At 63.4% G+C, this 55467-nt stretch carries 54 protein-coding genes and 4 tRNA genes (1 of these 58 cut by a window edge); 28 read left to right on the top strand and 30 right to left on the bottom strand.

From position 1 onward, the window contains the following. From A6V37_RS23185 to A6V37_RS23105, 16 genes are all read right to left on the bottom strand, one after another. Positions 1 to 875: the 5' portion of a beta-ketoacyl-ACP synthase gene (locus tag A6V37_RS23185; protein ID WP_064268572.1), read on the bottom strand. Its footprint begins 352 nt before the window's first position; only the first 875 of its 1227 coding nucleotides appear in the window; it begins with the start codon at positions 873 to 875; its stop codon lies off the left edge, out of view. Next, positions 875 to 1600 carry a 3-ketoacyl-ACP reductase FabG2 gene (locus A6V37_RS23180; RefSeq protein WP_064286385.1) on the bottom strand — a complete coding sequence of 242 codons (726 nt, stop codon included), beginning with the start codon at positions 1598 to 1600 and terminating at the stop codon, positions 875 to 877. Before A6V37_RS23180 ends, A6V37_RS23185 begins: the two co-directional genes overlap by 1 nt. Then, positions 1597 to 2082 (bottom strand): hotdog family protein, encoded by a 486-nt coding sequence (locus A6V37_RS23175; protein WP_064268574.1) that lies wholly within the window; start codon positions 2080 to 2082, stop codon positions 1597 to 1599. The genes A6V37_RS23180 and A6V37_RS23175 overlap by 4 nt, the downstream gene beginning before the upstream one ends. A 20-nt stretch (positions 2083 to 2102) precedes the next feature. Next, positions 2103 to 3287, bottom strand: coding sequence for a beta-ketoacyl-[acyl-carrier-protein] synthase family protein (locus A6V37_RS23170; RefSeq protein ID WP_064286384.1), 1185 nt, complete (start codon positions 3285 to 3287; stop codon positions 2103 to 2105). After that, positions 3284 to 5773: an MMPL family transporter gene (locus A6V37_RS23165; RefSeq protein WP_064268576.1), complete on the bottom strand. Its 2490-nt coding sequence runs from the start codon at positions 5771 to 5773 to the stop codon at positions 3284 to 3286. Before A6V37_RS23165 ends, A6V37_RS23170 begins: the two co-directional genes overlap by 4 nt. Beyond that, on the bottom strand, positions 5773 to 6465 hold the full coding sequence (locus A6V37_RS23160; protein ID WP_064268577.1) for an outer membrane lipoprotein carrier protein LolA: 693 nt from the start codon (positions 6463 to 6465) through the stop codon (positions 5773 to 5775). The genes A6V37_RS23165 and A6V37_RS23160 overlap by 1 nt, the downstream gene beginning before the upstream one ends. After that, entirely contained in the window at positions 6453 to 6884 is a 432-nt protein-coding gene (locus tag A6V37_RS23155) for an acyl-CoA thioesterase (protein ID WP_064268578.1), read from the bottom strand. Before A6V37_RS23155 ends, A6V37_RS23160 begins: the two co-directional genes overlap by 13 nt. Next, positions 6881 to 8482 carry an HAL/PAL/TAL family ammonia-lyase gene (locus tag A6V37_RS23150; RefSeq protein WP_064268579.1) on the bottom strand — a complete coding sequence of 534 codons (1602 nt, stop codon included), beginning with the start codon at positions 8480 to 8482 and terminating at the stop codon, positions 6881 to 6883. Before A6V37_RS23150 ends, A6V37_RS23155 begins: the two co-directional genes overlap by 4 nt. Next, positions 8469 to 10214: a glycosyltransferase family 2 protein gene (locus tag A6V37_RS23145; protein ID WP_064286383.1), complete on the bottom strand. Its 1746-nt coding sequence runs from the start codon at positions 10212 to 10214 to the stop codon at positions 8469 to 8471. The genes A6V37_RS23150 and A6V37_RS23145 overlap by 14 nt, the downstream gene beginning before the upstream one ends. After that, positions 10214 to 11944 carry an ApeI family dehydratase gene (locus A6V37_RS23140; protein ID WP_064268581.1) on the bottom strand — a complete coding sequence of 577 codons (1731 nt, stop codon included), beginning with the start codon at positions 11942 to 11944 and terminating at the stop codon, positions 10214 to 10216. Before A6V37_RS23140 ends, A6V37_RS23145 begins: the two co-directional genes overlap by 1 nt. Then, complete coding sequence (locus tag A6V37_RS23135) at positions 11941 to 12603, bottom strand: COG4648 family protein (RefSeq protein WP_064268582.1); 663 nt, start codon at positions 12601 to 12603, stop codon at positions 11941 to 11943. Before A6V37_RS23135 ends, A6V37_RS23140 begins: the two co-directional genes overlap by 4 nt. Continuing rightward, positions 12603 to 12854: an acyl carrier protein gene (locus A6V37_RS23130; RefSeq protein ID WP_064268583.1), complete on the bottom strand. Its 252-nt coding sequence runs from the start codon at positions 12852 to 12854 to the stop codon at positions 12603 to 12605. The genes A6V37_RS23135 and A6V37_RS23130 overlap by 1 nt, the downstream gene beginning before the upstream one ends. A gap of 3 nt (positions 12855 to 12857) precedes the next feature. Beyond that, on the bottom strand, positions 12858 to 13157 hold the full coding sequence (locus tag A6V37_RS23125) for a phosphopantetheine-binding protein (protein ID WP_064268584.1): 300 nt from the start codon (positions 13155 to 13157) through the stop codon (positions 12858 to 12860). Next, complete coding sequence (locus A6V37_RS23120; RefSeq protein WP_064268585.1) at positions 13132 to 13926, bottom strand: lysophospholipid acyltransferase family protein; 795 nt, start codon at positions 13924 to 13926, stop codon at positions 13132 to 13134. Before A6V37_RS23120 ends, A6V37_RS23125 begins: the two co-directional genes overlap by 26 nt. Continuing rightward, positions 13910 to 14647 carry a beta-ketoacyl synthase chain length factor gene (locus A6V37_RS23115; RefSeq protein ID WP_064268586.1) on the bottom strand — a complete coding sequence of 246 codons (738 nt, stop codon included), beginning with the start codon at positions 14645 to 14647 and terminating at the stop codon, positions 13910 to 13912. The genes A6V37_RS23120 and A6V37_RS23115 overlap by 17 nt, the downstream gene beginning before the upstream one ends. Positions 14648 to 15267: 620 nt before the next feature. Continuing rightward, positions 15268 to 15969: a DUF4136 domain-containing protein gene (locus A6V37_RS23105; protein WP_064268588.1), complete on the bottom strand. Its 702-nt coding sequence runs from the start codon at positions 15967 to 15969 to the stop codon at positions 15268 to 15270. 239 nt (positions 15970 to 16208) lie between these two features. Between A6V37_RS23105 and pepN the strand changes: the two genes are divergently transcribed. The 5 genes from pepN (at position 16209) to A6V37_RS23080 (ending at position 21134) form a co-directional block, all read left to right on the top strand. Then, the gene (gene pepN / locus A6V37_RS23100; protein WP_064286382.1) at positions 16209 to 18905 is read left to right on the top strand and encodes an aminopeptidase N; all 2697 of its coding nucleotides are present in this window, start codon (positions 16209 to 16211) and stop codon (positions 18903 to 18905) included. 196 nt (positions 18906 to 19101) lie between these two features. Next, positions 19102 to 19383 (top strand): type II toxin-antitoxin system RelE/ParE family toxin, encoded by a 282-nt coding sequence (locus A6V37_RS23095; protein ID WP_064268590.1) that lies wholly within the window; start codon positions 19102 to 19104, stop codon positions 19381 to 19383. Positions 19384 to 19399: 16 nt separating this feature from the next. Continuing rightward, positions 19400 to 19855, top strand: coding sequence for a HigA family addiction module antitoxin (locus A6V37_RS23090; protein ID WP_064268591.1), 456 nt, complete (start codon positions 19400 to 19402; stop codon positions 19853 to 19855). 131 nt (positions 19856 to 19986) lie between these two features. Beyond that, positions 19987 to 21003 carry a class 1 fructose-bisphosphatase gene (locus tag A6V37_RS23085; RefSeq protein ID WP_064268592.1) on the top strand — a complete coding sequence of 339 codons (1017 nt, stop codon included), beginning with the start codon at positions 19987 to 19989 and terminating at the stop codon, positions 21001 to 21003. Positions 21004 to 21058: 55 nt separating this feature from the next. Further along, a tRNA-Thr gene (locus tag A6V37_RS23080) sits at positions 21059 to 21134 on the top strand. A gap of 67 nt (positions 21135 to 21201) precedes the next feature. Here A6V37_RS23080 and A6V37_RS23075 read toward each other — a convergent pair. Together A6V37_RS23075 and A6V37_RS23070 are read right to left on the bottom strand one after the other, a co-directional pair. Beyond that, positions 21202 to 21402 carry a hypothetical protein gene (locus A6V37_RS23075; RefSeq protein ID WP_064268593.1) on the bottom strand — a complete coding sequence of 67 codons (201 nt, stop codon included), beginning with the start codon at positions 21400 to 21402 and terminating at the stop codon, positions 21202 to 21204. Positions 21403 to 21597: 195 nt separating this feature from the next. Further along, on the bottom strand, positions 21598 to 22518 hold the full coding sequence (locus A6V37_RS23070) for a LysR family transcriptional regulator (protein WP_064286381.1): 921 nt from the start codon (positions 22516 to 22518) through the stop codon (positions 21598 to 21600). A gap of 127 nt (positions 22519 to 22645) precedes the next feature. Between A6V37_RS23070 and A6V37_RS23065 the strand changes: the two genes are divergently transcribed. The 3 genes from A6V37_RS23065 (at position 22646) to A6V37_RS23060 (ending at position 25321) form a co-directional block, all read left to right on the top strand. Continuing rightward, positions 22646 to 23767 carry an aldo/keto reductase gene (locus A6V37_RS23065; protein WP_064268595.1) on the top strand — a complete coding sequence of 374 codons (1122 nt, stop codon included), beginning with the start codon at positions 22646 to 22648 and terminating at the stop codon, positions 23765 to 23767. 507 nt (positions 23768 to 24274) lie between these two features. Beyond that, positions 24275 to 24424: a hypothetical protein gene (locus A6V37_RS41500; protein ID WP_165614451.1), complete on the top strand. Its 150-nt coding sequence runs from the start codon at positions 24275 to 24277 to the stop codon at positions 24422 to 24424. A gap of 300 nt (positions 24425 to 24724) precedes the next feature. Continuing rightward, on the top strand, positions 24725 to 25321 hold the full coding sequence (locus A6V37_RS23060; RefSeq protein ID WP_064268596.1) for a chorismate mutase: 597 nt from the start codon (positions 24725 to 24727) through the stop codon (positions 25319 to 25321). Positions 25322 to 25354: 33 nt separating this feature from the next. On the opposite strand, the gene A6V37_RS23055 is transcribed toward A6V37_RS23060, so the two are convergent. Both A6V37_RS23055 and A6V37_RS23050 read right to left on the bottom strand, forming a co-directional pair. After that, entirely contained in the window at positions 25355 to 26506 is a 1152-nt protein-coding gene (locus A6V37_RS23055; RefSeq protein ID WP_064286380.1) for an exonuclease domain-containing protein, read from the bottom strand. Positions 26507 to 26860: 354 nt separating this feature from the next. Beyond that, complete coding sequence (locus A6V37_RS23050) at positions 26861 to 27064, bottom strand: cold-shock protein (protein ID WP_064268598.1); 204 nt, start codon at positions 27062 to 27064, stop codon at positions 26861 to 26863. A 409-nt stretch (positions 27065 to 27473) separates the two neighbouring features. On the opposite strand from A6V37_RS23050, the gene A6V37_RS23045 reads away from it, so the two are divergent. Both A6V37_RS23045 and A6V37_RS23040 read left to right on the top strand, forming a co-directional pair. Then, positions 27474 to 27734: a hypothetical protein gene (locus A6V37_RS23045; protein ID WP_064268599.1), complete on the top strand. Its 261-nt coding sequence runs from the start codon at positions 27474 to 27476 to the stop codon at positions 27732 to 27734. 527 nt (positions 27735 to 28261) lie between these two features. Then, the gene (locus tag A6V37_RS23040) at positions 28262 to 29407 is read left to right on the top strand and encodes a porin (RefSeq protein ID WP_064268600.1); all 1146 of its coding nucleotides are present in this window, start codon (positions 28262 to 28264) and stop codon (positions 29405 to 29407) included. A 130-nt stretch (positions 29408 to 29537) separates the two neighbouring features. On the opposite strand, the gene greB is transcribed toward A6V37_RS23040, so the two are convergent. Next, complete coding sequence (gene greB, locus A6V37_RS23035; protein WP_064268601.1) at positions 29538 to 30107, bottom strand: transcription elongation factor GreB; 570 nt, start codon at positions 30105 to 30107, stop codon at positions 29538 to 29540. A gap of 120 nt (positions 30108 to 30227) precedes the next feature. Between greB and A6V37_RS23030 the strand changes: the two genes are divergently transcribed. Further along, positions 30228 to 30304: transfer RNA gene (locus tag A6V37_RS23030), tRNA-Arg, on the top strand. A 78-nt stretch (positions 30305 to 30382) separates the two neighbouring features. After that, positions 30383 to 30459, top strand: a tRNA-Arg gene (locus tag A6V37_RS23025). A 152-nt stretch (positions 30460 to 30611) separates the two neighbouring features. Here the strand turns inward: A6V37_RS23025 and A6V37_RS23020 are convergent. From A6V37_RS23020 to A6V37_RS23005, 4 genes are all read right to left on the bottom strand, one after another. Beyond that, entirely contained in the window at positions 30612 to 32969 is a 2358-nt protein-coding gene (locus tag A6V37_RS23020) for a RelA/SpoT family protein (RefSeq protein WP_064268602.1), read from the bottom strand. Between the two features lie 120 nt (positions 32970 to 33089). Next, positions 33090 to 33293, bottom strand: a complete 204-nt coding sequence (rpoZ, locus tag A6V37_RS23015; RefSeq protein ID WP_006025620.1) for a DNA-directed RNA polymerase subunit omega — start codon at positions 33291 to 33293, stop codon at positions 33090 to 33092. Between the two features lie 60 nt (positions 33294 to 33353). Beyond that, entirely contained in the window at positions 33354 to 34028 is a 675-nt protein-coding gene (gene gmk / locus A6V37_RS23010; protein ID WP_064268603.1) for a guanylate kinase, read from the bottom strand. An 18-nt stretch (positions 34029 to 34046) separates the two neighbouring features. Then, positions 34047 to 34970 (bottom strand): YicC/YloC family endoribonuclease, encoded by a 924-nt coding sequence (locus A6V37_RS23005; protein WP_064268604.1) that lies wholly within the window; start codon positions 34968 to 34970, stop codon positions 34047 to 34049. A 248-nt stretch (positions 34971 to 35218) separates the two neighbouring features. Here A6V37_RS23005 and rph point away from each other — a divergent pair, with 248 nt between their 5' ends. The 4 genes from rph (at position 35219) to A6V37_RS22985 (ending at position 37982) form a co-directional block, all read left to right on the top strand. Then, complete coding sequence (gene rph / locus A6V37_RS23000) at positions 35219 to 35959, top strand: ribonuclease PH (protein WP_064268605.1); 741 nt, start codon at positions 35219 to 35221, stop codon at positions 35957 to 35959. Continuing rightward, entirely contained in the window at positions 35952 to 36611 is a 660-nt protein-coding gene (gene rdgB, locus A6V37_RS22995; RefSeq protein ID WP_064268606.1) for an RdgB/HAM1 family non-canonical purine NTP pyrophosphatase, read from the top strand. Before rph ends, rdgB begins: the two co-directional genes overlap by 8 nt. Beyond that, entirely contained in the window at positions 36608 to 37837 is a 1230-nt protein-coding gene (hemW, locus tag A6V37_RS22990; RefSeq protein WP_064268607.1) for a radical SAM family heme chaperone HemW, read from the top strand. The genes rdgB and hemW overlap by 4 nt, the downstream gene beginning before the upstream one ends. A gap of 55 nt (positions 37838 to 37892) precedes the next feature. Next, a tRNA-Ser gene (locus A6V37_RS22985) sits at positions 37893 to 37982 on the top strand. Between the two features lie 157 nt (positions 37983 to 38139). Here A6V37_RS22985 and A6V37_RS22980 read toward each other — a convergent pair. Both A6V37_RS22980 and A6V37_RS22975 read right to left on the bottom strand, forming a co-directional pair. Then, entirely contained in the window at positions 38140 to 38370 is a 231-nt protein-coding gene (locus A6V37_RS22980) for a hypothetical protein (RefSeq protein ID WP_064268608.1), read from the bottom strand. A gap of 159 nt (positions 38371 to 38529) precedes the next feature. Beyond that, the gene (locus A6V37_RS22975) at positions 38530 to 39750 is read right to left on the bottom strand and encodes a Bcr/CflA family multidrug efflux MFS transporter (RefSeq protein WP_064268907.1); all 1221 of its coding nucleotides are present in this window, start codon (positions 39748 to 39750) and stop codon (positions 38530 to 38532) included. A gap of 259 nt (positions 39751 to 40009) precedes the next feature. Here A6V37_RS22975 and A6V37_RS22970 point away from each other — a divergent pair, with 259 nt between their 5' ends. From A6V37_RS22970 to A6V37_RS22935, 8 genes are all read left to right on the top strand, one after another. Further along, a complete protein-coding gene (locus tag A6V37_RS22970; protein WP_064268609.1) occupies positions 40010 to 40471 on the top strand; it encodes a hypothetical protein in 462 nt (153 codons plus the stop codon). A gap of 89 nt (positions 40472 to 40560) precedes the next feature. Next, positions 40561 to 41844, top strand: coding sequence for a glutamate-1-semialdehyde 2,1-aminomutase (gene hemL, locus A6V37_RS22965; RefSeq protein WP_064268610.1), 1284 nt, complete (start codon positions 40561 to 40563; stop codon positions 41842 to 41844). Positions 41845 to 41916: 72 nt separating this feature from the next. Further along, a complete protein-coding gene (gene ribD / locus A6V37_RS22960) occupies positions 41917 to 43074 on the top strand; it encodes a bifunctional diaminohydroxyphosphoribosylaminopyrimidine deaminase/5-amino-6-(5-phosphoribosylamino)uracil reductase RibD (protein ID WP_064286379.1) in 1158 nt (385 codons plus the stop codon). A 15-nt stretch (positions 43075 to 43089) separates the two neighbouring features. After that, a complete protein-coding gene (locus tag A6V37_RS22955; protein ID WP_064268612.1) occupies positions 43090 to 43704 on the top strand; it encodes a riboflavin synthase in 615 nt (204 codons plus the stop codon). Positions 43705 to 43904: 200 nt separating this feature from the next. Next, entirely contained in the window at positions 43905 to 45041 is a 1137-nt protein-coding gene (ribBA, locus tag A6V37_RS22950) for a bifunctional 3,4-dihydroxy-2-butanone-4-phosphate synthase/GTP cyclohydrolase II (RefSeq protein ID WP_064268613.1), read from the top strand. Between the two features lie 49 nt (positions 45042 to 45090). Continuing rightward, a complete protein-coding gene (ribH, locus tag A6V37_RS22945) occupies positions 45091 to 45597 on the top strand; it encodes a 6,7-dimethyl-8-ribityllumazine synthase (protein ID WP_006050161.1) in 507 nt (168 codons plus the stop codon). Then, positions 45594 to 46028, top strand: coding sequence for a transcription antitermination factor NusB (gene nusB / locus A6V37_RS22940; protein WP_064268614.1), 435 nt, complete (start codon positions 45594 to 45596; stop codon positions 46026 to 46028). Before ribH ends, nusB begins: the two co-directional genes overlap by 4 nt. A 154-nt stretch (positions 46029 to 46182) precedes the next feature. After that, complete coding sequence (locus A6V37_RS22935; RefSeq protein WP_064286378.1) at positions 46183 to 47379, top strand: pyridoxal phosphate-dependent aminotransferase; 1197 nt, start codon at positions 46183 to 46185, stop codon at positions 47377 to 47379. Positions 47380 to 47546: 167 nt separating this feature from the next. Here A6V37_RS22935 and A6V37_RS22930 read toward each other — a convergent pair whose 3' ends face one another. Then, positions 47547 to 48731 carry a transglycosylase SLT domain-containing protein gene (locus tag A6V37_RS22930; protein WP_064268616.1) on the bottom strand — a complete coding sequence of 395 codons (1185 nt, stop codon included), beginning with the start codon at positions 48729 to 48731 and terminating at the stop codon, positions 47547 to 47549. A 607-nt stretch (positions 48732 to 49338) separates the two neighbouring features. On the opposite strand from A6V37_RS22930, the gene A6V37_RS22925 reads away from it, so the two are divergent. Both A6V37_RS22925 and A6V37_RS22920 read left to right on the top strand, forming a co-directional pair. Beyond that, on the top strand, positions 49339 to 50907 hold the full coding sequence (locus tag A6V37_RS22925) for a UbiD family decarboxylase (protein WP_064286377.1): 1569 nt from the start codon (positions 49339 to 49341) through the stop codon (positions 50905 to 50907). Positions 50908 to 50958: 51 nt separating this feature from the next. Beyond that, positions 50959 to 51636, top strand: a complete 678-nt coding sequence (locus A6V37_RS22920; RefSeq protein WP_064268618.1) for a LysE family translocator — start codon at positions 50959 to 50961, stop codon at positions 51634 to 51636. Positions 51637 to 51710: 74 nt separating this feature from the next. On the opposite strand, the gene A6V37_RS22915 is transcribed toward A6V37_RS22920, so the two are convergent. Both A6V37_RS22915 and A6V37_RS22910 read right to left on the bottom strand, forming a co-directional pair. Next, positions 51711 to 52676, bottom strand: a complete 966-nt coding sequence (locus tag A6V37_RS22915; RefSeq protein ID WP_064268619.1) for a threo-3-hydroxy-L-aspartate ammonia-lyase — start codon at positions 52674 to 52676, stop codon at positions 51711 to 51713. A 257-nt stretch (positions 52677 to 52933) separates the two neighbouring features. Beyond that, positions 52934 to 53233, bottom strand: coding sequence for a hypothetical protein (locus A6V37_RS22910; protein ID WP_064268620.1), 300 nt, complete (start codon positions 53231 to 53233; stop codon positions 52934 to 52936). 777 nt (positions 53234 to 54010) lie between these two features. On the opposite strand from A6V37_RS22910, the gene A6V37_RS22905 reads away from it, so the two are divergent. Both A6V37_RS22905 and A6V37_RS22900 read left to right on the top strand, forming a co-directional pair. Beyond that, positions 54011 to 54931 carry a Rossmann-like and DUF2520 domain-containing protein gene (locus A6V37_RS22905; protein ID WP_064286376.1) on the top strand — a complete coding sequence of 307 codons (921 nt, stop codon included), beginning with the start codon at positions 54011 to 54013 and terminating at the stop codon, positions 54929 to 54931. A 77-nt stretch (positions 54932 to 55008) separates the two neighbouring features. Next, complete coding sequence (locus A6V37_RS22900) at positions 55009 to 55329, top strand: EthD family reductase (protein ID WP_064268622.1); 321 nt, start codon at positions 55009 to 55011, stop codon at positions 55327 to 55329. The last annotated feature ends 138 nt before the right edge of the window (positions 55330 to 55467 follow it).

The following is a 55467-nucleotide window of genomic DNA, read 5'->3' as shown; positions in this document are numbered from 1 at the left end:
GGCGGCAGTTGCGCATCCTTGAGCGCGAGCTGCATCGCCAGCGCCATCGTGCCGGCGGTCGGCTGGGTCATATGCGCGCCGTCCGAGTTGCAGCCGAAGCCGGCAATCTCCGCATGAATCCGCGCACCGCGCGCCACCGCATGCTCGTATTCTTCGAGCACCAGCGTGGCCGCGCCTTCGCCGACCACGAGGCCGTCACGCGCGGCGTCGAATGGACGCGGCGTCAGATGCGGCTCGTCATTGCGCGTGCTGGTGGCGTATAGCGTGTCGAACACGGCAACCGCCGGGCCCGACAACTCTTCGGCTCCGCCGGCCAGCATCAGCGTTTGTTTGCCGCTCTGGATCGCTTCGTACGCGTAGCCGATCGCCTGGCTGCCCGACGCGCACGCGCAGGAGGTCGGAATGATCCGCCCTTTCAGGTCCCAGAAGAGGCTCACGTTGACCGCGGCGGTGTGCGGCATCATCTGGACGTAGCTGTTCGACGTGACGTCGGTCATCTTGCCGGTTTCGAGCATCGTGCCGAACGCGCGGATCGGCTGCACCGAGCCCGACGACGAACCGTAGGCGACACCCATGCGGCCGTCGCTGATGGTGGTGTCGCCGGCGAGGCCCGCATCGGCGAGCGCCTGTTCGCTCGCGCGCACCGAATACATCGAAACGGGGCCCATCGAGCGGGTTTTCTTGCGCGGATAATGGGCCGGCGCCGTGAAGCCCGGCAGCGGGCATGCAAGCCGCGTATGCAGCGATTCGAAGTAATCCCATTCGGGCATGCGCCGCACGGCGTTCACGCCGCCTCTCAGGCGCGTTTCGATCGCATCCCAGCTATCGCCCAAAGCCGTGACGCCTCCCATGCCGGTAATGACGACGCGCTTCATCAGATCATCCCGCCGTTGACGCCGATCACCTGGCGCGTGACGTACGAGGCCGCATCCGACATCAGGAAGCTGACCACGGACGCCACCTCGGCAGGCTGGCCGACGCGGTTCATCGGTACCGTCTTCAACGCCTGCTCGAGCGGCACGTCGTCGAGCATGCCGGTTTCGATCAGACCCGGCGCCACGCAATTGACGGTGATATTGCGCGTAGCGAGTTCGACCGCGAGCGCTTTGGTCGCGCCGATCAGCCCCGCCTTGGCCGCGCTGTAGTTAACCTGGCCGCGATTGCCCATCACGCCGGACACCGAAGCGATCGTGACGATGCGGCCGCCCTTGCGGGCGCGCACCATCGGCATGGTCAACGGATGGACGACGTTATAGAACGAGTCGAGACCGGTTTCGATCACGATGTCCCAGTCTTCTTCGGTCAGAGCGGGAAACGCGGCGTCGCGGGTCACGCCCGCGCTGCACACGATGCCGTAATACGGGCCATGCGCCGCGACGTCGGCTTCGAGCACTTCGCGGCATACGGCGCGCTCGCGCACGTCGAATTGCAGTACGCGCGCCGTGCCGCCCTGCGCAGCGATGCCGGTCGCAACCGCGTCGGCCTCGCTGCGTCCCGTGCGGCAATTCACGGACACCGCGAAGCCGTCGGCGGCCAACTGGTACGCAGTCGCGCGGCCAATGCCGCGGCTTGCGCCGGTAACGAGAACACGCCGGCTCATGAACTGAAACTCCCTTCGATGAATGACTGAAAATTGGGCGGTTGATAGACCTTGATGACGGCCTCGGCGCAACACACGTCACCATGGTGAATCGTGCATTCGTAGGCGCCGTGGCCTTCCTCGCTGCGCAGCAATTCCGTGACCTGGATCAGCAGCTGCGCGCCGCCGGCAAACGTTGGCTGCAAAGCTTTGTAGCTGCGCGAGCCCAACAGCACGCCGGGCCGCGCCTGGCCACCGCCGCGCATGGCCAGCAACGCGACGTGAGCGGCGATCGCCTGCGCCATCAGTTCAATACCGATCCAGGCGGGCATGGCGCCGTCGGCGTCGGCATACCAGGCGTCGGCGCGCACCGTGGCGCGCGCGCTCAGCGTCTCGTCGCTGAACGCGTTCACGCCGTCGATCAGCAGCATGGTGCCGCGATGCGGAATGATCGCTTCGATCGGCTGCTGCAGCAGGTCCTGAATGGTGGGCGTCGGGGTCATTGCGTGATTCAATGCCTGGGTCATTGTGCGAGGATCAGGCTGACGTTGCTGCCGCCAAACGCAAACGAGTTGCTCATGACGTATTGCGCGCCGGCGCCGCGCGGCAAAAAGCGCTCGCTCTCGACAAGGTCCAGCACCGGCAGCGCGGGATCGGCCGCGCCGTCCCACAGATGGCGCGGCAGCGGCACGTCGTCGCGCGCCAGCGTCAGCCAGGCAAACCCGAGTTCGGTGGCGCCGGCCGCGCCAAGCTGATGGCCGGTCAGCGGCTTGGTGCCGCTCGTCGCCACACCGCCTGGGAACACACGCGACATCAGGCCGGCTTCCATTTCGTCGTTCTTGCGCGTGGCGGTGGCGTGCAGATTCACGTAGCCGATTGCCGAGGATTCGACGCCCACGTCCGCGAGCGCCGCGCGTATCGCAAGTTCGCCGCCCACGCCAAGCGGGTCCGGCGACGAGATGTGATGCGCGTCGCTCGACTCACCGGCGCCCGCGAGCCGCACCGCGGCTTCGTCGCGGCTCATCAGGAACACGGCCGCCCCTTCGCCGACATTGATGCCGCAGCGATTGCGGCTCATCGGATTGGCGCGCGACCCGCTGGTCGATTCGAGCGATGCAAAACCCTGCACCGTCAGTTCGCATAGCGAATCGACGCCGCCCACCACGACAGCATCGCACAGCCGCAATTGCAGCAGCCGGCGCGCCGACGCAAAGGCTTTCGCACTCGAGGTGCACGCGGTCGAGATGGTGAACGCCGGACCGTGCAGGCCGAGCGCAGGGGCGGCAAACGGCGCGGCGGTGCCGATTTCCATCTGCCGGTAATTGAAGTTCGCGGGCAGGCCGCCCGCTTGCGCCTGATAGACGAATGCGGCTTCCGCCGCTTCGATGCCAGACGTGCTGGTGCCGAGCACCACGCCGATCCGGTGTGCGCCGTAGCGCTCGCGTGCCGCGTCGAGCGCCGGGGCGATCTGCGCCAGCGCGGCGAGCAGCAAGCGGTTATTGCGGCAGTCGTAGCGGGCGAGTTCGGCGGGCGGCGCCAGTTCCAGCGGCGTGAGCACACTGCCGACAAATGCTTCGCCGATTCCCGTATGCGCGTTCGCCATGCCGGGCGAACGGCCGGCGGCCAGCCCCGGGACAATGCTATCGAGGTCGCCGCCGAGCGCGTTGATCATGCCGAGCGCGTGCAAATAAACTGATGGCGCCTTCATGCGGCCCTCCTTGATTCCGATGGCATGCCGATCGGTGCAAGCAGCACCGATATCGCGATGCCAAGCGCGAGCGTCGCGCCGAAGCTCTTCAACACAGGCATCGCACTCATGCCGAGCATGCCGAACGACAACAGCGTGGTGTATGCCGAAAGCAGCACGCCTGTCCACACCGCGCCGAGATCCGCGTCGCCGCGCAGGCAGCCTTCACGCAGAAACACGGCATAGTTTGCGCCCACGCCGAGCACCAGCATCAGCGCGAGCCAGTTGAACAGATTGAGCGGAACGCCGGCATAACCGAATACCGCCAGCGTGACACCCACGGCGAGCAGCACGGGCAGCGTCACGGCGATGCCACCACGCATACGGTCCCGCAAGGATCCGCCCTTCCCGGCATACCGCACGATCAGCAGAACAAGCACAAGAGTCAGCGCGCCGCCGAGCCACCAGCCGCTATCCACCCGATACGCACCGAACAGCTTCGAAACGCTGGCTGCCTTGTCGACGAACACGACGCCAGGCAATTCGTGCGCGGTGGCGATCAGCGTGGGCTCGTTCCGCGGTGTCACGCCTTGCGGAATGACGACCGCCGCATAGACCTTCATAGCCGGATCGACCTCGCCCAGCCAGAGATGCCTGTACGGTTGCGACCACGCTGCCGCGAGCCACGTATCGACCGTGAGCGGCGCCTGCGGCTTGGCGTACGCGGCGAGCCAGGCGTCGGCGACTTCGTCCTTGAAACCCGCTTGCAGCAGTGTGGCGCGCAATGCGGCGGTATTGTTGAACACATGCTGCGCGAGCAGCGCGCGGTCTTCACTCTGCCGCTTCGCCGACGGCACGAATTGCGCAACCGATTGATAGCTGCCCACCTTGTTCGCCGTGCCGTTCAACGCGTCCAGTTTGGTACCCAGCGCCTCCGCGCGTTGCAGCACTACTTCCGGCGTGTCGCCGCGCACGACGAAAAACTGCGCGCTGTTGTCGACGCCGACCGCCTCGCGCACCTTGTCTTCCTGCGCGACGAGCGACGGATCGCGCTGGATCAGCAGATGGATATCGTCGTCGCTGGTCAGGCGCAACCAGCCGGGAACTGCCAGCAGCAGCAACAGCGCCGCCACGAGCCACGTCCGCTTGCCGCCAATCGCGCGATGCCACACTGTCAGCAGGCGCGCCGCTCGCGCAAACACGCGCTGTCGGCCACGCCTGGGCGCGCGGGTAAGCAACGCGGGCAGCAGCCACTGCACGGAAGCAAACGCCGTCACGATCCCCACCATCGCAAAGCAGGCGATCTGCTTGAGCGCCGGGAACGGCACCCACATGAGGATCGCGTAGCCGAGCAGGCTCGTCATCAGCGCCACGGTTAGCGCGGGGCGCACCGCACGCGCACCGCGTCGCGCGTCCCAGGTGCGCTGCGCGCCGAGGAACACCACGAAGTACTGGATCGAATAATCGACGGCCTCGCCGATCAGGCTTGCGCCGAATACGAGCGTCAACAGATGCAGCTTGCCGAACACCAGCATCGTCACCGCGAGCGCGCAGACAATGCCGAGCGCGGTCGACAAGAAGCCGAGCAGCAGCAGACGCGCTGAGCGAAACACCCACATCATCAGCAACGCGATGCCGAATAGCGACGCGACGCCGATCAGGTGCACTTCATGCTCGGACGCGCTGCGTGCCGATTCCGCATAAAAGACGGCGCCCGTGCGCGCCACCGACACGTCGGGAAATGCCTGCTTCAACGCGCTTTCGCCGTGGGCGAGCGCCGTCAGCACAGCGTGCTGCGTGCTGGATTCGTAAGCGGACCCCGGCAAAGTCGCGACGATCAGCACGCTGGTAGCGCCGTTTCGATGCGACACCAGCAGGTTGTCTTCGAGTTCGAGATTCGAGGTGGCAAGCGGCAAACCACCGAGCCAGTGTTCGAGCCAACCGAACGGATCGTCGGCGAGCGGCGTGGTGAGCCCGCCGCGCAATGGGCTATAGATACGCTGCGCGAGCGCATCCTTCAATCCCGCAAGGGGAGTTTGCCCGGAAGGTGGCATCGCCTGCGATGCGTCGTACTGCTTGCCGCCCGCCGCGGCGTTCGCAAGCGCGGTGCGATCAGCCGGCGCCAGCAATCCGAAGCGGTACGGCATGTACAGCGTCGCGATCTGTGAAAGATCGAACGGCGGCAACTCGGCCGTCACGGACCCAAACGCCCCGCTCTTTTGCAGCGATGCGCCCAGTTGCCGCGCCGCGGCTTTCGCGTGCGCGTCGTCGTGGCTGGTGACGAGAAAGACCGTGCGGTCGCCCAGCGCGCTCGCCAGCGTATCGACCGCCTTTTCCGCGACGGGGTCGGCCTCCGTGGCGGGCAGCAGCGCGAGCAGATTGGTTTGCAGCGGCGACGGCCCGGCGAAGCGCCAGCCGCAATACAGCGCCGCGACGAACGCGAGCAGCAGCCACGCGGCACGCATGCCCCACGCCTGTCTCATCGAGCGCTGTTGCGGCACGTCCATTACGGCGCCCCGAGCAGGCCGCGCTCAGCCGCCGTGAGTTCGGTCACGGCCGCGCTTTTCGCGAAATCGAGCTGGGTCACGTCGCCATTCGCCAATGTGATGCGCAGGCTCTGCAGATAGTCGCCGCCGTTCATCTCCAGACCTTTGATCGACTGTGCGATCTGCGGCTGGTTTGGCGTGAGTTGCATGCGCCAGCGCGCAACGCCGCCCTCGGCCTGCACGTCGAATTGCGAGTACAGCGCCGACAGATCGCCGCCGAGCATCGCGCGCATCATCTTCGACACCTGCGCGACGCCGCGTGTGCCCTGTGCGCCGCGTGTCGTCACGCGCTGGCCGTTGGCGTCGACTTCGGCGACGCCGGCGTCAGTAATCACATAGGTCGCCTTGTACGGCGTGTCGATCTGCCAGATCACGCCGCGTTCGCGGAAAAACAGCAGCGAGCCGGTGCTGACCAGTGGCTGTTTCATCGCGGCGAGCGTTTGCGTCTGCGTGAATTGCGCGCGCACGCCCTTGGCCTGCGCGAGGCGGGCGGCGATTTGCGAGACCAGCGCGGGGGCGGCGGCGGCCGACGCTTGCGCTGCCTGCGCGGCCTGCACCACCGGCACCGGCCATGCGATCACACCGGCCGCGCTTAGGGCAAACAACGCTCCCAATGCACTCACAACCCTGGCGCCGAAAGTTATCGTCCCCATACGCGCTCCAGCTTGTCGAACACGACCGGCGGCGAGACGAACTGCAATTCCTGAGTCGCCGCGTCGACGGCGACCTGAATCGTGTAGCCCTTCGTCAGACGCGTACCGGATGCGCAGTCGACGATTTCATAGCCTATTTTCAGGCGGTTTTCGTGTTCGAGCAGTTGTGTGCGCACTTCGATCTGCTGACCATACGTGGCGGGCCGCACGTACTTCAGATGCGCCTCGACGATCGGCCACAGGTAGCCCGACGCCTGCATCTCGCGGTAATCGTAGTCGAACGCGCGCAGCAGCGCGGCGCGGCCAATCTCGAAGTACTTCAGATAGTGGCCGTGCCAGCACACGTTCATGGCGTCGACATCGTGGAACGGCACCTCGACCATCGCACTCGCGCTCAGCACTTTGTGGGATCCGCTCATGCGTTCGATCCTCCACGATAGTCGCGCAGCAGATCGCATGCGGCAATCCGCGCGGTCAGCGCGCGCAGCTCGAATTCGAGTGGGCGGTCTTCGTCGACGAACGGCGACTGCGCGCTCACGCTGTCGATGAACGTATGCAGCGCTGCCGGAACCGGCGTGTCGCTGTCGATCCGCAGGCGCAGACGCGCAGCCTGCACGGTCGCGAGCGTATGCGCGGCGGCAACCTGCTCGGTCAATTCCAGCACGCGCAAACAGTCGCGCGCGGCGATCGTGCCCATGCTGACCTTGTCCTGGTTGTGCGCCTCGGTCGAGCGCGAGAACACGCTCGCGGGCATCGTGTTCTTCAACGCCTCGGCCGTCCACGCGGACGACGAAATCTGCACGGCCTTGAAGCCGTGATTGATCGCGGCACGCGCGGGCGCGGCGCCCGAGAGATTGCGCGGCAAGCCGTTGTTGAAATTCACGTCGACCAGCAGGGCGAGCTGCCGGTCCATCAGATCGGCGAGATTGGCGACGGCGACTTTCAGCGAATCCATCGCGAACGCGATATGGCCGCCGTAGAAATTGCCGCCGTGCAGCACCCGTTCGTTGTCCGGATCGATCAACGGATTGTCGTTCGCGCTGTTGAGCTCGTTCTCGACGTCGCGGCGCACCCACGAGAGCGCGTCGCGCGCCACGCCGATCACATGCGGCGCACAGCGAATCGAATAGCGGTCTTGCAGACGGTGGCCCGGCGTGTCGTCGCGCCCGGCCAGATCGTCGCGAATCCATGCTGCCGCTTCGGCCTGGCCGACGTGCGGCTTCGCTTCGAAAAGCATCGCGTCGAAGTGGGCGGCGCGGCCGTCGAGCGCCACGGTGCACAGCGCAGTGAGACGCGCGGTGAGACGCGTCAGATGATCGGCGCGCGCAAAGGCGAGACAGGCGAGGCCCGTCATCACCGCGGTGCCGTTCATCAACGCGAGCCCTTCTTTCGGTGCGAGCGTGAGCGGTGTTTGACCGAGTTCGCTCCACACGTCGCGCACGTTGCGCAGGTGGCCCTCGAACAGCACGTCGCGCTCGCCCGCCAGAGCGGCGGCCACGTACGAGAGCGGCGTGAGGTCGCCGCTCGCACCGACCGAGCCTTCCGACGGAATCCGCGGCAGCACCCGATAGTTGACCAGGTCCGCCAGACGCTCGAGCAATACCGGGCGCACGCCGGAAAAACCATAAGCGAGCGAATTGAGCCGCGCGGCGATCACCGCGAGCGTTTGCGCGTCGTCGAGATACTGGCCCATGCCGCAGCCGTGATAACGCGTCAGTTGCAACGGCAGCGCTTCGACCAGTTCCATCGGCACGTCGACCACACAGGCGTCACCGTAACCGGTGTTGACGCCGTACACCGTCGCGCCCGCAGCCAGATGCCGGCGCAGAAAATCCGCGCCGCGCTGGATGCGCGAGCGCCACGCCGGATCGGCGCTCAACGCGACCGGCGCGCGGTGCTGCGCGATCGCGACGACCTCCTCGATGGTCAGCTTGCGCCCGCCAATCACGACTGCCGCCACGTTCACGCTTGCATTCGCGCCTGCCTTCGGCACATCGATCAGATCATGTTCGGCCATTCGCGCCTCGCTTGGGGCTGGCCCAGAAATCGAAGAAGTTGAACCATTGATAAGGTGCCTTGCGGCAATAATGTTCGAGCCGCACGGCATAACGCTGCGCCCACGCAGCGACATGCCGCGCGCGTTCGCGGCGCGGCAACTCGATACGCTCGGCGAACGGTTCGAAGTACAGACGGTAGCCGTCGCGCTCTTTCAGACAGAAGAACAGATAGACCGGGCACCCCAACGCATGCGCGAGCACATACGGGCCCTGCGCGAACGGCGCGGCCGAACCGAGAAACTGTGCTTCAGTGGTGCGGCCCGTCTCGTGCGCGGGCACGCGGTCGCCCACGATCACCAGCAGCTCGCCGGCATCGACGCGCTCCTGCATCATCACGGCGGTCTCCGGTCCGAAGTCGCTGACTTCCAGCAAATGCCGCGCGAACTCGCTGTTGGCCGAGGCGAGCACGCTGTTGAAGCGGCGCGCGTGCTCGGTGTAGACGACCGCCGTGACCTTCGCATGAGCGCCGTGCGCGGCGAGCGCGCGGGTCATTTCCAGATTGCCGAGATGCGCGCCGATCACGAGCGCACCCTTGCCGCTCGCCACCAGGGCCTTGAACGCCGAAGGATCCTCGAACGTGACGTCGGCGTCGTTGACGCGGCCGGACCAGGCGGCGAGCTTGTCGAAGCCCGCTTGCGCGAACGCCAGCATATGGCGATACGCGGACAGCCAGCCTGGACGCGGCGTCGCGCCGCGCGGCGCGGTCTCGCCGAGATGCCTGAAGTAGTTGCCTGACGCCTCGCGCGCGGCGCGGCCCGTCAGCAGAAAATACGCGACGATCGGATGCAGCCAGAGCGCGGTGAAGCGGCGGCCGAACAGCTTGCAGCTGAGCGCGAGCAGGGACATGCCCAGATGGCTGCCGCGTTCGGCGATCCGCCACCAGTCCTGCTCGTTGGATTCGCCGGGCTCGTTGGGCTCGTTGGGCTCGTCCGCGCGCGGCGCGCCACGGCGCGGCATGAACTTGTGCGCGAGCAGCACCGGCAGACGCCACAGCATGCCGAATACCAGCCGCGTATGGCTGCGGCTGATGCGCACGTTGTCCCACAGCACGTCGAAATGCGACACGCCGTCGGTGGCGTAGGTAACGCGCGTCGGAATCGAGCGGAACGCCGCGCGCCGCCAATAGAGGCGCACGAGGATCTCGATGTCGAAGTCCATCCGCGTCGGCAGCGCCACGCTATCGATCAGATCGCAGGCCAGTGCGAGCGGGTACAGGCGGAAGCCGCACATCGAGTCGCGGATAGTCAGCGAAAGCGTTTCGATCCACACCCACACATGCGTCAGATACCGGCCGTAGAGACGCGCTTTCGGCACGCTGTCGTCGTAGACCGGGCGGCCGAGAATCACCGCGCCCGGTTCGGCTCGCGCCGCATCGAGGAAACGGGGCACATCGGTGGCGTCGTGCTGGCCGTCGGCGTCGATCTGCAAAGCGTGCGTGTAGCCCGCCTTGCGCGCGGCGCGCAGTCCGGCCATCACCGCCGCGCCTTTGCCGCCGTTGATGGGCAAGCGCAGCAGCGTCAGCTGACCGGCGTACTGCTGCGCGAGCGCGGCGAGCACCTGCTGGGTCGCCTCGTCGCTGCCGTCATCGACGACGAACATCGGCAAGCCGTGGACCGCGAGATGCGCCACGGTCGCGCCGATCGCATCTTTGTGGTTGTAGATCGGAATGACGATGCACGGGGAGAAGTTCATCACGCGTGCTCCCGGTAGACGATCACGCCGGACGCGCATTCCCGGTCATTCAACCGGTAGGCGAATTGCACGCGCCGGCGCGCCGCGTCGTGCGCGAGCGTGAGCTTGAGCACCGCGCCCGGCGAAACAGGCGCCATGAACTTCAGACGATCGATCGATGCCAGCGCGCGCACGGCCGGCAAGTGATCGGCGGCCAGACGCATCGCCCAGTCAACCTGCACGATGCCTGGCAGAATCGGCAAACCCGGAAAATGGCCGGCGAAATGCACTAGCGTGGGCGGCACACGCAACTCGTAGTGCAGCGTGTCGCCGCTGCGCGCTTCGGCCAGTACTTCCATGCCTTCGGCGCGCGCCTCGAACGCGGCCGCCACGGCGGCCACCGGCAGTTTGCCGCGCGCGTCGAACGGCAGCGTGACCCGAAAACGCCAATGACGCGGCAGCACGACCACGTCGAAATAATCGACGAGGTGGCGGCGCAGGACCTGCGCGAGCGCCACGCGACCCTCGTCGCGCAACGCTTCGCTGCCAGCGTCGGTCAATGCCACCACCGCGCCGAGGCGCTCGCGCGAGACGCCTTCCAGCGGCACGATGGCCGCCTGCGCCACATACGGATGCAGCGCGATGCGCGCCTCCAGCTCCGGCAACGACACGCGCTTGCCGTCCAGCTTGAGCACGCGGTCGAGCCTGCCTTGCAGACGGAAGCGGCCGTTTACGTCGAAGGCGATCTTGTCGTCGGTGCGATGCCAGCCAGTGTGATCGAGATGCGGCGAGCGGACGTTCAGCGCGCCGTCTTCATCGCGGCGAACTTCAATACCGGCCAGCGGTTCCCACGCATCGGTCCGATCCTGACGCCGCCACGCAATGCCACCGGTTTCCGTGCTGCCATAGATTTCGAGCGGCGCGGCGCCGTAGGCTGCGGTGTAGTCCCGCGCGGCTTCGGGCGAGAGCGGGCCACCCGACGAAAAGAACGCTCGCGGCGCCGGCGTCAATGTGGCGAAGCCCGGCAACACCGGCCAGCGCGACAGTTGCGCGGGCGTCGAAACGATCACCGTCGCGCCGCATTGGTCGATTTGCGTTTGCAGATGCAGCGGCTCGATGCTAAGCGCCCGGTCGAACGCGCGGCCTGCCGCGAGCGGCCACAGCACGCGAAACAGCAAGCCGTAAATGTGATGATGCGGCACGCTCGCGAGCATCGTCGCGTCGCCGACCAGCGCGCCCCACTGCACCTCCAGCGTGTGCACCTCGGCGTTGAATTGCGCGAGCGTCTTGTGGATCGGCTTAGGGCGGCCGCTGCTGCCCGACGTGTAGAGCGTGAGCGGGGCTTGCGGATCGATCGTATAAGCGGCGTGCGGCGCTAGTGCTCGCGTTGACGCGACGTCGGCACCGGCACCTGCGCCCGGGTCGGCCACGGACGGCGCAAGGTCCGCGTCGGTCAGCAGCACGTCGTACGCATCGGCGAGGTCCGCGAGATAGCCCGGCGTTGCATTGGCCGGAATCACCGGCTCCCTGCCGCACGCGAACAGCGCAAAGAGCGCGCAGGCGAAATCGAACGGATCGTCGATACACAATGCGTAGCGCTTCGCAGACTGCGCCCGCAACTGCTCGACCAGCACCGAGACGCGCATGAGAAACGCCGCGCGATCGAGCACGGCGCCGCCGTCCCGGCACACCGGTGTGCTGAGCGACGCGGCTTGATCGGCCACCGACAACAGGTCATGCAACGCGATCATGCCGCCTCCGAACGCGCGGCTCGCGGCAGCACAACCAGGTAACGCCAGATGACCTCGGCCACCAGCAGCACGCCGACCAGCCCATAGGCGATCGCACCGTTATAGAGCGACCAGCTCGCGCGGCTCCAGTACAGCGCCGTGTAAGCGGAAAACACGCCGTTCAGCGCAAAGAAGCCGCACCATACCTGGGTCACGCGCCGGGTGTGCAGCACCGCGCCCGGCGGCAGGTTCGGATTGCCGAGCCGCGCGAATTTTTCGATCATGGACGGACCGCGCACCAGCGTCGCACCGAAGGCGATCAACAGGCCCAGATTGACGAGCGACGGATAGAGGCGCAGCAGCAGCTCGCTATTGGTGAGAACGATCGCCGCCGAGGCGCAGCTCAGCAAGCCGACCACGGTCCAGTCGATACGGGTGAGCCGCCGCAGCGAGGTCGCAACCGCGCCGTTGCCGGCCCAGCGCTGCAGCCACAGGATCGCAAACAGCATGCAGCCGACGTAGCGCGGTGTGTCCCATTTCCACGCGCAGAGAATCAGCGCGGGATACGCCAGCTTCAACAGAACCTGCACGACCGTTGTGCCCAGCTTGCGCTCAGTGGCGGGCGCGGCATCGGCGGCCCGGTCCAGCTCCGCTTGCGTTCGCGAGCGCGTGGCAGGCATCAGCCTTGTGCCGCCAGCAGGGATTCGACGGCACCGATCACGTCGCCGACAGTGCGCACCGACTTGAACTCTTCCGGCTTGATGCGGCGGCCGGTCAGCTCCTGCAGCTTGATCGCGAGGTCGACGGCGTCGATGCTGTCGAGATCGAGGTCTTCGAACAGATGCGCGTCCGGCGTGACACGCTCGGGCTCGATTGCGAAGTTCTCCTTGAAGATCGCGCGGATGCGGTCAAGAATCTCTGCCTCGGACACGGTTTATTCCCCTTTTCTCGTGGTTTCGTTCACAGCGTGCGCCGCTTCGCGTTGGCTCGCCACCAGCGCGGCCAGCGTGCTGATCGAGCGGAAGTGTTCGCGCGTGCGTTCGTCGTTCGCTGCGATGGTCAGTTGGTATTGTTTGCGCAGCACGATGCCGATTTCCAGCGCATCGATCGAGTCGAGTCCGATACCGTCGGTATCGAACAACGGTGCATCGTCGTCGATATCGGCTGGGCTCAGGTCTTCCAGATCGAGGGCTTCGATCAGAAGCCGTTTAATTTCCAGTTTTAAAGAATCCATAATCGAACAGGTGCTGGGTAATGTGTGCTTCGACGGCGTTCGTCACGCTGCGCGCGGCGAGCGCCGGTGGGGTGTCATGGGCCGCGAGCTGGTCGACGCCCAGCGGTTCGAGCACGTTCACGCGCATCCGGAACGCGCGCGCGGGCACGTCGTACCAGCGCATCTGCTTGGTGAACGCCGGCGGGTCGCAATCCATCAGCACCGGCACGATCGGCGCTTCGGCCTTCAACGCCATGTGCGCGAAACCGCGCGAAAACGCGTGCAGGCGGTTCGGCGCGGGGCTGCGCGTGCCTTCCGGAAAAATGATCATGGTATAGCCTGCCGCCAGTTGCCTCGCACCGGCCTCGACGAGTTCAGCGGGATCGGCATTGCTGACGTACTCCGCCGAGCGCACGATCCCCCAGAAACACGGGTTGCTCCAGTGCGCGTTCTTCACCACGCAGCAGGCACGCGGCGTGAGCGACAGCAGCACCATGACGTCGAGGTAGGTCGGGTGATTGGCGACCACGACGGCCGGACCGCCGGCGCGCAGCGCCTGAACGCCCGACACCTCCAGTTCCATCACGCCGATGCGCTGCAACACCGCGACCAGCGCGCGGAAAAACCAGTGAATCACGCCCGTCACCGCGAACTGCCGCGACGCGCTATGCGGCCACAGCCACGCGAGCGGAAACACGACCACGGAAAACAGCACGCCGCACACGCCGAAGACCACGAAAGCCATGCCGGTCGCGCAAAAGCGCCAGAGGTAATCAAGCCGCGCGATCATGCCAACTCCAATGCCAGGTTGCGCCGGCGCCATGCCAGACGGCGGACAGGCCGGTTTCCAGGCAGTGCTGCAGCGCCTGGCTCTGGGTGGCGAAGGACGCCTCGCCTGCCGTATCCGCGGCCTCAGCCCCGCCGACCTCGCGCGGCGCCGTGGCTTGCGCCTCGCCGGCACGCGTCAGCGTGCACACCAGTTCGCCCGTTGCCGCTTCGCTGTCGAGCAGGATCGCGACGGCGCCCCCCTGCACTTCGTCTTCGATCGTACCGTACGCCGGGTCGGCCGGCTCGTCGGCGTACACCAGCAGCACCGGCGCATCCGGCTGCGTGGCGTACTGCGCGTGCGCTTCCAGCAGTGCATAACCAAGGGTTTCCGCACCGGCTGACACCGCGCTCGCCGCGGATCGGTCGCCACGCGCGATGCCGAACACACCGGTCATGGCATTGAGCACCGACAGGCTGAAAGCCGTCGGCGAGACCGGCTCGCCCGCGCTGAGGCTGCGCAGAATATCCGTGGTGCGCCGCAATTCCCCGTGACGCGACGCGAACACGACCCGGACCTCGTCCCGCGCGACACAATCGTGCGCGACCTTCAGCGCGACTTTGGACAGTGTGCTCAGGCGACGCCGTACGATCGGCTCGATAAAGCCAATATCGGGTGCGGCAGATGCGGCAGCAGGCCAGCTAGACCAGCGAGCGACCGGAATGGTCCAGTACAGATCGGGCATATCGGTGTTCGCGCAAAGGCGAGGAGAGGCTGAAGCGCCTGACGGAATACGGAACCGTCACAGCGTATGCGCGCCGCGCGGACCGGCAACCTCCAGCCGTGACAATCCAATCTTCTTATCTAGGGTCCAGAGGATTAACGGCACTTGGCCCTGATTATTTAGGCGCCTTTGCCAATTAGTCTGAAGGATTGTCTCGGGCTCCCTATGGTCGCCGGAATCATACTGAATATTTTCCGATAAATCAGCCACTAAAGACGTATCCATCTGTATCCGTAGCGCTTGCGCGACGACCGGCAAAAGCACGCCGGCAAGCCCTTCCGGCACCTATTTCCGTAGCACGAGCGGCCTCGAAACCCTCAAGCAGTATGGTTTGCCGTCCGCCGAGGCACGAAAACCGCCCCTCAAAACAAGCCAATACTTTCAATTAACTTTCTTAAAAAGTGTTTCACTTCGGCAGAACAGGCGCGAGTCGATCACCCTGTCCTTGATATGCCGTGCGCATTACCGGCTCGCGCGCTCCCCTTCGAAACAAAACGGCCCGGCAGGGATAACCCGCCGGGCCGCTTCTGTTTGCTCTCCACCGAAGTCCGTCGCTTAACGCCAGGCCAGCCGAGTATGGGTTACTGCACGACCTTCGCACCGGAAGCCGGCGCCGGTGCGGCGGCGGGCGCGCCGCCCGTGGCCGCCATTTCGTTCGATGCCCCGCCGTTCTTGTCGAGCGGAATCTGCACCGTGCGTACCACGCCGTTGCCCAGCGGGAAATCGGCTAACGCGCTGCGCGCCAGGTACGGCATGGCCCGCACCAGCGAAGACTCCGCGCCGGAATTGCGCGCGGTCACGTTGTAGACCTCCTTGCCGGTCGCGCGCTCGGTAATCCGCACACCCAGCAGGTGCGTGAATATTGGGTAGGTCTCGTTCACGTACGTGGTGGCCGGGAACGCGCCCCACGGCCCCCATGGGTCGAACGGCCGCCCCCAGTAAGGCGCCGGCCACGGGTTGTAGTACACCGGCTGCGCCACCGTCACCATGTCCGAACGAATCCCGTATGAGAGTCCGACCAGATAGCGCGCCTGCCCCTTGTCGACCTCGCGGAACGCATGTGTGGCCAGTTCGTTGGCGACGAAGCGCTCGTAAGTGGTGAGTTCGAGATTGTTTTGCTGATCCGCCGCCCGCGTGAACGCGTAGGTGCGGCTGGCATCGTTGCCGCTCCAGTCGGAGAAGGCCGTGACCTGAGTGGTCACGTAGGTCGTGCAGCCGGACAGGAGTGCCGTCAGCGCCGCCAGCACCAGTGTGGCGCGCCGGGTCCATCGATTGAGTTTCATGGTCTACCTCGTCAGGCTTCCAGGTTGTTTCTGTATTGTCCATCATCACCCGGTTCGTCGATGCACGGGTTTTGTCCCACGCTTTGTCTCAAGCGGGCGCCCGATAATACGCTGACCTGGCCTTGCGGTAAAAAGTTCGCGCCGCACGAACGCCCGAGGCTTTGTACAATGGCTCGACAAGCCCGGCCCGCACGCCAAAAACGCGCTCGCCGACTCGAGTTCCTACACTACCGAACGCCATGGCCGATACCGCAACGCCCCCCGTGATCCGCCGCGCCGACTACGCGCCGCCCGCCTTCCTGATCGACACCGTCGCACTGGAGTTCGATCTGATCCCCGACCGCACGGTTGTCAGGAACACCATGCGGGTGCGGCGCAATCCGCAGGCGTCCCGCGCCGCGCGCCTGGAACTGATGGGCGAACAACTGGAGTTCGTCAGCGCCGCCGTCGACGGCCAGCCGTTCGCCGGCGCGCATGCGCATGAACACGGCCTGCTGCTCGACAACGTGCCGGACGACTTCGAGCTCACGCTCACGAGCATCTGCGATCCGGTGGCGAATACCACGCTGTCGGGCCTGTATGTGTCGGGCGGCAACTTCTTTACGCAGTGCGAGGCCGAGGGCTTCCGGCGCATCACTTATTTCCTCGACCGTCCGGACGTAATGGCGACCTACACGGTCACGCTGCGCGCCAGCAAGGCCGATTATCCGGTGCTGCTGTCGAACGGCAACCTGCTGGAAGAAGGCGATTTGCCGGACGGCCGCCACTTCGCCCGCTGGGAGGACCCGTTCCGCAAGCCGAGCTATCTGTTCGCGCTGGTGGCCGGCAAGCTGGTCGCGCTGGAAGAGCGCGTGAAGAGCGGTTCGGGCAAGGACAAGCTGCTGCAGGTGTGGGTCGAGCCGCACGACCTGGACAAGACCCGGCACGCGATGGATTCGCTGATCCATTCGATCCGCTGGGACGAGGAACGCTTCGGGCTCGAACTCGATCTGGACCGCTTCATGATTGTCGCGGTGAGCGACTTCAACATGGGCGCGATGGAAAACAAGGGGCTCAATATCTTCAACACGAAGTACGTGCTGGCAAACCCCGAAACCGCCACGGACACCGACTTCGCGAACATCGAGGCCGTGGTCGGCCATGAGTATTTCCATAACTGGACCGGCAACCGCGTAACGTGCCGCGACTGGTTCCAGTTGAGCCTGAAAGAAGGCCTGACGGTATTCCGCGATCAGGAGTTCTCGGCCGACATGGCGGGCGGCGCCTCTGACGAAGCCGCGCGCGCCACCAAGCGCATCGAGGACGTGCGCGTGCTGCGCCAGATGCAGTTCGCAGAAGATGCGGGGCCGATGGCGCACCCGGTTCGCCCGGAAAGCTACGTCGAGATCAACAACTTCTACACGATGACCGTCTACGAGAAAGGCTCGGAAGTCGTGCGGATGTATCAGACGCTGTTCGGCCGCGACGGCTTCCGCAAGGGCATGGACCTGTACTTCAAGCGGCATGACGGCCAGGCCGTGACCTGCGACGACTTCCGGCACGCGCTCGCCGACGCGAACGGCCGCGATCTCGCGCAGTTCGAGCGCTGGTACAGCCAGGCCGGCACGCCGCGCGTGTCCGTGCGCACGCAATACGACGCCGCGCAGCAACAGTACAACGTGACGCTCACGCAGGGCTACGGCGAGGCCGCGCCGGCTGCGCGCGAAACGCAAAAGGGCCCGCTGCCGATTCCGTTCGCGATCGGTTTGATCGGCAAGGACGGCGCGGACTTGCCGCTGCAGTTGCAAGGCGAAACCGCGGCATCCGCGTCCACCACGCGTGTGCTCGAGTTCACCCAGGCCGAGCAGACGTTCACGTTCGTCAACGTGGCGCAGGAGCCGCTGCCCTCGCTGCTGCGCAATTTCTCGGCGCCGGTGATCGTCGAATACGACTATTCGGAAGAGGAACTGGCGTTCCTGCTTGCGCACGACAGTGATCCGTTCAACCGCTGGGAGGCCGGCCAACGGCTCGCCACGCGCGAATTGCTGACGCTCGCCGCACGCGCCGCCACGGGCGCGCCGCTGCAACTCGACGACTCCGTGGTCGCCGCGTTCGCACGCGTGCTGACCGACGAGTCGCTCTCGCCTTCGTTCCGCGAACTCGCGTTGATGCTCCCTTCGGAAGCATATCTGGCCGAGCAGATGCCCGAATCGAATCCGGTCGCCGTGCACGCCGCGCGGCAGTTCGTGCGCAAGCGTCTTGCCAATGCGCTCAAGGGCGACTGGCTCAAGGTGTACGAGCAGCATCGCACGCCGGGAGAGTACGAAGCGACGCCTGAAGCGGCCGGTCATCGCGCGCTGAAGAATCTTGCACTGACGTATCTCGCGGAACTGGACGATCCGGCCGAGGCCGTGCGTCTCGCGTCCGCGCAATACGATGCGGCCAACAACATGACCGACCGCTCAGTTGCGCTCGCCGCGCTGCTCAATGCGGCGGCGGCCAATGGCGGGAGTGCCGAGGCCCAGAAGGCGCTAGACGACTTCTACCAGCGCTTCGAAAAAGAACCGCTCGTCATCGACAAGTGGTTCGCCTTGCAGGCTACGCAGCGTGGCAGCGCGCAACGCCCGGTGATCGACGTCGTGCGCAAGCTCATGTCGCATCCGGCCTTCAACCTGAAGAACCCGAACCGCGCGCGCTCGCTGATCTTCAGTTTCTGCGCGGCAAACCCGGCGCAGTTCCACGCCGAAGACGGCTCGGGTTATGCGTTCTGGGCCGATCAGGTGATCGCGCTCGACGCCATCAATCCGCAGGTCGCCGCCCGCCTTGCCCGCTCGCTGGAATTGTGGCGCCGCTTCACGCCGACGCTGCGCGACAGCATGCGCGCGGCGCTGGAGAAAGTGGCCTCCCAGGTGAAATCGCGCGACGTGCGCGAGATCGTGGAGAAAGCGTTGGCGTAGCGATTGCCTGAGGGCTGCGTCCGCATCGAAAAACCGGCACGTGTTGCCGGTTTTTTTTCGTCCTGACGATGCCGGCATCGCATGGCGCGCGGGTCGACGTTGGCCATCTGGACGACTATTCGATTCGTCGCAGCAGGGTGAAAGTAAACGCATTCATTTGACGGTTTACGTTTAACGCAATGCGTTATATCATCCCATGATCACGACATTTGGCGACAAGGCTACGGCGAGAATTTTTCAGGGCAAGTTCGTACACTCACTGCCGCGTCACATGCAGGCGCTCGCGCGCCGCAAGTTGTTCATGATCGACGCCGCGGAGTCCGTCGGCAATCTGCACGCGCCGCCGGGCAACCGGCTCGAAGCGTTGCAAGGTCAGCGCAGCGGGCAGTGGAGTATCCGGATCAATGCGCAATGGCGCATCTGCTTTCATTTCGTCGAGGGGGAGGCGCTGAATGTCGAGATTGTCGACTATCACTGACTATTGGGAGACCGGCATGGTCATCAAACGCTCCGACCTTGGCAGCATCGACTTCTCGGACATCGACACGGGTGAGAGCATCCCCGAAATCCATCCGGGAGAGATTCTGCGCAGCGAGTTCCTCGAACCGCTCGGCATGTCCGTCAACGCACTCGCCTTGGCGTTGCGTGTACCCGCGCCGCGCATCAACGACGTCGTACGTGGCAAGCGCGCCATCTCGGCCGACACCGCGCTGCGGCTCGCGCGCTACTTTGGCGCGAGCGCGCAGTTCTGGCTCAACCTGCAAATCGCCTTCGACCTGCGGGTCGCCACCGCGGCCGCCGGCGAGCAGATCGAGCGCGAGATCGAACCCATGCCGAAAGCGGAGCGCCCCAAAATGCCCAAAATGCCAACCGAACACGCGCGCGCCGCAGCCCTCGCGGCGAGCGTGAGCGGCAAGCTCACGGGCAGCAAGGCGCGCCGCAAAGCCTGAGCTTCGTGAGTTTCGTGACACAACGGTGTGCAGGACAACATCGGCGCGCGCGGTTTCCGCGCAAAACCACGGAGCCGACACAACGAGCGGTTAAAATCGGAATATTCCTCTAGCCTTCCCGGAGTACAGCAATGGCTTTGCAACGTCGTACCACTCTCACGAAGTACCTGATCGAGCAGCAGCGCGAAACCAACAACCTGCCGGCCGATCTGCGCCTTTTGATCGAAGTCGTCGCACGGGCGTGCAAGGCGATCAGCTACCACGTCAGCAAGGGCGCGCTGGGCGATGCGCTCGGCACGGCGGGCAGCGAAAACGTTCAGGGCGAAGTGCAGAAGAAGCTCGACATCCTGTCGAACGATATCCTGCTCGAGGCGAATGAATGGGGCGGCAACCTGGCCGGCATGGCATCGGAGGAAATGGAGAAGTTCTCCCCGATCCCGGCGAACTATCCGAAGGGTGAATATCTGCTCGTGTTCGATCCGCTCGACGGCTCGTCGAACATCGACGTCAATGTGTCGATCGGCACCATCTTCTCCGTACTGCGCTGCCCGGACGGCCAGCAGCCTACCGAGCAATCGTTCCTGCAGCCGGGCACGCAGCAGGTCGCCGCGGGCTATGCGGTGTACGGTCCGCAAACTGTGCTGGTGCTGACCACCGGCAACGGCGTGAACTGCTTCACGCTCGACCGCGAACTCGGTTCCTGGGTGCTCACGCAAAGCGACATGCGTATTCCGGTCGAAACGCGCGAATACGCGATCAACGCTTCGAATGAACGTCACTGGTATCCGCCGGTGCAGCAGTACATCGGCGAATTGAAGGCCGGCAAGGACGGCTCGCGCCAGGCCGACTTCAACATGCGCTGGATCGCCTCGATGGTGGCGGACGTGCACCGCATTCTGAATCGCGGCGGGATCTTCATGTATCCGGCCGACAAGCGCACGCCGGACAAGCCTGGCAAGCTGCGCCTGATGTACGAGGCAAATCCGATGGCCTTCATCGTCGAACAGGCCGGCGGCGCGGCGACCAACGGCGAGAAACGCATTCTGGATATCCAGCCCAAGAGCCTGCACGAACGCGTGGCCGTGTTCCTCGGCTCGAAGAACGAGGTCGACCGAGTCACCCGCTACCATCTCGAAACAAAAAAATGAGCTTAAGGGCTTGCCAAGTTAATAAACAAGTCCCTATAATCTCGTTTCTCCTGATGCCGGAATAGCTCAGACGGTAGAGCAGCGCATTCGTAATGCGAAGGTCGGGGGTTCGATTCCTCTTTCCGGCACCAACAGATTCAAGCAAAAAGCCCAGTCCTTGCGACTGGGCTTTTTGCTTTTCAGGCTTCGCGCGCTACCTCATCCAGGAAAGCCCGGCCGGTCGTATCCGCTTGTCTTGACGAGATTGCGAGCCGCGACGGAATCTTCCGCGCGTACCGACTCCGTGTGCTGAGCTCCGTAAGCCGCGACTGCCTCCTGCGGCGCCGAAGTGAACCACGAGATCCGGCCGGCACATTCGATGCCGACCTGACGTCCTTTCCAATAGACAGCGTTTTCCATTGCGAACCCCCTGGAGGAAGAAGACTGCCATCTTCCGCGCCAGCCCTGGCGCTTCCGTTAGCCACCGCACCTTAGGCCGCGGATCGTCACTGTCAATAATAGACGGGGATACGTGAGCTGGCCGGAATGTCGCCTAATGGTGAAGTTCTGGCGCGATGACATCACCTTCTTCGCATGCAGCTGCGGCCAAGGCGTTCAAGATTCTTGCCGTGCGGCACGCTTCTCCTTCAGGAAGTCGATCAGCACGCGCAGTTTGAGCGGCATTTGCGCGCGGCTCGCCGTGTAGAGATAAAAACCCGGAAAGCTCGGGCACCAGGCATCCAGCACGCGCACGAGGCGGCCGTCGTCAAGCTGCTCGCGCACGTAGTCGTCGATGACATGCAGCAAACCGACACCCTGCTCCGCCGCTCGCACCATCGTGCGCAAGTCGTTAGTGACGAGCGAACCGCGCGTCTCGACCTCGAACACGCGGCCCGGATCATCAGGCGACGCAAACTCCCACCGGTAGATGCCGCCGCTTGTCGAAAAGCGGTAGTGCAGACAATCGTGCGCAGCGAGATCGCCAGGCGTCACGGGCAACGCGTAACGCTCGAAGTACGCCGGTGAACCCGCCACCGCGATGCGAATCGCGCCGCCTAGCGGCACCGCCACCATATGCTGCGCAACACGCTCGCCGAGCCGGATGCCGGCGTCGAAACCTTCCCCAACGACATCGGCCCAGCCGTCGTCGAGCGTCAGATCGAGGCGGATCTGCGGATAGCGCTGCGTGAATTCCGCGAGGTGCGGCAGCACCAGCAGTTCGCTCGCGACCCTCGGCATGTTGATACGCAGATTGCCGGCGGGTTGATCGCGCGTTTCGTCGAGCGCTTCGAAGGCGGCCTTCAGCTCACCCAGTGCGGGCTGCACGCGGGCGAGAAACTGTGCGCCGGCCTCGGTCAATGCCACGCGCCGGGTGGTCCGGTTGAACAGCCGCACGTTCAACTGCGTTTCCAGCGCGCGGATGTTTTGCGACAACGCCGACGCCGTTACGCCAGTTTCAGCGGCGGCGCGGGTAAAGCTGCCGTGGCGCGCCACGCTCACGAACGCCATGAGCGCGGGCAGTTGAGCCGCGTCCATCAAACCTCCATTATTAAGTCAAGCTTCATAATTCTTGCAGACAAGCCGCATTTTTCCACAAGAAGAATCGGCGCAGGATGGCGTCGTCGATTCAATTCTTTCCACGACCTCGCTCAAGGAGACTGACATGACGATGAACCGCTACACCCTGCTTGGCCGCTCAGGTCTGCGCGTAAGCCCGATCGCGCTCGGCACGATGACATTCGGTACCGAATGGGGCTGGGGCGCCGAGGAAAAGTCGGCGCAACGGCTATTCGATCTGTACGTGGATGCCGGTGGCAATTTCCTCGACACCGCCGATCTGTACACGGAGGGCACCAGCGAAACGTGGCTGGGCAAGTTCGTCGCGGCGCGCGGCCTGCGCGAACGGCTGGTGATCGCGACCAAGTACGGCTACAACGCCGAATCCGGCAATCCGAACGCGGGCGGCAACCATCGCAAGAATCTGCTGCGCGCGCTCGAGGGTTCACTCAAGCGGCTCGGCACCGACTACATCGACCTCTACTACCTGCACACATGGGACCGGATCACGCCGGTGGACGAAGTCATGCGCGCAATGGACGACGCCGTGCGCGCCGGCAAGATCCGCTACGTCGGCCTCTCGGATACGCCCGCGTGGTTCGCCGGGCGGGCTCAGACGCTTGCCGACTGGCGCGGCTTCGAGCCCGTTGCGGCTATGCAGCTCGAATACTCGATGATCGAACGCAATGCGGAAAATGAGTTTGCCGATCTCGCTGCCAACCTCGGCATGGGACTCGTGCCGTGGAGTCCGCTCGGCATGGGTGTGCTGTCGGGCAAGTACCGGCCGTCGCAAAGCGGCGCGGCAAACGGCTTTTCCGGCGACGGGCGTCTCGCGGGCCTAGCCAGCGCGCCGCCGCCGGGATTCGACAAGCTGACCGAACGCAACTTCCGCATCGTGGCGGAACTGGAGTCCGTCGCCCAGCTGGCAGGCCGGCCAATGGCGCAGGTCGCGCTGAACTGGCTGCATCAGAAGCGCGGCGTGTCGAGCATCATCGTCGGCGCCACGCGGCCGGAGCAGTTGCAGGAATCGCTCGGCTCGCTCGATTTCACGCTCGCACCGGAACTGGTCGCGCGACTCGACGCCGTGTCGGCACCGGCGCGGCCGTTCCCGTATTACATGTTCGCCGACGGCCATCAGGCGCGAATTCACGGACAGGTCGAAGTGACGGACAAACCGGCCACCTACACGACGCCGGTAAAAATCCCCGCGCCGGTGGCACAAAAATAGCCTCTGAAGAATGCCCAACGTTCGCTGCACAACGTTGGGTTTGATTAATTCACGCAAAAATCTTGAAAAGTGTTCTTACTCGTCAACGAAAGCGGTGAATCATTCGTTTACGAAAGATTAGGAGGGCCGAATGGTCGAATTGAACGCAGCGGCATTTAACGAACGTTCGGCCTCTTAAGAAGAAAATCCTGCCGATGCGGCAGTGCACAAAATCCGCGTCCATTTGTTCGTATCAACAATCAGGGAAGTGCAGTGCACAAAAACCGGCGGCTAATCGCTGGGACGCCCGCGGAGCAAGACCAAGACAGGAGTGGAAGGGATTATTTGAGTGGTTTGACCGGTGGCTCTGAAATCGCCGCATCAGCAGTCAATCGATAAATTTTATTCAAACACTCTGTTCCATTGTTGACCTGTGCCGTTAAAGCAACAAACAACATGTGAGCCGCATCAGATGCTGGTGTAAAACGGGGACCGAGGCAGATAATCGGTTTGTAAAGGAGAAAGATCATGGATGCCAAACCAACGAAGATTCCGACCCCGGATAAAGTCTTTAGCCCGGATCCGGAACCCGCTGGCGTCGAGTTTCTTGGTGCAGAGCTGCCTGAGCACGTTCGCGCCTTTTTCGACGAACAACGCAAGTCGTGCGACTCGAAGTAACTGTGTTGTGTCGCGACGCAGCATCGGCGTCCGCGCGCCCTGCGCGCGGCCAATGTTTGTGCGCGCCTAACCACGTGGTTGAGGACCGATTCGTAATGCGGAGTGAGTCCGTCTGATTCAGACGGCGCCCGGCTACGCGCCCCGGCGTCTGTTTACGCTCGTCCCTGCCAGATTCTCGTCTGCAATCGCCCGAACACCGTGCCTTCCGGTGACTCCCGCTGACATGGACGCCCGCGCAATCGGTGCATCGTCTATTCTTCTGTTTTTTCTTCGTCGGCCGCCCGGTCACTGCAATTTTCCATGAATCGTTCGCACCGCCTCGGCGCATCATGCGCGCTCGCGCTCTTCGCCGCCCTTGCTTTGGCGCCCGCGCCCGCCGTCGCGGATGGCGACGACACCGCGCTCACCAACCTGATTGCACTGGCTTCGCAGCGACTTGCCCTCGCTGAACCGGTCGCGCGCTGGAAGTGGGCCAACCATCGGGACATCACCGACACCCCGCGCGAAAACGCGCTTCTCGCCGACGTGGAAAAACGCGCGGCCGCAGTGAATCTCGATCCGGCGTTCGCTCGCGCGTTTTTCCAGGATCAGATCGACGCCAGCAAGGACGTGCAAAACGCGCTGTTCGCCGCGTGGCGCACCGCGCAGCCGCCGCAAGGCCCCGCGCCCGACCTGGCGAGCAGCACGAGGCCGCAACTGGATCGGTTGACGCAATCGCTCGTAGCCGGCCTCGCGCGCGTGCAGCCGTTGCGAGCAGCGCCGGATTGCCCGTCGCGCGTCGCACAGGCGCTGGCTAACTGGAAATCGCTAACGCGTTATGACTCGACTCGTTCGAGCGCGCTGACCCGCGCGCTGGGTCACGTGTGCGAAACAGGTGGTGTCGGCGCCACCGGTTGACCGGTGGCGGGAAGGAAGGCGCGGCCAAGGCCGCTACGCGAGACTCGGAACGGCCTGCCCGCTCGGCACGCTTAACGGCATCACCCGCAAACCGCGTGCGAGATGGCTCTGCAAGATGCGATACGTCGATAGCTCGAAGGGGCCGGCGATGCTCGAAGCATACAATTCGGCCGCCTGCGCGAGCGACGCCGCATGACCGATGTAGCGCCAGCGGTCGACAACGTGAAACGCGCGCCCCTGCGACGCTTCCTCGCGCTCCTCGAATGCGATCGGCCCATCGAACGGCCAGGCCGCGTCCACCGGATCACTCTTTGTCACGCGCGGCACCCGGTTATGGCCAGGGCGCAACCTTGCGATCCACTGCGCCTCTGCGAGCATCGCACCCAATTCGCCACCGGTTGCGTGCCATTCGACGCGCCGCACCTGCTGCGCTAGCCGAATGTCCTTGGACGAGCGCCGCTCGCCGGTCAAATGGGAGCGCAAGCGCTGACGCACGCGCACACTGCGGCCCACATAAAGCGGCAGATCATCCTCTCCATAGAATGCATAGACGCCACAGCCCGCCGGTGCGGTGTCGAGCATATCTTCGGTAATGTCGCCGGCAAGCCGGTAGCGCCGCGTAGTGCGCTCGATCTGCGCGCGCAACACGTCGAGCGGCACGAGGCCATGCAGGCGCTGCCAGAACTGCCAGATCAGATCCGCGTCGGCTAGCGCGCGGTGACGATCGGACGGCACGAGCGCGTGGCGCTCGACCAACGCGTCCAGCCCGTGGCGCTTCTCCGCGGGAAACAATGCACGCGACAGCCGCACGGTGCAGAGCACGTCCGGATCGAACGCCAGCCCGACCCGGCGAAACTCGCCGCGCAGAAAACCGCGATCGAAACTGGCGTTGTGCGCGACGAAGAGTTTGCCGTTCAGACGCTCGAACAAAGCCGGGGCGATCGCTTCGAACGTCGGCGCGCCCCGCACCATTGCATTCGTGATGCCGGTGAGCTGCTGGATGAATGACGGGATCGGCTGCTGAGGGTCGACCAGACTGCTCCAGCGCGACACGCCGGTGGGCCCGACCTCGACTACGCCAACCTCGGTGATGCGATGCTCGGCGGTCGACCCGCCCGTCGTTTCAAGGTCGACGAAGACGATCGGACCCTCCAGGGCCGGTTCGTGCAAAAACTGTTCAGACATGGAAAAAGAGACTTTGGACGCGTGGCTTTGCGGCAAGTATGCACCAGTTGGCTGCGACGTACGGGAATTGCATCGCATTACGTGAGCTTCCTCGAGGCGCAAGGCCCCTATTTTTCCGCCTGACGGCGGTCATCCGTCAAATCATGAATCTTTGGGGTTTTGATGGCAGCGCCACCGGAAATCGCGGTGAATATATTCAGGCGCGCCAGTATGCTGCCGGAGTTATTTTGAACCGAGTGGTTAATTTCTACTGTCGCAACAGAAGTAACAAATGAGCATAAAAAAGCCCCCGCATTTTGCGAAGGCTTTCATACGTTATGCCGCGCGGCGAGACAAGGCGCGGCGTCATACCATTTAAAGCGGCTGGATGTTCGCTGCTTGCTTGCCTTTCGGTCCAGCCTTGACGTCGAAGGAGACGCGCTGGTTTTCCTTCAGCGACTTGAATCCCTCAGCGCGAATCTCCGAAAAGTGCGCGAACAAGTCCTCGCCGCCCGAATCCGAAGTGATGAAACCAAAGCCTTTAGCATCGTTGAACCATTTGACGATACCAGTTTCCATTTTCCAGTTTTCCTCGAGGTTTAATCAAAATCGGGCATCGCCCTCAAACCGAATATCATTGCCACGCCATGCAATTTGATTGGGTGGATGAAACTCAGCATTGCCGTTATACTGGGAACGAAGAATCGCCGTCAAGCGAATATTCGACATGCATTTATCACGCAAAACGACCACGACACTCCAATGACACCCAAAATGCCTCGACTATTAATCCAATTCAATTGAACAGACTCACGTCGAATTTACTTATTCATATTTCTCACAGGCGGAATGCCGGCAAATTTTGCAGCATACCGCCGCAGATGTAACAAAAGATGTTTTTGGTAAGTGTTTGTCCGACTTGTCGCACCCTATTCCTGGCAGGATGATGAGATTCAGTAATGGTAGTAAATGCATTAGGGAGATTGCCATGCTGCTCAATGAAATCCGCCGCCTAGTCGCACGGTTAGTCCACGCGCGCACAAACACGATCTCCGAACACCCCACGCCGGCTACGGAAGCGGCCTCAGCAGTCGAGTTCGATTGCTTCGATCCCGTGTGGCATGGCGATCATTGGCAGAACCTGTTGTCATCCCCCATGGACGCGCGTCGCTATGTCATGGAGGACTGGAGCGTCCCGGCAGCGGACAGTTGGAGCGAAACAACAGACGGCATCGCGCCGGCTCACTGACCACACCCGTCGATCCGGGAGCGGCAGGCAAAAAAAAGCGCGACCGGAAAGTCGCGCTGACAAAGGTTTGGAGATCTTTTTCGTCAACGAAAAAGTCTGCTTCGGAAAGCAGATATTCCAGTATAGCGGCCCAGCTCATTTCGATTGTGAACATAAATTGCAATCATCTATTGCATCAATAACAACAATCATTTTCTTACGCCCTATCGCGTTGTTTTTTGCCTCGATTACTGTAGCAAATGAGCAACGCAATTGCGTCGACGCACGCCCTTCACTTTGCAGAAAAACGCCGCGAGCCTTTATTTATAAGGCTCAAGCGGCGCCCACATATCGTTTCGGCAGGCGTAATACTTTATTGCTGAAATCGGAACATCCCTGGCGGGAAGTGTCTATCTACACTCTGCTTAATCGGAAAACGGTGCGGCTTTTTTGCGCGCCTCTCATGCGGATTACGCCTCTCGCAGCGCCCGCGTGAAAGTTTCCTTAAGCCTGGGTCTCAAACCCACTCTCGCTCTCGGAGCTACACAATGAAAAAGACTCTCATGGTCGCCGCCCTCACGGGCGTTTTTGCCACGGCCGCCCATGCCCAAAGCAGCGTTACGCTGTACGGCTTGATCGACGCTGGCATCACTTATACGAACAACCAGCACGGCCATAGCAATTGGCAGGAAACCAGCGGCTCGGTTAACGGCAGCCGTTGGGGCCTGCGAGGTTCGGAAGATCTCGGTGGCGGTCTGAAGGCCATCTTCACGTTGGAAAACGGCTTCGGCATCAACGACGGCACGCTCAAGCAAGGCGGCCGTGAATTCGGCCGTCAAGCCTTCGTGGGCCTGACCAGCGACCAGTTCGGCGCCCTGACCCTCGGCCGTCAATACGACAGCATGGTCGACTACGTCGGCCCGCTGGCGCTGACCGGCACGCAATACGGCGGCACGCAGTTCGCGCACCCGTTCGACAACGACAACCTGAACAACTCGTTCCGCGTCAACAACTCGGTCAAGTACCAGAGCGTGAACTACGGTGGTTTCAAGTTCGGCGGCCTATATGGCTTCTCGAACCAGGCTGACGGCTTCTCCAACAACCGTGCTTACAGCGCGGGTGCATCGTATAACTGGGGCGGCCTGAACCTCGCAGCCGCTTACCTGCAACTGAACAGCAACGGCGCGACCGGCGCGGCTGCTGCGTTCAATTCGGGTGGCGCAGTGTCGAGCGACAACACGTTCTTCGCCAAGCGTCAGCAAACGTGGGGCGCAGGCGCAAACTACTCGTTCGGCCCGGCTACGGTCGGTCTGGTGTACTCGCAAACGAACCTGCAGGGCCTGGCCGGCATCGGTGCAGGCGCGTCGGGTCAGTCGGCCGGCATCGGTTTCCCGAGCGACAGCGCTCACTTCCAGAACTTTGAAGCGAACGCCCGTTACGCTCTGACGCCGGCAGTCAGCATCGCCGGTTCGTACACGTACACGCGCGCAAGCCTGGCTGGCACGCGCCCGCATTGGAATCAGTTCAACCTGCAAACCGCCTATGCGCTGTCCAAGCGTACCGACGTGTACCTGCAAGGCGAATATCAGCAAATCAACCAGAACGCCATCGTCGATGCCGACATCAACGGTCTGGGCGCTTCGGGCAACAACAAGCAAGTTGCTGTGACCGCAGGCCTGCGTCACCGCTTCTAAAGCTGCTGGCAGGACTCGCAGTCTCGAAGGCGCCGTTCGCGGCGCCTTTTTTTATGTTGCGTCGAAAACGGATCTGGAGGCGAGCAGGATGCCCCTTCGCCGACTCCATGCGCTCAAAGGTTGGACAAAACTAACCACCGGTATCAGGCGGCGGATATTTCACATCCAGGATGTCGATCGGCTGCGGGCCGGCAGGCGTGTACAACGTCACCGTGTCGCCGATTTTGGCCTTGAGCAGCGCGCGCGCAATCGGCGAGATCCAGCTCACATGCCCGATATCCAGATCGACCTCGTCGATGCCGACAATCGTCACGACGTGCTCATCACCATCTTCCGACGCATATTCGACCGTTGCGCCAAAGAACACCTGATCGACATTCTCCTGCTTGCTGCTGTCGACGACTTCAGCAAGATCGAGGCGTTTGGTCAGAAAGCGGATGCGCCGGTCGATTTCGCGCAAGCGGCGTTTCCCGTAGATGTAATCGCCATTTTCCGAGCGATCCCCGTTCGAAGCGGCCCACGAGACCAGCTTGACCACCTCCGGGCGCTCGACGTCGATCAGATGCAGCAGCTCATCGCGCATACGCCGATAACCGGCCGGCGTGATGTAGTTTTTCGTACCCGCGGGGACTTCCGGCTGGGTGGCGTCGAGATCGTCGTCGTTCTCTTCGCTCGATTCTTTGACAAAGGCCTTGTTCATGATGATCCATTAACTGCAGCAAGCGACTGCCTATCAAGGGTACACGATCGCGACCATGAGACAAATCGCAGTTACATGCTTCCCTTTTTCAAAACCTTTGCTATAATCTCGTTTCTGCGTGCGGCTGTAGCTCAGTTGGATAGAGTACTTGGCTACGAACCAAGGGGTCGTGGGTTCGAATCCTGCCAGCCGCACCACTTATTCGAGGGCCTCCCTCCGGGGAGGCCCTTGCGTTTTACCCGGTTTCATTGCTGTAAGCATTACCCGTTTAGCGTGCGGCTGTAGCTCAGTTGGATAGAGTACTTGGCTACGAACCAAGGGGTCGTGGGTTCGAATCCTGCCAGCCGCACCACCTATAAAGGGCCTTCCGTTCGGAAGGCCCTTTTCTTTTTGTCCAATGGTTTCGGTGTCGCCCGCCTCCCCGCCTCCTGCTTTGCCGCGCACCCAGAGTCTCTGCGACGGCGCGGCACCGGCGGGCCAGCTCAGCGCCCAAGCGGTCAGTAGTCAGTAATCCGCCCTCTCGCGGTCGATTCGCATGCCGCCGTCGTGACGGTGATGACCTTCCTCGCTCGGCCGCTCGCGCGCAATGCGCATGACATCCGGGTTCGTACGCACCCGGCGCATCACATTGGCCAGGTGAACGCGATCGCTGACCTGAATCACGAAGCGCAGCACAGTGGATTCCTGCGACAGGTCTTCGTCCATCGCAATGTGCACGATGTTTGCATCGGCTGACGTGATGTCAGCCGCCACACGGGCAAACACACCCTTGGTGTTCTTGACCAGCACCTTCACGGCGACGTCGAACAGACGCCCCGGCTGCGGCGCCCACGCCACATCGATCCAGCGACCCGGATCACGCCGGTGAATACGCTGCGCGACACGGCAGTCCGTAGTGTGGATCGCCATGCCGAGGCCAATGCCGATGTAGCCCATGATGTCGTCGCCAGGAATCGGACGGCAGCACGCGGACAGTTGCACCGACATGCCCTCGGTGCCAGTGATGACGACCGGCGGCGCGTGCGGTGCATTGGGGTCGGAGCGCGAGCCGTCGTCGTCGGCGTCGCGGCCGCTCATCAGCACTTCGATGCGCTTGGCCATGACCGCCGCGACACGCCGGCCAAGACCGATGTCCGCGAAAATTTCCTGACGGTTCTTGTTGCCCGTCCACTGCACGAGCTTTTCCCACGCTTCCGGCGTCACATCGGACAGCGCCAGCCCATAGCCCTTCAGCGCCTGGTCGACGAGACGCTCGCCGAGCTGCACGGACTCGTTCAGGCGCATCGTCTTCAGATAGTGGCGGATCGCTGAGCGCGCCTTGCCGGTGCGCACGAACCCCAGCCACGCCGGATTCGGCTTCGAATACGGCGCCGTGATGACTTCGACGATATCGCCGCTCTTCAACTCGGTGCGCAGCGGCAACAGTTCGTTGTTGATCTTGACCGCGACGCACTGGTTGCCCAGGTCGCTGTGGATCGAATACGCGAAGTCGAGCGCCGTGGCGCCGCGCGGCAGCGCCATGATCTTCGACTTCGGCGTGAAAACGTAGACCGCGTCCGGGAACAGGTCGATCTTGACGTGCTCGAGGAATTCGCTCGAATCGCCGGCTTCGCTCTGAATGTCGAGCAGCGATTTCAGCCATTGATGGGCGCGCTTCTGCACATCGTTCAGGTCCGCGCCGCCGTTCTTGTACAGCCAATGCGCGGCCACCCCGGCCTCGGCGATCTCGTGCATCTTGCGCGTGCGCACCTGAAACTCGATCGGTGCGCCGAATGGGCCGACCAGCGTGGTGTGCAGCGACTGATAGCCGTTCACCTTCGGGATCGCGATGTAATCCTTGAACTTGCCCGGCACGGGTTTATAGAGCGCATGCAACGCGCCGATACAGGTGTAGCACTCCAGCGCGCTCTCAACCACGACACGGAAGCCGTACACGTCGAGCACCTGGGAGAACGACAACTGCTTGTCGCGCATCTTCTTGTAAATACTGAAGATGGTTTTCTCGCGGCCGGTGACTTCGGCGTCGAGCTTGGCGTCGGCAATGGCGCGCTGCACCGATTCGAGAATCTTGCCGACCACTTCGCGACGGTTGCCGCGCGCCGCCTTGACGGCTTTTTCGAGCGTGGCGTACCGATGCGGATTGAAGTTCGCGAAGCTCAGGTCCTGCAGCTCGCGATAAGTATTGTTCAGGCCAAGCCGGTGAGCGATCGGCGCGTAGATGTCCAGCGTCTCGCGCGCCACGCGGCGGCGCTTTTCCGGCGGCACCGCGCCGAGCGTGCGCATGTTGTGCAGCCGGTCGGCGAGCTTCACCAGAATCACGCGGACGTCGCGCGCCATCGCGAGCAGCATCTTGCGGAAGTTTTCCGCTTGCGCTTCTTCGCGATTGCGAAACTCCATCTTGTCCAGTTTCGACAACCCGTCGACCAGTTCCGCGACCTTCGCGCCGAAACGCTCGGCGAGTTCGGCCTTGGTCACACCCTGGTCTTCCATCACGTCATGCAGCAGCGCCGCCATGATCGACTGGTCGTCGAGATTCCAGCCGGCGCAGATTTCCGCCACGGCTACCGGATGCGTGATGTAGGGCTCGCCGCTCTGGCGGTACTGGCCGAGGTGGGCTTCGTCGCTGAAATGGAAGGCCGCCTTGACCTGCTTGATCTCTTCCGGCTGCAGATAGCCGGACAAGGTGGCCGTCAGCTTGGCGATGGAGACGACGTCATGCCGGCGCGGCTGCTCCGGCGTGGCGGTTGGTCCGAACAGATGGCGAAACGACTGTTCAAGGACCGCGTCGATGTACTTCCGTGCAGACGAGGGCGAGTCGGCGTCGTGTTCCGCTTCCGTGGCGGTGGGCGGGGTAGTACTCATGGTCGCCTCCGTAGCGGTTAGGGTTGGACGCCGGTCTGCACGTTGGTGCAATCAGGTGTTGCAAATGCGTGTGGCAAACGCGTGTGGCAAATTCGGCGATCGAATACGGAACAAGGCGCCTTAGACAGGCACCTTCTTCAGCATTTCGACGCCGACCTGGCCGGCCGCGATTTCGCGCAGCGCGACGACCGTGGGCTTGTCGCGGCTTTCGATCTTCGGCGTGTGGCCTTGAGCGAGCTGACGCGCGCGATAGGTTGCGGCAAGCGCGAGTTCGAAACGGTTCGGGATCTGTTTGAGGCAGTCTTCGACGGTAATGCGGGCCATGTTGGGTTCCTTCTCAGTATGTTGCTTATTCTACCTTATGTGCTCGAAACACCGCCGCGCTCACGCGTGCGGCAGATGGATGCCGAGCTGCACGAAAAGCTTTGTGTGGCGTGCGTATTGCGAGGCGAAGCGCGAACGCGTCGCGGCCACGAGGCACTGCAATTCGCCGAGCGCGCGATCGAAGTTCTCGTTGATCACCACGTACTCCGCTTCCGCCGCGTGCGCCATCTCGCTGCCGGCCGCCAGCAGCCGGCGCGTAATGACGTTCGGCTCATCCTGGCCGCGCTTTTTCAGACGGTCTTCGAGTGCTTCGAGCGACGGCGGCAAGATGAAGATTTCCACTGCGTTGTGAAACTGCTTCTTCACCTGCTGCGCACCCTGCCAGTCGATTTCGAGCAGCACGTCATGGCCGCTTTTCATCTGCTGCTCGATCCACACGCGCGAGGTGCCGTAGTAGTTGCCGTGCACTTCCGCGCTTTCGAGAAACTCGCCCGCATCGTGGCGCTTCATGAAATCGTCGACGGTGGTGAAGTGGTAATGCTCGCCGTCCTGCTCCTTGGGACGCGGCGGACGCGTCGTGTAGGAGATCGACAGACGGATCGCGTTATCGCCGGCGAGCAGCGCGTTCACCAGCGTCGACTTGCCGGCGCCCGAGGGCGCGACGACCATGAACAGGTTGCCGGGATAAGCACCGGCATACGGATTGCGCGGCGTTTCGCGTGTGTGGTCGGTCATGTTGTTGGTGCTCCAGCTTTATTCCAGATTCTGTACTTGCTCGCGCATCTGTTCGATGAGCAGCTTCAGGGTCATCGACGAATCCGCCAGTTCTTTCGCGGCCGCCTTCGAGCCGAGCGTGTTCGCTTCGCGATTCAGTTCCTGCATCATGAAGTCGAGGCGCTTGCCGACCTTGCCGCCCTTCTGGATCACGTGACGCGTTTCGTTCAGGTGAGCCGTGAGGCGCGACAGTTCTTCGGCGATGTCGATACGGATGCCGTACATCGTCACTTCCTGGCGAATCCGCTCGTTGATTTCCTCACGCGAAACGATCGTCGCGGCCGCATCCGGCGCGGCAATGCCGAGCGCTTCCTGCAACCGTTCGACAATCTTCTGCTGGTGCTTCGCGATCAGCTCCGGCACGAGCGGCGTGATCTTCGTGACGATCGCTTCCATTTCGGTCACGTTGGCAATCAGCATGGTGGCCAGTTGCGCGCCTTCGCGGGCGCGCACGTCGATCAGGTCCGCGATGGCCTGCTTGCCGCACGCCAGCACCGCGTCGCGCAGCGTGTCCGGCGCCACGCCGCTTTCGGCCAGCACGCCTGGCCAGCGCAGGATTTCGCCGGTGCGCAGACGTCCGGCTTCCGGGAACGTCGAGAGCACGGTGCGTTCGAGCACCGCGAGCTGGGTAAGCGCATCCTTGTTGACGGAGCCGGCGTTGGCCGACTGCTCGCTGCGTTGCAGGTTGATGCGGATATCCACCTTGCCGCGCGACAGCTTGTTCATCAGCATCTCGCGCAGCGTGGGTTCGCACACGCGCACGTCTTCCGGCATGCGGAAGTTCAGATCGAGAAAGCGCGAGTTCACCGTGCGCAGTTCGACCGAGACGCTTACGCCGCCAGTGCCCGAAGCGGCGACGAGTTCGCGCGTGGCGCTCGCATAGCCCGTCATGCTGTAGATCATCGTATTTCTCGCGATTGTGGCCATGCGTTCGACGATGGCCGGGGAGTCGAATCGCCCGGCGTGTACGAGACGCGGGGCGGAGAACCGCCATTATCCCATTTTTGGCGGAAAGGCCGCCCGGCGATGAAGCCGCTTGCGAGCCACGTGGAGAGCCATGTCGAGAGCCGTGACACATGTGGCCTGCCGCCCCACCCGATCGGCTGTAAAATTGCGGTTTCCCTCCTGCCTTCTTCCAGACCGATCCTCATATGACCGACAACACTCAACGCCCCAGCGGCCGCCAGGCCAATCAGCTGCGCGACGTGCGCATCACGCGCCACTATACGAAGCACGCGGAGGGCTCGGTGCTGGTCGAATTCGGCGACACGAAGGTGATCTGCACCGCGAGCATCGCCGAGAGCGTGCCTTCGTTTCTGCGCGACCGCGGCCAAGGCTGGCTGACCGCCGAATACGGCATGCTGCCGCGCGCCACGCACACCCGCAGCGACCGTGAAGCGGCGCGTGGCAAGCAAACCGGACGCACCCAGGAAATCCAGCGTCTGATCGGCCGCGCGCTGCGCTCGGTGTTCGACCTGGAAAAACTCGGCGCGCGTACGCTGCATATCGACTGCGACGTGATCCAGGCCGACGGCGGCACGCGCACGGCCAGCATCACCGGCGCATTCGTGGCCGCGCATGACGCGGTGGCGAGGCTGCTGGCCACCGGCCGCATCGAGAGCTCGCCGATCAGCGATTACGTCGCGGCGATTTCGGTGGGCGTCTACGACGGCCTGCCGGTACTGGATCTCGATTACGACGAAGACTCGCAATGCGACACCGATATGAATGTCGTGATGACCGGCGCAGGCGGTTTCGTGGAGATCCAGGGCACCGCCGAAGGCGTGCCCTTCTCGCGCAATGAAATGAACGCGCTGCTGGACCTGGCGAGCGACGGCATCAAAACGCTGATCGAGAAACAGAAGGCGGCGCTGGAGCACAAGGGTGAATGAAGTGAGTCGAGACAACGGCGCGGCCGCATCCGGCGCGCCATCGCAAGCGCCGCTGAAACGGGTCGTGCTGGCGTCGAATAACGCGGGCAAGCTGCGTGAGTTCGCGGCGCTGCTCGGGGCGGCCGGCATCGAACTGATTGCGCAGGGTGAGCTGAACGTGCCGGAAGCAGAAGAGCCGCATCCGACCTTTGTCGAAAACGCGCTGACCAAAGCCCGCCACGCAGCGAAGCTGACGGGCCTGCCCGCGCTCGCCGACGATTCGGGCCTGTGCGTGCGCGCGCTTCGCGGCGCGCCTGGCGTCTACTCGGCGCGCTACGCGCAACTGGCCGGCGGCGAGAAAAGTGACGCGGCGAACAACGCGCGCCTTGTCTCGGTCATGCAAGGCGAAACCGATCGCCGCGCGTACTACTACTGCGTGCTGGCGCTGGTGCGTCACGCGGACGATCCCGAACCGCTGATCGCCGAAGGCCGCTGGCATGGCGAAATGCTGGACGCGCCGCGCGGCGAGAATGGATTCGGCTACGACCCGTACTTCTTCTTGCCGTCGCTGAATGCGAGCGCCGCGGAACTCGATCCGGCGGTCAAGAACGCCAGCAGCCATCGCGCGATCGCATTGCGCCAACTGCTTGCGCGCCTGACGGAGGAAGCGTGATTCCGATCAAACCGGCGCCGGCCGATATCGGCAACGGTGTCATCAAGGCCTTCACGTCGCCGGGCAGCATCCGGCTGACGTCGCTGCCGCCGCTGGCGTTGTATGTGCATTTCCCGTGGTGCGTGCGCAAGTGTCCGTATTGCGATTTCAACTCGCACGAATGGAAAGGCGACACCTTCCCGGAGAACGAGTATCTCGACGCCTTGCGCGCCGATCTCGAGATGGCGCTGCCGCTTGTCTGGGGCCGCCAGGTGCATACCGTGTTCATTGGCGGCGGCACGCCGAGCCTGTTGTCGGCGGCCGGCCTCGACCGGATGCTCTCGGACGTGCGCGCGCTGCTGCCGCTCGACGCCGACGCGGAAATCACCCTTGAAGCGAATCCCGGCACGTTCGAAGCCGCCAAGTTCGCGCAATTTCGCGCAAGCGGCGTGAACCGGCTGTCGGTGGGCATTCAGAGTTTCAACGAAGCGCATCTGAAGGCGCTCGGCCGGATTCACGATTCGGCGCAGGCGCGCCATGCCGTCGAAGTGGCCGCGACCACCTTCGACAATTTCAACCTCGACCTGATGTTCGCGCTGCCGGGGCAGACGCTCGCCGAATGCCAGGCCGATGTCGACACGGCGTTGTCGTTCGCGCCGCCGCATTTGTCGCTGTATCACCTCACGCTCGAACCGAACACGCTGTTCGCGAAGTTCCCACCTGCCCTGCCCGACGACGATGCATCCGCCGACATGCAGGACTGGATTCACGAACGCACCGCCGCTGCCGGTTATGGGCACTACGAGGTGTCCGCCTATGCGCAGCCTCATCGGCAGAGCAAGCACAACCTGAACTACTGGCGCTTCGGCGATTACCTCGGGATCGGTGCGGGCGCGCATACGAAGCTATCGTTCCCCAATCGCGTGCTGCGCCAGGCGCGCTACAAGCATCCCGCCACTTTCATCGAGCAGGCGATGGCGGGTACCGCGGTGCAGGAAGAGCATGAAGTCGGTGCGCGCGATCTGCCGTTCGAGTTCATGCTGAACGCGCTGCGACTGGTGGAAGGGTTTCCGGTGCATCGTTTCGTAGAGCGCACGGGGTTGTCGATGACATCGATCGAGCCGGCTTTGCAGGAAGCCGAACGGCGCAAGCTGATCACACGCGACCACGAAAAAATTGCGCCGACGCCGCTTGGCCAGGCGTTCCTGAACGATCTGCAAGCGCTGTTTCTGAAAGATCCGCAGTGATTGCAGATCGACCGTGCACCGCAGCGAGGTTTTTTCAGGTTACAATTTCGGGCTTGGAGGTGTGGCCGAGCGGTTTAAGGCACCGGTCTTGAAAACCGGCGAAGGAGCAATCTTTCCGTGAGTTCGAATCTCACCGCCTCCGCCAGAACATCGAGAAAGCCCCGTAAGTTCAAATGCTTACGGGGCTTTGTTGTTTCTGGCACATGTGCGAATGCCCGCTCAGCCAGATCGCGCGCATAACTTTTTGTTCGCGCACTCGCAGAAGCTTGAGCGAAGCACCGCCGCGCACGCGACGACAAACGTCACGCGCCAATCATCTCCAACTTCTCGCGCGCATCCGCACAACGGCGGTTCAGGTCACGATGCATCAACTGGCTGTCGAGCAATGTAGATACATCAGACAAACCATAATCAAAGCGCAAGACGTATTCGATGTCTGTGTAGTCGTGATAGGCGCCGCTGTCCGCCAGCTTCTGCGCTTCAGCGAATGCGGCGTGTTGCCGTTCGCCATTCATCAAATCTCTGATCGCCATGATTGCCGCTCCGAGGAACAGTGGTGCAATCATAGCAATGCAAATCGAATCGCACGGTAGCGCGCGCGCAACACCAGGTGTTTTCCGTAGACGCCGCACCGGGCTGCGCTTTGTCAACCCGCTCAGTCAGCCCGCTCGGTCAGCCCGCTTAGTCAACAATCAAACAGCGGCGACAGGTGCCTTCGTTCCGTGCCACCGCACGACCAGAATCCGGCCGAGATAACAGAGCAAGCCCGCCACCCCCACCACGATGCCCATGCCCTTGGGCGAGCCGTCCTGCCAAAGTCCGACTGCGAGACTCGACAGCGCGCCGAGCGCCAGCTGCACGGCGCCGAATACGGCCGCCGCCGCGCCGGCATTGACCGGATAACGATGCATCAAATCAGTCGTGCAATTGGCGGACAACAGACCCACCACGCCGACCACGAAGAACAGGCCGAAGACAATCGACCACAGGCCACCCCAGCCGGTCAGCGAGACGAGGCAAACGAACAGCGACGCGATGCAGCTCACGGATGCCGCGAAGGAAATGATCGGCAGCGAGCCGAGCCGGCCGACGAGACGCGTATTCATGAAGTTGCCGAACATGATGCCGACGATATTCAGCGCGAACAGGAAGCCATAGTGCTGCGCCGACACATGAAAATATTCGATGTACACGAACGGCGTTGCCGTGATGTACGCGAACATGGACGCGAACGCCATGCCCCCGCAAAGCATCAGCCCCCACGCAACCGGGTCCCGCAGCAACGTGCCGTATGCCGCGAACGATTTCAGCAACGCCGAGTGCGCGCGCTTTTCGCGCGGCCACGTTTCCGGCACCTTGAGAAACGCCGTCACCGCGCACACCGTACCGAACAACGTCAACGCAATAAAAACGACACGCCAGCCCCCGAGCAGCAGCAACTGCCCACCGAGCAGCGGCGCCAGCAATGGTCCAATCGACGTCACGATGGCAAGCATCGACAGCACGCGAGCGGCATCGGCGGGGCCGTGCGCGTCGCGTGCGATGGCGCGCGCCAGCACCGAAGCCGCGCCCGCGCCCAGCGCCTGCACGAAACGGAACATCACCAGCGAGCCGATCGAGAACGACAACGTACAAGCCACGCTGGCCAGCGCATACATCACGATGCCGCCGAGCAGCACCGGCCGGCGGCCATACGTATCCGACAGCGGACCGTACAGCAGCATGCCGATCGAAAAGCCGAACATGAAACTGGTGAGCGTCGTTTGCGCGGTGCCGGTGCCGACGGAGAACGCCTGCGCGATGGTCGGCAGACTCGGCAGATACATATCGATGGAAATCGGCCCGCATGCGGCAAGCGCACCGAGCAACAGAATCAGCCGGCCATCGGGCCGGCTTCTGGTGATGTAAGACATGGGAATCCAGAGAAGCGCCGCGCCACCATCGGTCGCGGAACACATGAAACGGAGAAAGCTGCAGCTTGACGTCTCAATTGTACGCGACGGTTAACACGCCCGCCTCGCCACGGTCCTGATGGTGCGCAGTGTGCCCTTCCGCGCCCAAACGACGCGCGGCGGCAGCAACGCCGATCGATTAAGCTGGCGCCTGAACGATCCGGGCGTCGCGCGACCGTGTCCACTGCGCCCTTTCCCACCACCCTGTATCGAACTGGCGATGACCGCTTTCCTGCTGATCTGGAGCCCCAAGAAATGGCCGTGGCCCGAATTGCCCGACGTGGCCAAACGGGTCGTCAGCGGCGTCGCGGTGGCTGACGCATGGGGCTGCGGTTTTGCGCGCGGCATTCTGCCGGGCGATCGCGTCTTTCTGCATCGAGTCGCACAGGAGCCGAAGGGCATCTTCGGCTCGGGCTATGTGACGCGCGCACCGTACGAGGTTCCCGATGCCGCGACGAAGCGAGGCTACCGGTTGTGCATCGACTTCGCGTACGACTGGCTTGTCGATGCCCATCAAGGCGTGGTGATTCCCCGCGAGATGTTGCGCACGCACCCTTTCTCCGTGCAGACGTGGGATGCGCAAAGCTCAGGCACCGTAATCAAGCCGATCGCCGAAGGCGCGTTGGAAAAGCGCTGGGCGGAACTCACCGGCAAGCGCGCCAGCAGAACCGGTTCACGCTGACTCCGGTACAATTTCCCCACCATCCGGCGCCGCGCGAACCGCCTTCAGGCAACCCGCGCCGCCGCGCAACCCCTATTCCAGTCATCGCCATGTCCCAGAACGAAATTCTCTTCGAACGCGCGCAGCGCACCATTCCCGGTGGCGTGAACTCGCCGGTCCGCGCCTTCCGCTCGGTTGGCGGCACGCCGCGCTTCATTGAACGTGCGCAAGGCCCTTACTTCTGGGACGCGGACGGTCAGCGCTACATCGACTACATCGGCTCATGGGGCCCGATGATCCTCGGCCACGTTCATCCGGAAGTTCTCGAAGCAGTGCAGCGGGTGCTGGCCAATGGCTTCTCGTTTGGCGCGCCGACCGAATCGGAAGTGGAAATCGCCGAGGAAATCTGCAAACTGGTGCCGTCCATCGAACAGGTTCGCATGGTCTCGAGCGGCACCGAGGCCACCATGAGCGCGCTGCGTCTCGCGCGCGGCTTCACGAACCGCAGCCGTATCGTCAAGTTCGAAGGCTGTTATCACGGCCACGCAGACAGCCTGCTGGTCAAGGCCGGATCGGGCCTGCTGACCTTCGGCAATCCGACTTCGGCGGGCGTGCCGGCGGATATCGCCAAGCACACGACCGTGCTGGAGTACAACAACGTCGCCGAACTCGAAGAAGCGTTCAAGGCTTTCGGCAACGAGATCGCCTCGGTGATCGTCGAGCCGGTGGCGGGCAACATGAACCTCGTGCGCGCCACGCCTGAATTCCTTCAAGCGCTGCGCCGCCTGTGCACCGAGTACGGCGCGGTGCTGATTTTCGACGAAGTGATGTGCGGCTTCCGCGTCGCTCTGGGCGGCGCGCAAGAGGTCTACGGCATCACGCCGGACCTGACGTGTCTGGGCAAGGTGATCGGCGGCGGCATGCCGGCGGCGGCGTTCGGCGGCCGGCGCGACATCATGGCCCACCTCGCACCGCTCGGCGGCGTCTATCAGGCAGGCACGCTGTCAGGCAATCCGATTGCGGTCGCCGCCGGCCTGAAAACGCTGCAACTGATTCAGGCGCCAGGCTTTTATGACACGCTCTCCGCTCGCACGGAGCGCCTCGTGCAAGGTCTCACGAAGGTTGCGCGTGAAGCGAAGGTGCCGTTCGCGGCTGATTCTCTCGGCGGCATGTTCGGCCTCTACTTCACGGAGTCGGTCCCGACCAGTTTCGCCGAAGTGACGAAGAGCGACGTGCCGCGCTTCAACGCGTTCTTTCACAAGATGCTCGACGCCGGCGTGTACTTCGCGCCGTCGGCGTATGAAGCGGGTTTCGTTTCGATCGTGCACGACGACGCGATCGTCGATGCAACGATCGACGCGGCGCGCGGCGCGTTTGCCTCGCTCGCCGGTTAAAGCCTGCACGGCGCTGACGCTGTCAGTATCGACGCTCATTACTGCCTAGCCACCCTACCCAACCGGACGCCGATGTTCTCGCAAACCGATTTCCTCCATATGGAGCGCGCGCTCGCGCTGGCGAGGCGTGGCATGTACACCACCGACCCGAATCCGCGAGTCGGCTGCGTGCTCGTCAAGAACGGCGAGGTGATCGGCGAAGGCTTCACGCAACCGGCCGGCCAGGATCATGCCGAGGTCCGCGCGCTGAAAGACGCGCGCTCGCGCGGTCACGATCTGCGCGGCGCCACGGCCTATGTGACGCTCGAACCGTGCAGCCATTTCGGCCGCACGCCGCCGTGCGCGAACGCGCTGATCGAGGCGCAGGTCGCGCGCGTGGTCGCGGCGATGGAAGACCCCAACCCGCAGGTGTCCGGACGCGGTCTTGCCATGCTGCGCGACGCCGAGATCGAAGTGCGCTGCGGGCTGCTCGCCAATGAAGCGCACGAACTGAATATCGGCTTCGTGTCGCGCATGACCCGTGGCCGCCCGTGGGTCCGCATGAAAGTGGCGGCCTCGCTGGACGGGCGCACCGGCTTGCCTTCCGGCATCAGCCAATGGATTACCGGCGAAGCGGCCCGCGCCGACGGTCACGCCTGGCGCGCCCGCGCGTCGGCGATACTGACCGGCATCGGCACGGTCAAGGAAGACAATCCGCGCATGACGGTACGCGCCATCGAGACGCCGCGTCAGCCGCAACGCGTGCTGATCGACAGCCGGCTCGACGTGCCGCCCGAGGCCCCGATCCTGGCCGGCGCGCCCACGCTGATCTTCTGCGGCGATCTCGACGAGCGTCTTGCCGATCGTGCGAGCGCGCTGCGCGATCGCGGCGCCGAAATCGTCCCGCTGGCGAATCCGGACGGCAAGGTCGATCTGCCCGCCGTGCTCAAAGTGCTTGGCGAACGCAACGTGAACGAACTGCACGTCGAGGCTGGCTACAAGCTGAACGGCTCGCTGTTGCGCGAAGGTTGCGTGGACGAACTCCTGATTTATCTCGCACCGAGTCTGCTGGGCATGGATTCGATGAGCATGTTCAATCTGGGCGCGCCGGAAACCCTTGAAGGCCGCGTCAAACTGAATTTCCACGCAGTCGACCGGATCGGCGACGACCTGCGGATTCTCGCGCGCTTCGCGCCGCAGTCCGCCCCGGAATCCGATACCGATCCAGCGTCCCCACCCGTTTCGAATTGATCGAGGATTAATACGATGTTCACAGGAATCGTCGCGGCCGTGGGCCGCATTGAATCAGTCAAGCCGCTCGGCACGGACGGCGACGCTGGCGTGCGCCTCAACGTGGAAGCCGGTGGTCTCGATCTCGAAGACGTCCAGCTTGGCGACAGCATCACGATCCAGGGCGCATGCATGACCGTCGTGGCCAAAACCGAGCATTCGTTCGAAGTCGACGTCTCGCGCGAAAGCCTGAACTGCACGGCCGGCCTCGGCGAGACCGGCGAAGTCAATCTCGAGAAAGCGCTGCGCGCACATGACCGGCTTGGCGGCCACATTGTCTCGGGTCATGTGGACGGCCTCGGCACCGTCACGCATTTCGCGCCGGTCGGCGAATCGCACGAACTGCGCGTGCTGGCGCCGCGCGAGATCGGCCGCTATCTCGCGTTCAAGGGCTCTATCACTGTCAACGGTGTCAGCCTGACCGTCAACTCGGTTAAAGATCGCGACGATGGCTGCGAGTTCTCGATCAATCTGATTCCGCACACGGTCGAAGTGACCGCTCTCAAGCGTCTGCGCGAAGGCACGCAGGTGAATCTGGAGATCGATCTGATCGCCCGGTATGTGGAGCGGATGCTGAACGCGCCCAAATAACCGGCCGCGAACCCGGCCACGCATGGGCTGGCGGCGGCGCCCTGCCGCCTTCAGCCGGTTCATGCGTCTATCGTTTCAACGAGCATAGCAACGGCGGACGGCTCATCGCCAGTCGGCCAAACGGCCTATGCCATCCGTCGAAGGCGACGCGAAGTCGCGCGTGGCGTAAAATACGCGCTTTCTTCGATAATCACGCCAACATGACGCTCGCCTCCACTACAGAGATCATCGCCGAACTGAAAGCCGGCCGGATGGTGATCCTCGTCGACGAAGAAGACCGCGAAAACGAAGGCGATCTCGTGATCGCCGCCGAATTCGTCACGCCGGAAGCGATCAACTTCATGGCCCGCTACGGCCGTGGCTTGATCTGTCTGACGCTCACGCAGGAGCGCTGCAAGCTGCTGAACCTGCCGCTCATGACCTACCGCAACGGCACGCAATACGGCACGGCGTTCACGGTCAGTATCGAAGCGGCCGAAGGCGTAACCACCGGCATCTCGGCGGCCGACCGCGCCCACACCATTGCCACCGCGGTCGCGCCGGACGCCAAGGCCGACCACATCGTTCAGCCCGGCCACGTGTTCCCGATCATGGCCCAGCCTGGCGGCGTGCTGGTGCGCGCCGGCCACACCGAGGCAGGTTGCGACTTCACCGCGCTGGCAGGCCTTACGCCGGCTGCGGTGATCTGCGAAGTGATCAAGGATGACGGCACGATGGCGCGCCTGCCGGACTTGCTGGAGTTCGCGAAAGAACATGGTCTGAAGATCGGCACGATCGCCGATCTGATCCACTATCGCAGCCGTACCGAGTCGATCGTCGAGCGTATTTGCGAACGCACCATGCAGACGGCGCACGGCCCGTTCCGCGCGGTCATGTATCTCGACCAGCCGAGCGGCCACCCGCACATCGCGCTGGTCCGCGGCACGCCGTGCACGGATCAGGACACGCTGGTGCGCGTGCATGAGCCGCTGTCGGTACTGGATCTGCTCGAAGTCGGCGAATCCACCCACTCGTGGACGCTGGACGCGGCCATGAAAGAGATCGCCAAACGCGACTGCGGCGTGATCGTGCTCCTGAATTGCGGCGACTCGAAAGACCATCTGATCGACGTCTTCAAGGCGTTCGACTCGAAGGAAAGGGCCGAGGCGCTCAAGCGCCGACCGGTCGACTTCAAGACATTCGGCATCGGCGCGCAGATTTTGCGCGAGCTCGGTGTCGGCAAGATGCAGGTGCTGTCGAACCCGCGCAAACTGGGCAGCATGTCGGGTTACGGTCTCGAAGTCACAGGCTTCGTGCCGATGCCGGGCAGCAAGGCACAGGCTCCGCAACAAGGCTGATCCGACCACTCACGCGCTTGGCGCCCACTCAAAACACTACGGAATTAACATGGAAATCGGACAATACCAACCGAACCTCGACGGCGACGGACTGCGTATCGGCATCGTCCAGGCACGCTTTAACGAACCCGTTTGCAACGGCCTCGCAGACTCCTGCATCGAAGAACTCGAACGCCTCGGCGTGACTGGCGAAGACGTGCTGCTCGTCACCGTGCCCGGCGCGCTGGAAATCCCGCTGGCGCTTCAAAAGCTCGCCGAAAGCGCGCAATTCGACGCGCTGATCGCACTCGGCGCGGTGATCCGCGGCGAAACGTACCACTTCGAACTGGTCTCGAACGAAAGCGGCGCCGGCATCACGCGGATTGGCCTCGACTTCGGCATTCCGGTCGCGAATGCCGTGCTGACCACCGAAAACGACGAGCAGGCTGTTGCCCGCATGACCGAGAAGGGTCGTGACGCGGCGCGCGTCGCGGTCGAGATGGCGAACCTCGCCGTCGCGCTGGAGCAACTCGGCGGCGACGACGAGGAAGAGGACGAAGAAGAGGAAGAGGCATGAAGAGTGCACGCCGACGCTCCCGCGAACTAGCCACGCAGGGGCTTTACCAGTGGCTGCTGTCGGGTTCGCCCGCCGGTGAGATCGACGCGCAACTGCGCGGCGCGCAAGGCTTCGACAAGGCCGACCATGAACATCTGGACGCCATTCTGCACGGCGTGATCCGCGATTCGGAAGCACTCTCCGCCGCGATCGCTCCGTGTCTGGACCGTCCGATCGAGCAGCTCTCGCCGGTCGAACGCGCCGTGCTGATGGTCGCCGCGTTCGAGTTGAAGAATAACGTCGACATCCCCTACCGCGTAGTGATCAACGAAGCGGTGGAACTCGCCAAAACGTTCGGCGGCGCTGACGGCTACAAGTACGTCAACGGCGTGCTGGACAAGCTGGCGGCGCAACTGCGCGTGGACGAGACGCAGGCGGCCCGCAAGCGTTGAGCGTAAAGCGCATGACGCCGGTGCCCGCCGTGGTCGCCGGTGTATGCCTGCGCTGAACGCGGCAAAACCGCACCGCTTGCAAGGACGCCGTTTCGCGCATCAATAACCGCGCGAAACGGTGTCCGGCTTTTGCTTCTGAACTGGATTTGATTGTATGAACTCCGTGACCGAACCCTTGGTGCGGCTTGCCGCTCGCGTAGACGCCATCCAGCCTTTCTACGTGATGGAACTGGCCAAGGAGGCCGCGCTCCTCGAGCGCGACGGACGCGACATCATCCACATGGGAATCGGCGAGCCCGATTTCACCGCGCCCGAGCCGGTCATCGAGGCGGCCGCGAGCGCGCTACGCCGCGGCGTGACCCAGTACACCAACGCGCTCGGCCTGCACGCGCTGCGCGAGGCGATCTCGGCGCATTACGCAGACTTCTACGGCGTCGATGTAGATCCAGGGCGGATCGTGGTTACCGCCGGCGCATCGGCGGCGCTGGTGCTGGCCTGCGCGGCGCTGGTCGATCGCGACGACGAAGTCCTGATGCCCGATCCGTGCTACCCGTGCAACCGCCATTTCGTGATCGCAGCGGAAGGCAAGCCGGTCATGGTGCCGAGCGGCCCGGCCGAACGCTTCCAGCTGACCGCGGCCGATGTGGAGCGCCTGTGGAACGAGCGCACCCGCGGCGTGCTGCTCGCCTCGCCGTCGAACCCGACCGGCACGTCGATCGAGCCGGCTGAACTCGAGCGCATTGTGAAGACCGTGCGGGCGCGCGGCGGCTTCACCATCGTTGACGAAATCTACCAGGGCCTGAGCTACGGCGCGAAGCCCGTGTCGGCGCTCTCGTTCGGCGAAGACGTGGTCACGGTCAACAGTTTTTCCAAGTACTTCAACATGACAGGCTGGCGACTGGGCTGGCTGGTGGTCCCCCCCGGCATGGTCAGCGCGTTCGAAAAGCTGGCGCAAAACCTGTTCATCTGCGCGTCGGCGCTTGCCCAGCACGCGGCGCTCGCCTGCTTCGAACCGGAAACGATTGCGATCTACGAAGCGCGGCGCCTGGAATTCCAGCGCCGCCGCAACTTCATCGCGCCGGCGCTGGAATCGCTCGGCTTCTCGGTGCCGGTCATGCCTGATGGTGCGTTCTATGTGTATGCCGATTGCCGCACGGTCGCGCACCCCGCGGCCGGCGATAGCGCGGCGCTCACCAAAGCGATGCTGCACGATGCGGGCGTCGTGCTGGTGCCGGGCATGGACTTCGGCACGCACGCGCCTAAAGACTACATCCGCCTGTCGTACGCTACCGCGTACTCCAAACTGGAAGAGGCGGTCGAACGGCTGGCGAAGCTCTTCGGACGGGGTTGAGCGAAGAAGTCAAAGCGCCTCCTCGTAATTTTTCCCGAAAGGAACACCTGGGCGGGCGTAGCACCACTCTCCCGCTTCAACCGTCAGACGAAAAAAAGGACACTCGCGAGTGTCCTTTTTTCTTGCTCAGGCTTCTGACTCAAGCCGCCGAAGTTATACCGCCATTGTCAGGCGCCCAACTCCGAGGCCGATGCCACGTGCTTGGTCGCATTGGAGCTGGCGTCGTCCTGCTCGGACACCGGCGTTTTCGCCGGCGCTGCCGCGCTCAACGCATGGCCGCTGTCAAGCGTCACCTGCACGCGCTTGCCATTGCTGGCAGGCGCAGCCGCTGTATTGGCCGACGCGGTCAGAACCGGTGCCTGCGGTGCGTTGATCGGCACCTTGCGGCCGCGTGCCACGTCGCGCAGACGGCCGCGCTCGGCCATCACCTTGGCCCCATAACCACCGTCATCCGGCGAGGTCGAGCCAACGTACAGACGCAAGCCCCCCGGCAACGAACCGCCACGTGCGATGCAATCCTTCAGCACCAGCGCGCCAACCTTGATGTTCGCAAGGGGTTCGAGCGCCGCGCTCTGGCCGCCGAAATACTGGAATTTGTCCGAGTGCACCTTGGACATCACCTGCATCAGGCCTTGCGCACCCACGCCGCTCTCGGCGTACGGATTGAAGCCCGATTCGATCGCCATCACGGACAGCAGCAGAAGCGGATCGAGACCGACTTCGTGGCCGGTGTCGAATGCGGCTTTCACGAGCTCGCTCACGGGCTCCTGCGCGACGCGATAACGACGCGCCAGGTAGGACGCGACCAGATCCTGTTCGCGGGTCGACACCAGCACGCGGTCGTCGCGTGCATCGGCGGACACGCGCTGCGCCGGAATCAGGCGCGCCAGCGCGGTGACGCCTTGCATGGTGCGCGGGTCGAGGCCGTTCAGGGCCGCGACACCCATACCGGCTGCTGAGCCGGTGCCGTCGAAAGCGCCGTCGTAGCTGGTGTTGCTCGCGGTGACGGCGGTGTTGCCGTTGTTCGCGCCGGCTGCGGCGTCGGAACTGTTCGAGTTGGCTGCCAGCGAGTCGTCAGAGGACGCGCTTCCAGGCGGCCCGAAAGCTGGCAGCGGATGGCCCTGCAGCAGACGCGCAGGACCGGCTTGCACAGCCGCGGAAACGACGGGCATAAGCTTGGCGGCAAGGGTGCCGCGCAAGGCGGGCATCAGCCACAGGACGAGTGCCAGCACGACAGCGATACCGCCGACAATGCTGAACAGGTGATGACTCATTCGCGTCCCGCGTCGCAGCACACCGCGCACAACTTGCGCGATACGCTCATCGGGACGCCACGATAACCAGGCGTTCATTCAGATCTCCCATGTTGCATGATCCGCGAACTCCGCCAGATGAAAAGGCGGTACCGCACATTCGCAGAATCAAGACATCGCGCGCTCCGTCTGGTTAGGGCAGCAGCGACGTCGGGAAAACGGCATATACCGTTTGTGGGGAGCCATCCTGAAAGTGGACCGCGGCATGCCAAAAAAACATGCAGGCGGTGGCTCCCACGCGAAAAACCAGCGTCAACAGGCGCTGGCGAGGACTTCAGTCAGACCGTCAGATACCGTGCAGGGGGGTCGGTAAACGGTGACGCGTTGCGTCAAAAGGGACCGGGGGCAGTGGTAAAAAGGTTCACGCCCTGCAACCAATGTGGACGGATTCTATGCAGGGTTTTATAGATCGTCAACACTATAGACTGGCAAATGTATAACTAATTGTAATAATGAACGGTGTTCAGTCCGCTGAGAGCCGCGCAGCATGCGCCTTTTGAGCCATCTCGAATCAATCGTCCTACCTAAGCCATTTGGCCGATCTACGTGCGCCTGTCAACACAGGTAAAATCGACAATCGCTCTGGCGCCGCGAAGCCCGCTGCGCCCCTTCTTCCCGCCGCTTGCGCGGCACTGAACAGCATCAAATGAAATACAAAGACCTGCGCGATTTCGTCGGCGGTCTCGAGACGATCGGCGAACTGCGCCGTATCTCACAAAGCGTCTCGCCGATCCTGGAAATGACCGAGCTGTGCGACCGCGTGCTGCGCGCCGGCGGCCCGGCGCTGTTGTTTGAGAGCCGGACGCAGCATGCGTTCCCGGTCCTCGGCAACCTGTTCGGCACGCCGCGCCGCGTCGCGCTCGGCATGGGTATCGAGGCGCAAGCGGGTGAAGGCGACGATGCCGCGCTCGAATCGCTGCGCGACGTAGGGCGTCTGCTCTCCGCATTGAAAGAGCCGGAGCCACCAAAGGGACTCAAGGACGCAGGCAAACTGCTCTCGCTCGCGAAGGCCGTCTGGGACATGGCGCCCAAAACGGTGAGTGCGCCACCGTGCCAGGAAATCGTCTGGGAAGGCAACGACGTCGACCTCGCCAGGCTGCCTATTCAGACCTGCTGGCCAGGCGATGCAGGCCCCCTGATTACGTGGGGCCTGACCGTGACAAAAGGTCCGAACAAGAGCCGACAAAACTTAGGCATATATCGCCAGCAATTGATCGGACGTAACAAACTGATCATGCGATGGCTCGCCCATCGTGGCGGCGCACTCGATTTTCGTGAGTTCGCACTGCAGAATCCGGGCAAACCGTATCCGGTGGCGGTGGTGCTGGGCGCCGATCCCGCCACGATCCTCGGTGCGGTCACGCCGGTGCCTGACACGCTCTCCGAATACCAGTTCGCTGGGCTGCTGCGCGGCGGCCGTACGGAGTTGGCGAAATGCATCACGCCGGGCGTCGATGGTTTGCAAGTGCCCGCGCGCGCCGAAATCGTGCTCGAAGGCTTCATCTACCCGCAGGTAGGCACACCGTCGCCCGCTCCCGCAGGCGCGCCTCCGCGTCCGGCCAGGGGCGCGTCCGCGGCCTATGAACACGCGCTAGAAGGCCCCTATGGCGACCACACCGGCTATTACAACGAGCAGGAGTGGTTCCCCGTCTTTACCGTCGAGCGCATCACCATGCGGCGCGACGCGATCTATCACTCCACCTACACCGGTAAACCGCCTGATGAGCCCGCCGTGCTCGGCGTCGCGTTGAATGAAGTGTTCGTGCCGCTGTTACAGAAACAGTTCACGGAGATCACTGACTTCTACCTGCCGCCCGAGGGCTGCAGCTACCGCATGGCCATTGTGCAGATGAAGAAGAGCTACCCCGGCCATGCCAAACGCGTGATGTTCGGCGTATGGAGCTTCCTGCGCCAGTTCATGTATACGAAGTTCATCGTCGTGGTGGACGAGGACGTCAATATCCGCGACTGGAAAGAAGTGATCTGGGCGATCACCACACGCATCGATCCGGCGCGTGACACGGTGCTGGTGGATCGCACGCCGATCGACTATCTGGATTTCGCGTCGCCCGTGGCGGGGCTCGGCTCGAAGATGGGCCTCGATGCGACCAACAAATGGCCGGGCGAAACCGATCGCGAATGGGGCCGCCCAATTGTGATGGACGACGCGGTCAAACAGCGCATCGACACGCTGTGGAACGAACTGGGTCTGTAGCGCAACCTCACAACAAGACTGAACAACAAAACTGATGGAGCGGTTGCGCGGATGCATGCTTTTTCAATGATGTCGGATGGATTTTTTCTGTCGTTGTCGCTGTGCCTGGATATTGGTCTCGTGAACGTCGCGATCATCTCCCTGACCCTCTCGCACGGCTTCAAACCAGGGTTCTGGCTCGGCCTCGGTTCGTGTTTCGGCGACCTGATTTACGCGGCGCTCGCGCTCGCGGGCATGGCCGCCCTGTTGCAGTTCGAATCGGTGCGCTGGGTGGTCTGGATTGGCGGCGCCGCGATCCTGCTGTTTCTCACATGGAAGATGGCGAGTGAAGCGATGTTCCCGGCTTCGGCACCGGCGGTGGCCGGCGAGGCGGACGACAGCGCAACGCATCTGTCCGCGTGGCGAGGTTTTCTGCGCGGCGTGTTGCTCGCCGTGTCGTCGCCCTCGGCGATTCTGTGGTTCGCGGCGGTTGGCGGCGCGCTGATCGCGAAAGCCGGCGCAACGAGCGTAACCACCGCGCCGGTGTTTCTCGGCGGATTCTTTCTCGGCGGCCTGTGCTGGACCCTCTTTATCTGCGGACTCGGCAGCCACGGGCGCAAACGCGCCGGCACCGGTTTGCTGCGCGCGTGCCACGTACTGTCGGCACTGCTGTTTGCCTACTTCTCGTATAGCGTGATCGTCAACGGTTATCGCGATCTGATCGTGCAAACCACGCAAACGGCAATCTGATAAAAAACGGCTCGCGTGTGAGCGAGCCGCTTCGATCAGGTTCGACGTGCGCCAGCGCAATTCGTCGCGATGTATCAGGCGAGATATTGCGCGAGCTTCGCCAGGTCGACGTTGCCGCCACTCACCAGCACGCCCACTCGTTTGCCCTTCACCGGCACGATGCCGTTGAGTACCGCGGCCGCGGCGAGACACCCCGTCGGCTCGACCACGATTTTCATGCGCTGCGCGAAAAAACGCATTGTGTCGATCAACTGAACGTCGCTGACTGTTTCGATCCGTGCGACCAGCTTGCGGATAATCGCGAACGTGTAGTCGCCGAGATGCGTGGAGGCGGCGCCGTCGGCGATGGTGCGCGGCGTGTCGATGTGCACGATTTCGCCGCGAGCCAGCGATTGCTGGCCGTCGTTGCCCGCTTCCGGCTCGATGCCGATCACCGTGCACGCAGGGCTCAACGCAGCAGCGGACAAAGCGCTGCCGCCGATCAATCCGCCGCCGCCGAGGCACACGAACAGCATGTCGAGCGCGCCGACTTCGTCGATCAGTTCTTTCGCCGCGGTGCCCTGCCCCGCGATCACATGCGGATGGTCGTACGGCGGGATCAGCGTCATGCCGCGCTCTACGGCAAGCCGCCGGCCAATTTCCTCGCGGTTCTCGGTGTAGCGGTCGTAGGTGATCACTTCGCCGCCATAGCCTTTCGTCGCCTCGACTTTAGCCGCGGGTGCGTCGTGCGGCATGATGATCGTCGCGTGAATGCCGGCAAGTCGGGCCGACAACGCAATTGCCTGCGCATGATTCCCCGATGAATACGTCAGCACCCCGGCTTTGCGCTGCTCCGCGTCGAAATGCGAAATCGCGTTATAGGCGCCGCGAAATTTGAAGGCACCCATGCGCTGGAAATTCTCGCATTTGAAGAACACCGAAGCGCCTGTGCGCTCGTTGAATGTGCTCGAAGTCAGAACGGGGGTGCGGTGGGCGACGCCTTCAAGACGCGCGGCGGCGTCTAGGACATCGTCGAAGGTGGGAGCGGGAAGCACTTGCATCGGCGAAACTCTCCGGAGCGGTGGCGAAACAGCCATTGTCCCAGCTTCGACCCGGCTTTGGAACGTCAGTCGTGTCGCGGGAATCTTTCGATGCCCAAGTGCGCGCACGCCGACACGGCCAGCGACGCGCAGCGTCAGTCTGTCAGCGGTAATCAGCGTTTATTGCGAGGTAGCGGCAAGAAAAACAGAAACGGCGTAACCCGGCGATCAAGCCGGCGTTACGCCGTCAACACGTCGTTAAGTCTGGTCCGGTGCGATTAGCGGCGATAGTAGCCGTGACCGTAGTAGCCGCGATAGTAACCGTGGTGATAATAAGGACGGCCATAGCCGCCGTAATATCCACCCACAACGACAGGCGCTCCGTAATAGACCGGCGGAGCGTAGACGACCGGCGGCGGCGGGGGCGCGTAATAGACAGGCGGCGGCGCGGCATAGACCGGATACGCCGGCGCGATCGGAATCCCGATACCGATACCCACGGATACGTGCGCCTCAGCTGCGCTGGCGAGTCCCAGGCCGAGTGCAGCGGCAACGACAAACGGAACGATCTTTTTCACTTTATTCTCCTAGCGCGGCCACCAAGGTCGCCGACTTCACATGCCTTGCATGCTATGGAATCAATGTATCGAAAAAGACGTCGCCCTTCTGTTCGCATTTGTTGCAAATTGCAATCCGCGCTAAAAGCCCGTCATTTCTGCCGATACGGCGCGCCGCGCACCGGTCTCGCAATGTGCTGAATTCTCAGGGATTGCGGAGCCACGAACATCCACCGATCACCCGTTTCATCCGCCTTGTGGTCCGCCATGCCGATTCCCCAGTAATCTTTGATTACAAATTAGCTTCAATCCTGACGGCGCGCACCGAGTCCCGAATAAAAAAATGCCCGGCCCAATGGCCAGGCATTTCTTACCTGCAAGCGGCAATTTCTTCAGCCTACCTTTACGTAAGCAAACTCGCGGGACACGCTCGGCGGGACATACGCACCACTGATCCGCACGCGCGGCGTGAGGCGCTTTTTCTGGTCCCACCAGCGGCGGCGCTGTGCATGAGTCAAGAACCGCAAGTGCTTTCGGTAAGAAAAAATACTCATCGTGAACCTCCCGAATCTGACTGCGAGACGAAATACCCAGAACAGCAACTGCCAAACCGGCTCATGGAGAAATTCTCAGCAATTTTCCTACCCGTGGGGCGCTCGCCGCCGGATAGCCGGCCTCACGCGCCATATCGTTCACGCATTCATCAGGAGAAAGCGGCCGCGAGGCCACGCCGCAGGCGTGGCGGATGCGCGATACTTCGGTCTTCCCCTTCAAAAGTTCCGTCTGGAGCAGGCAGCCATGTCCCAGTCTTCTTTGCCGCGCCTTGGTTTTATCGGAGCGGGCCGGCTCGCGCGGTGTCTCGCGCTGAGCTTTTCACGCGCCGGTTATCCGGTCACGGCGGTGGCAAGCCGCTCGCCCGCCTCAGCCGCGCGGCTTGCCAGTCAAATCGAGCATTGCGCGGCATTCGAGAACCCGCAACAGGTCGTCGACGCCGCAGACATCGTCTTTTTAGCCGTTCCCGACGACAGCATCGGTACGTCAGCGCACACACTCCGGTTCCGCCCGCACGGCCAGGCGCTCGTGCACTGCAGCGGCGCTTCGCCGGTCGAGCTGCTGGCGCCGGCGCGCGACCAGGGTGCGTCGATCGGCGGCTTTCATCCACTGTACCTCTTTAGCGGAGACCTCGCCGATATCGAGCGCATCGCCGGCTGCTCCGTGACCATCGAGGCCGACGGCGCCCTCAAGGAACAGTTGATGGCGCTGGCCGTCGCGCTGCGCTGCCATCCGCTGTCGATTCCGGCGGGCGGGCGCATGCTGTATCACGCCGCCGCGCACTACGCCGCCAGCTTCGCGCTATGCAGCCTCGCGGAATGCGTCGCGCTGTGGCGCACCTTGGGCCTCGCCGAAGGCGACGCGCTGCGCGCGCTGCTGCCGATGCTGTCCGGCACCATCGAAACCGCCCGCGACAAAGGCTTGCCCGCCGCGCTCGCGGGCCCGGTATCGCGCGGCGACACGGGAGTAGTGGAGAAACAGCTGGCGTTGCTGGAAGGCCTCGGCGGTGACCATGCCGCGCTGTACGGTTTGCTGTCGCGGCGCGCGGTCGGGCTGGCCGAACGCCGCGCCACGCCGCCCGCCGCGATCGATATGATCTCCGAAGCCGTGGAAGAATCGCTCAGCCGCTCGCTGAATCAGGCTGCAGCAGGTGCAAGCGTCAAGTAAGCCGTGATAATGTGACGTCCGGCGCCGCGCGCAATCCGCCGGCGCCACGCTTCGGGACCAACAGACGAGAACGCACAATGATCAAGGTCAGCATCCTCTATCCGTACCGGGAAAACGGCCGCTTCGACGTGGACTACTACTGCGCCACGCATATGCCGCTCGCGGCGAAGCTCTTCGGCCCGTTGTTAAAGGGCTGGTCGGTCGACGTCGGCATCAACGCCGGCCCGCCCGGATCGCCGCCGCCGTACGTCGCAGCAGGTCATTTCCTGTTCGAAAGCACGAACGACTTCTACACCGTTTTCAAGCCTGCTTCCGAACAGCTGCTGGCCGACATCCCCAACTACACGGACGGCGGCAACGGCGCGATTCTGATCAGCGAGATCAAGATTTCCGTGTGACGCCCAGCGGACACGGGAGAAGTGGCGGCCGTCAATTTCGTTGGCCGTGCAATCCGACCCGCGCGCTGCGACGCTCGACGCGCCCTTCCCGGGACAGGCGCGGAGCATCCAGATGAAACCGCCGGCGCGCCAATCCAA

Origin of the sequence: Paraburkholderia ginsengiterrae (assembly GCF_001645125.1) — a bacterium.
Lineage (GTDB): Bacteria > Pseudomonadota > Gammaproteobacteria > Burkholderiales > Burkholderiaceae > Paraburkholderia > Paraburkholderia ginsengiterrae.
Note: the sequence above shows the minus strand (reverse complement) of the source record. Positions and strands in the feature narration are given on the sequence as shown.

Bases quoted from the DNA above. Each gene is read 5' to 3' on its own strand.
- A6V37_RS23180 (WP_064286385.1), bottom strand. From the start codon at position 1,600: ATGAGCCGGCGTGTTCTCGTTACCGGCGCAAGCCGCGGCATTGGCCGC.
- A6V37_RS23175 (WP_064268574.1), bottom strand. From the start codon at position 2,082: ATGACCCCGACGCCCACCATTCAGGACCTGCTGCAGCAGCCGATCGAA.
- A6V37_RS23170 (WP_064286384.1), bottom strand. From the start codon at position 3,287: ATGAAGGCGCCATCAGTTTATTTGCACGCGCTCGGCATGATCAACGCG.
- A6V37_RS23165 (WP_064268576.1), bottom strand. From the start codon at position 5,773: ATGGACGTGCCGCAACAGCGCTCGATGAGACAGGCGTGGGGCATGCGT.
- A6V37_RS23160 (WP_064268577.1), bottom strand. From the start codon at position 6,465: ATGGGGACGATAACTTTCGGCGCCAGGGTTGTGAGTGCATTGGGAGCG.
- A6V37_RS23155 (WP_064268578.1), bottom strand. From the start codon at position 6,884: ATGAGCGGATCCCACAAAGTGCTGAGCGCGAGTGCGATGGTCGAGGTG.
- A6V37_RS23150 (WP_064268579.1), bottom strand. From the start codon at position 8,482: ATGGCCGAACATGATCTGATCGATGTGCCGAAGGCAGGCGCGAATGCA.
- A6V37_RS23145 (WP_064286383.1), bottom strand. From the start codon at position 10,214: ATGAACTTCTCCCCGTGCATCGTCATTCCGATCTACAACCACAAAGAT.
- A6V37_RS23140 (WP_064268581.1), bottom strand. From the start codon at position 11,944: ATGATCGCGTTGCATGACCTGTTGTCGGTGGCCGATCAAGCCGCGTCG.
- A6V37_RS23135 (WP_064268582.1), bottom strand. From the start codon at position 12,603: ATGCCTGCCACGCGCTCGCGAACGCAAGCGGAGCTGGACCGGGCCGCC.
- A6V37_RS23125 (WP_064268584.1), bottom strand. From the start codon at position 13,157: ATGGATTCTTTAAAACTGGAAATTAAACGGCTTCTGATCGAAGCCCTC.
- A6V37_RS23120 (WP_064268585.1), bottom strand. From the start codon at position 13,926: ATGATCGCGCGGCTTGATTACCTCTGGCGCTTTTGCGCGACCGGCATG.
- A6V37_RS23115 (WP_064268586.1), bottom strand. From the start codon at position 14,647: ATGCCCGATCTGTACTGGACCATTCCGGTCGCTCGCTGGTCTAGCTGG.
- A6V37_RS23105 (WP_064268588.1), bottom strand. From the start codon at position 15,969: ATGAAACTCAATCGATGGACCCGGCGCGCCACACTGGTGCTGGCGGCG.
- pepN (WP_064286382.1), top strand. From the start codon at position 16,209: ATGGCCGATACCGCAACGCCCCCCGTGATCCGCCGCGCCGACTACGCG.
- A6V37_RS23095 (WP_064268590.1), top strand. From the start codon at position 19,102: ATGATCACGACATTTGGCGACAAGGCTACGGCGAGAATTTTTCAGGGC.
- A6V37_RS23090 (WP_064268591.1), top strand. From the start codon at position 19,400: ATGGTCATCAAACGCTCCGACCTTGGCAGCATCGACTTCTCGGACATC.
- A6V37_RS23085 (WP_064268592.1), top strand. From the start codon at position 19,987: ATGGCTTTGCAACGTCGTACCACTCTCACGAAGTACCTGATCGAGCAG.
- A6V37_RS23075 (WP_064268593.1), bottom strand. From the start codon at position 21,402: ATGGAAAACGCTGTCTATTGGAAAGGACGTCAGGTCGGCATCGAATGT.
- A6V37_RS23070 (WP_064286381.1), bottom strand. From the start codon at position 22,518: ATGGACGCGGCTCAACTGCCCGCGCTCATGGCGTTCGTGAGCGTGGCG.
- A6V37_RS23065 (WP_064268595.1), top strand. From the start codon at position 22,646: ATGACGATGAACCGCTACACCCTGCTTGGCCGCTCAGGTCTGCGCGTA.
- A6V37_RS41500 (WP_165614451.1), top strand. From the start codon at position 24,275: ATGGATGCCAAACCAACGAAGATTCCGACCCCGGATAAAGTCTTTAGC.
- A6V37_RS23060 (WP_064268596.1), top strand. From the start codon at position 24,725: ATGAATCGTTCGCACCGCCTCGGCGCATCATGCGCGCTCGCGCTCTTC.
- A6V37_RS23055 (WP_064286380.1), bottom strand. From the start codon at position 26,506: ATGTCTGAACAGTTTTTGCACGAACCGGCCCTGGAGGGTCCGATCGTC.
- A6V37_RS23050 (WP_064268598.1), bottom strand. From the start codon at position 27,064: ATGGAAACTGGTATCGTCAAATGGTTCAACGATGCTAAAGGCTTTGGT.
- A6V37_RS23045 (WP_064268599.1), top strand. From the start codon at position 27,474: ATGCTGCTCAATGAAATCCGCCGCCTAGTCGCACGGTTAGTCCACGCG.
- A6V37_RS23040 (WP_064268600.1), top strand. From the start codon at position 28,262: ATGAAAAAGACTCTCATGGTCGCCGCCCTCACGGGCGTTTTTGCCACG.
- greB (WP_064268601.1), bottom strand. From the start codon at position 30,107: ATGAACAAGGCCTTTGTCAAAGAATCGAGCGAAGAGAACGACGACGAT.
- A6V37_RS23020 (WP_064268602.1), bottom strand. From the start codon at position 32,969: ATGAGTACTACCCCGCCCACCGCCACGGAAGCGGAACACGACGCCGAC.
- rpoZ (WP_006025620.1), bottom strand. From the start codon at position 33,293: ATGGCCCGCATTACCGTCGAAGACTGCCTCAAACAGATCCCGAACCGT.
- gmk (WP_064268603.1), bottom strand. From the start codon at position 34,028: ATGACCGACCACACACGCGAAACGCCGCGCAATCCGTATGCCGGTGCT.
- A6V37_RS23005 (WP_064268604.1), bottom strand. From the start codon at position 34,970: ATGATCTACAGCATGACGGGCTATGCGAGCGCCACGCGCGAACTCGTC.
- rph (WP_064268605.1), top strand. From the start codon at position 35,219: ATGACCGACAACACTCAACGCCCCAGCGGCCGCCAGGCCAATCAGCTG.
- A6V37_RS22980 (WP_064268608.1), bottom strand. From the start codon at position 38,370: ATGGCGATCAGAGATTTGATGAATGGCGAACGGCAACACGCCGCATTC.
- A6V37_RS22975 (WP_064268907.1), bottom strand. From the start codon at position 39,750: ATGTCTTACATCACCAGAAGCCGGCCCGATGGCCGGCTGATTCTGTTG.
- A6V37_RS22970 (WP_064268609.1), top strand. From the start codon at position 40,010: ATGACCGCTTTCCTGCTGATCTGGAGCCCCAAGAAATGGCCGTGGCCC.
- hemL (WP_064268610.1), top strand. From the start codon at position 40,561: ATGTCCCAGAACGAAATTCTCTTCGAACGCGCGCAGCGCACCATTCCC.
- ribD (WP_064286379.1), top strand. From the start codon at position 41,917: ATGTTCTCGCAAACCGATTTCCTCCATATGGAGCGCGCGCTCGCGCTG.
- A6V37_RS22955 (WP_064268612.1), top strand. From the start codon at position 43,090: ATGTTCACAGGAATCGTCGCGGCCGTGGGCCGCATTGAATCAGTCAAG.
- ribBA (WP_064268613.1), top strand. From the start codon at position 43,905: ATGACGCTCGCCTCCACTACAGAGATCATCGCCGAACTGAAAGCCGGC.
- ribH (WP_006050161.1), top strand. From the start codon at position 45,091: ATGGAAATCGGACAATACCAACCGAACCTCGACGGCGACGGACTGCGT.
- nusB (WP_064268614.1), top strand. From the start codon at position 45,594: ATGAAGAGTGCACGCCGACGCTCCCGCGAACTAGCCACGCAGGGGCTT.
- A6V37_RS22935 (WP_064286378.1), top strand. From the start codon at position 46,183: ATGAACTCCGTGACCGAACCCTTGGTGCGGCTTGCCGCTCGCGTAGAC.
- A6V37_RS22930 (WP_064268616.1), bottom strand. From the start codon at position 48,731: ATGAACGCCTGGTTATCGTGGCGTCCCGATGAGCGTATCGCGCAAGTT.
- A6V37_RS22925 (WP_064286377.1), top strand. From the start codon at position 49,339: ATGAAATACAAAGACCTGCGCGATTTCGTCGGCGGTCTCGAGACGATC.
- A6V37_RS22920 (WP_064268618.1), top strand. From the start codon at position 50,959: ATGCATGCTTTTTCAATGATGTCGGATGGATTTTTTCTGTCGTTGTCG.
- A6V37_RS22915 (WP_064268619.1), bottom strand. From the start codon at position 52,676: ATGCAAGTGCTTCCCGCTCCCACCTTCGACGATGTCCTAGACGCCGCC.
- A6V37_RS22905 (WP_064286376.1), top strand. From the start codon at position 54,011: ATGTCCCAGTCTTCTTTGCCGCGCCTTGGTTTTATCGGAGCGGGCCGG.
- A6V37_RS22900 (WP_064268622.1), top strand. From the start codon at position 55,009: ATGATCAAGGTCAGCATCCTCTATCCGTACCGGGAAAACGGCCGCTTC.